This window comes from Methylophilus sp. 14, assembly GCF_015354345.1.
Taxonomy (GTDB): Bacteria; Pseudomonadota; Gammaproteobacteria; order Burkholderiales; family Methylophilaceae; genus Methylophilus.
In genome coordinates this window covers 461,371-519,041 of the sequence record NZ_JADKYS010000003.1, presented here as the reverse complement: position 1 = coordinate 519,041, position 57,671 = coordinate 461,371, and the positions used below count along the sequence as shown (strand labels likewise).

Below are 57,671 nucleotides of genomic sequence, written 5' to 3'. Positions count from 1 at the left end.
ATAATACCTTGCGCGCCTCGATTGTGAATGACCCGGCAGGCGCGCGTAAAAATACACGCGATAACACACCAGCCATTACCCATATTGAGATGGTGACCGGGGATACCGTCGATATCCAGATTGCGGCAAAAGGTGGCGGCTCTGAGAATAAATCTAAATTGGCGATGTTGAACCCGAACGAAAGCATCGTCGACTGGGTGCTGGAGGTCGTGCCAGAGATGGGCGCGGGCTGGTGCCCGCCCGGCATGCTGGGTATAGGCATAGGCGGCAGTGCGGAAAAAGCCATGCTGCTGGCCAAAGAGTCACTGATGGCGCCGATTGATATCCAGGCGTTGCAGGCACGTGGCGCGCAAAATCGCATAGAAGAGTTGCGGCTGGAGCTGTATGAAAAGGTCAATCAGCTAGGCATAGGCGCGCAAGGTCTGGGCGGTTTGACGACCGTGCTCGATGTGAAAATACTGGATTATCCCACCCATGCCGCTAGTTTGCCGGTGGCAATTATCCCTAACTGTGCGGCGACACGGCATGTGCACTTTACGCTGGATGGTTCTGGCGTGGCTGAACTGACGCCACCGAGTGCCGAGGTGTATCCAGATGTGCACTGGGCGCCCAGTCCGCAAGCCAAACGCGTGAACCTGGAAACCGTGACGCGTGAAGAAACACAGACCTGGAAAACCGGTGATACCTTGTTGCTCACCGGCAAAATCCTGACAGGTCGGGATGCGGCGCACAAACGCATACAAACCATGCTGGCCAAGGGTGAGCCCTTGCCGGTGGATTTCACCAACAAGTTTATTTACTACGTCGGCCCGGTAGATGCGGTGCGCGATGAGGCCGTTGGCCCAGCAGGCCCAACGACAGCAACGCGTATGGATAGCTATACCGATATGATGCTCAACACCGGCTTGTTAGGCTCCATCGGTAAAGCCGAACGCGGGGAAGAGGCGTTGGTTGAAATCGCCAAACACAAGTCAGTGTACCTGATGGCTGTCGGTGGCGCTGCTTACCTGGTCAGCAAGGCGATTAAAAAGTCGCGTGTGCTGGCCTTTGCAGAGTTAGGCATGGAGGCAATCTATGAGTTTGAGGTGGTTGATATGCCGGTGACGGTGGCGGTCAGCGCCGATGGTGAATCCGTGCATCAGACCGGCCCGGCACAATGGAAGAAAACCATTGCCTTACAAGCCGTTTAATCGCCGCCAGTAATGTGAGCGCAATCACTGAGAGGGCGCACGAATTGGTGAAAGATACGTCATACGACTAAATGTCATCATGGAGTGAGTATGATAAAAATAAACACTGGGGTAATGGGTTTGATGGCCGGTTTGGCCATCAGTCTCAGTTTGCCTGCGTATGCCGAGTCTGCGCTAGAGTATTTTACCGATAGCAGCGGCCGCTATGGCGGGCCGACGCTGGAGGATCAGGTGGCTTTGATGGACACTGACCACAACGGTTTTGCCGATGTGTTTGAAGTGCGTGCCTACCTGGAAAAGCAGCATGGTAAAGGCTACCAGAAAGAATTACTGGATAAATGGGAGTCGTCTGCCCAGGGTAAGAGTTGCAGTACCCCATTTGCCAAAGAGTTATATGGAGACAGTACGCGCTGACCGCAGGAGTGTTGTTTTGTTGCTGTCGGCGGCTGTCATTTGCATCAATTGCCGGAATGTTACAAGCAGTTAACATTCTGGCGGATGGACTGGATTATAATCAAGCGAGAAGAGATCCTCGCGGCCAATCGCTAGTTTTTTAATCAGAAAACAGTACTGGCCCATTCCCCGACTTTGTTTTATTGATAGAGCCTACACATCATGTTACAAGCATACGATACCCACGTTAAAGAGCGCGCTGCGCAAAACCTGCCTCCTTTACCCCTCAATGCAGAACAAGTCGCTGCCTTGGTCGAGTTGCTGAAAGCCCCGCCTGCGGGCCAGGAAGCCTTATTGGTCGATTTGCTGGAAAATCGTATTCCGGCAGGCGTTGACCAGGCGGCGTATGTCAAAGCCGCGTTTTTGGCAGATGTTGCCAACGCAAAAGCCAGCTCGCCATTGGTGAGTGCAGAACGCGCGGTTGAACTGCTGGGCACCATGCTGGGTGGCTACAATGTACAGGCTTTGGTGGCCTTGCTGGATACGCCGATGGCTGCCCATGCGGTCAAAGCCTTGTCGACCACTATCCTGATGTTTGATGCTTTCCACGATGTGGATGCCAAGATGAAAGCCGGTAACCTGCACGCCAAAACTTTGATGACGGCCTGGGCGAATGCCGAATGGTTTACCAGCAAGCCAGCCCTGGCTGCAGAAATCAAAGTTGTTGTATTCAAGCTGGATGGCGAAACCAACACTGATGACCTGAGCCCGGCGCAAGATGCCTGGAGCCGCCCGGATATTCCATTGCATGCCAAAGCCATGTTGATCAACCGCATGACCGACGGTTTAAGCACGATTGAAAGCCTCAAGCAAAAAGGTTTGCCATTGGCTTATGTCGGCGACGTGGTCGGTACCGGCTCTTCCCGTAAGTCAGCGATTAACTCCGTGCAGTGGTGGATGGGCGACGACATTCCGTTTATTCCTAACAAACGGACGGGTGGTGTGGTCATTGGCAGCAAAATTGCGCCTATCTTTTTCAACACGGCGGAAGACTCCGGTGCCTTACCATTGCAGTGCGACGTGTCCAAATTGAATACCGGCGACGTGATTGTGATCAAGCCGTTTGAAGGCAAAGTATTCAGCGAAGCAGGCGAGTTGCTGTCTACGTTTGAAATGAACCCGGTCACCTTGCCAGATGAAGTGCGCGCGGGCGGCCGTATTCCGTTGATTATTGGCCGCGGCCTGACGGCTAATGCGCGTAAGGCGTTAGGCTTGGGCGACACCGATACCTTTATCAAATCCGTTCCGGCCAAAGAGACTGGCAAGGGCTACACACTGGCACAAAAAATGGTGGGTCGTGCCTGTGGCTTGCCTGAAGGTGTGGGCGTGCGCCCAGGGACTTATTGCGAACCCAAAGCGACCACTGTTGGTTCACAGGATACGACTGGCGGCATGACGCGTGACGAGCTCAAAGAACTGGCTTGCCTGGGCTTTAGTGCTGACTTGGTCATGCAGAGCTTCTGCCATACAGCGGCTTACCCGAAACCAGTCGACATCAAGCTGCAACATGAGTTGCCTGAGTTTATGTCCAGCCGCGGTGGCGTCAGCTTGCGCGCCGGTGATGGTGTGATTCACTCCTGGCTCAACCGCCTGATCTTGCCAGATACTGTAGGTACTGGCGGTGACTCCCATACCCGTTTCCCGATCGGCATCAGCTTCCCGGCAGGTTCTGGTCTGGTGGCATTTGCCGCAGCCACCGGCGCCATGCCGCTGGATATGCCGGAATCTGTCTTGGTGCGCTTTAAAGGTGAAATGCAACCTGGCATCACCTTGCGCGACCTGGTCAATGCGATTCCTTATGCTGCAATCAAGGAAGGCACGCTGACCGTTGGCAAACAAGGCAAGAAAAACGTATTTAACGGCCGTGTACTTGAAATTGAAGGTTTGCCTGACTTGAAAGTTGAGCAGGCATTTGAGCTGGCAGATGCCTCTGCCGAGCGCTCTGCCAACGGTTGTACCGTGCTGCTGAATAAAGAGCCTGTCATTGAGTTCCTCAACTCCAACATCGTGCTGATGCAGAACATGATCGAAAATGGTTATGCTGATGCACGAACGCTGGAGCGCCGCATTGCCAGCATGAAAGCCTGGCTGGAAAAACCGGAGTTGCTGCAACCAGACACCGATGCCGAGTATGCGCATGTGATCGAAATTGATCTCGCCGATATTAAAGAGCCACTGGTGGCTTGCCCGAATGACCCGGACGACATCAAGCCATTGTCTGAGGTGGTCGGTGACAAAATTGATGAAGTATTTATTGGTAGCTGCATGACCAATATCGGTCATTACCGTGCCGCCAGTAAAGTGCTCGAAGGCGCCGGTGGTATTCCGACCCGTTTGTGGATTGCGCCGCCGACCCGTATGGATGAAGCACAACTGCGTGCAGAAGGCGTCTACTCTACCTTTGGCGTTGCAGGCGCGCGTACTGAAGTGCCAGGCTGCTCTTTGTGCATGGGTAACCAGGCACGCGTGGCAGACAAGGCCACCGTCTTCTCAACTTCTACGCGTAACTTTGATAACCGCATGGGTAAAGACGCACGTGTTTACCTGGGCTCTGCTGAGCTGGCGGCCGTATGTGCCAAATTGGGCCGTATGCCGACCATGCAAGAGTACATGGACACCCTGGGTAGCAAGCTGACCAATACGGCTGAGATTTATAAATATCTCAACTTTAACCAGATGACCCAGTACGCGGGCTCTTTGGAAAACGTGAAAAAAATTATTCCAATTAAAGAAACAGCCTAACGGTTGTTAATCACCTGAGTAAAGAGCAAAGGGGGCATCTGCCCCCTTTGTTGTTTTTAGGGCAGGACATATCCTTGCAACTGTAAAACCTGAGAGGCCTGCTCACCGCCTCCTTCTGTTTTGATTATGATGTATTTGCTGACGTCAACGACTCGCTTTAGCGGCACGTCAATACCACTGATTCATTCAATACATTTTCAATGTCAAAGGAGAAGTTCATGAAACCGTTCGAACAAGGCTTGGTTAACTATCAACAACGTTTGCTGTCACATGATTACGGTCAGGTATTTTGCCGTTTTGATGCGGAGCAACAGGCGTTATGGAGTTATATACACCAACCACAGCGCATTCCCTGCATTAATCATGAGTTACTCATGCACTTGCATGAGCACCATGCTGATATCCAGCGCAGTGGCGGTTATGTCCAGGCTGATGCCGACACCGTATTGCCTATCCGTTATTCCGTCTTTGCATCCGCCACGCCAGGCTATTTCAATATGGGCGGTGATTTGCAAAAAATGGCCGCTGCCATCCGCCAGCAGGACAGGGCGCAATTGCAGGCCTATGCCAAGCTGAGTATTGATGTGGTAGCCCAGCGCGCATTCCGTTTTCAGCTGGATCACGTGACTAAAATCTCACTGTTGCAAGGCGAAGTGCTAGGCGCCGGCATTGAGGCCGCGATGACCAGTGACGTGCTGATTGCTGAAAAACAATCCGTATTCTGCTTTCCAGAGTTATTTTTTAACATGATTCCAGGCATGGGTGCTTACAGCTTTATTGCACGAAAAGCGGGGATTGCGGTGGCAGATAAAATGATTCTCGGTTGCGAGCGTTACACGGCCGAAGAGTGCCTGCAAATGGGGCTGATTGACATCGTGGTTGACGAAGGGGAAGGCGAGCAGGCCGTGCAGGACTTCATTCATAAAAATAACAAACGTGCAGAAGGCTTTTTGTCGGCGCAGAAGGCCAAGGCGAGAATCAATCCTTTAACTTACGATGAGCTCAAGGATATTGTCGATGTGTGGGTGGAAAACGCCTTGCGGCTGACAGAGCGGGACTTGAAGGTGATGGATCGCTTTTATCGTGCCCAGTCACGGTTGTTTCCTAATGAAGCGCAGGTGAGTGATGTTGCGCCACAACAGCCGCTGGTATTGCCAGTAGACCATCATATGGCAGTGAATCAGTAGTGTGTAGCAGCGCAGGTGCCCGGCTATTTATGAGAACGTTTGGAAGAGAGCTTGCTGCGATGTTGTTGCAATTGCGTGCGCGTCTCTTCATAACAGTCTGCCACGGCCTGATAGAGGCCGGAAATAGTCTGGGCATCCTCCATGCTCAACCCCAGTAAATGGCGGCTGAGTTTGCTGAGTGGAATCAGGCCCATGTTGGCCGATTCGCCAGCCAACTCATGCGCCAGTTTATGGACTTGCTCGAAGTTTAAATCAAGGCTTGCTTTACCCAGCGCGCGCAGCAAGACATCGGTGGAGTCAATGAACTCTGTGATGAGTTTGTGCAGGAATGCTTCGCCGCCACCCAGTTTTAACAAGTGTGCCATGCGGTCATCATCCAGCAATGGTTCAACGGTTGGGCTGATGCTGGCGATTTTGGGACTAGGTGTAGAGGCAGGTTTTGCCGTCCTCATCGGCGAATCAGGGGATCTTGATTCGATAAAAGCGGGCGCTACAGGTGTGGCTTCTGCTGATTCGGCGGCTGTGTTTTTAGGTTTTCTACGTCTGATAGGCGCCACTTGCGCGACCTGTTCAGTTTCTATCGTGCTGGCGATAGCTTCGATCAGGCTTTGAATTTGTCTTGAAACCACAGGCTTGGTCAATACTTGATACACACCGGCGCGTAAACAGCGGTCTTGGGTGGTTTTAGTCGCATCTGCCGTCAGGATCACGGTCCTGATCGGTTTGCTGCCAGGCAGAGCATTGTGGATGTTAAACACCTCAAGGCCGTTCATTTCCGGCATGTTGTAATCGAGGATCATCAAGTCGAACTGATGATGTTCCAATGCGTCCAGCGCGGCATCGCCGTTGTCTACTGCTTTGACCACGCAGTGCATTCTTTGCAGAGTTTCGTTCAGGATCAGGCGGTTGACCACATTGTCATCCGCAATCAACACGCGAATTTTTTTGCGGAATTTAGTGTGGCTGCTTAATGGCACCACATTTGACTGGCTATCCAGGTTGATTTCGTTCACCGCCTGCGGCGCAGACGCAACTGCATGTATCAGCGGCAGGCTCACCACAAAGGTCGTACCAACATTTTCCTGGCTGGTGACGCTTATTTTACCGCCCATGACTTCAACCAGCTGTTTGGCAATAGAAGTGCCCAAACCCGTACCGCCATAGCGCCTGGTAATACTGCTGTCTGCCTGGGTGAAGCTATCAAAAATCAATGGCAAGGCGTCGCTTTTAATGCCGATACCAGTATCGCGAATACGGAAGCTGAGCTTGCTCATGTCGGCATGCCCCTGCATCACGCTAACCACAACATCGACCCCACCGTGCTGGGTAAATTTAATGGCGTTGGCGATCAGGTTGGTTAACACCTGCTCGAGATGGTGCATGCTGCCCACATAATGGCGTTCTACCAGCGGATCAAGATGGAATCTGAGCCATAATTGCTTGCGTTCAACCTCAATCTGGAACATCAGTTGCAGGCGCTGGATCAGGTCCGGCAGGAAGAAGGTGATTTCTTCCAGCTCCACTTTTCCTTTTTCGATTTTGCTGATATCGAGTACGTCATTAATCAGCTTTTTCAGGCTGGAGGCTGAGGTGCCTACCATTTTAAGTAGTTCAGACTGTTTGCTATCCAGCTTGGTTTGCGCGATTAATTCACTGGCACCAATAATGCCGTTCAGCGGCGTGCGCATTTCATGGCTGATATTCGACAGGAAATTGGTTTTCGCCTCACTGGCTTGTCCTGCCTCCTTGGTGGCTTTTTCCAGGCTGACCAGCAAGCGCAATGCATGAGGCGGGATTAGTAACAAGGTCAGTAAAAAGCCATAGGCTAAATGCTGATGCTGGTTCCAGTAGGGGTTTAAATAGAGGGTGAGGCTAAAACCAACCAGACTGAAGACGTAACAGCCTTTAAAAAACTTGGTGCCATAACGCAAGCCATAACCAATGATGAGCCAGAGGTAAATGCCGATAAACACACCAGCCATTGCGCCTGAAATCATTTGTTCCAGTGAGGTCGCCGTGATGTCCATCACCATGGCTGTCCACTGGCGCTTTTCATTTTTCTGCGGATTCTGCAGGATGTTGTATAACATCAGAAAGCCCAGGCACAAATAAATCAGGCAAAGTAATACGGGCTCAAAACTGCTGTGATTGACCAGAAGGTAGAGTGTGATAAAACTAACGAAAACAACACGGATGAGAGCCTGCTCAGTTTCATAACTGATAGACTTTATTTCTGTCACTTTCTGCTTTAACTGTCTAACTAAATCTCGCATGCTCAATCATGTTCAGGGTTATACGCTTACTCGGTACTGGCGCAGGAAAAATCTAATCTATATGGGGAATCTAACCTATATTGATAGTTAACGGACTTTTCTTAAGATAACTTAAATTTTAGCAGGCTCGATTTGATTATCAAAGGAAGTTTACTTTTGGCAACCCAAAATAATAGTATGGTTGACGGCATCTGTGATAAAAATGCCGATATTCTGACCTTTTTATCGATTTATCTGCATGACTAACTCAACTGAGACTGGCCCTATCGAGACTGAACAGCCTTCCAGATTGTCGCGCTGGCTGGCGCGTAGCCGGATGGTGTTGCCGATTTCCTTTTTTATCGGCGGCTTTGTCTGGGATGCCATTACCATAGGCAAAAAAGTCGCGCTGTCCGATATGGCGATTTTTGCCGGGTATTTATTACTGGCCGCGTTGCTGATGTACCAGTTGGCTGAGCCTTCCTCTTCGGTCAGGCGTATGGGCGAGCGCTTGTTAAGCTGGCAGTGGCTGCAGAGTAAACTTTCCCGCTGGACCGTGCAGGACTGGCCCTACTGGATATTACAGTTTTTATTCGGCAGCCTGCTCAGCGCATTGTTCATCCTTTATTTTAAAAGCTCCAGTTATGGCCTGGCGTGGGTCGTCACGTTGGTCTTGGGCGTATTGCTGGTCGCCAATGAGTTTATGGAGGGGGAGTACCGCCGCCTCAGCTTGTGCTGGAGCATGTTTGGCCTGTGCACGATTTTGTGGTGTAACTTTGCTTTTCCATTTTTGTTTGGCAGCGTGCATGCGGCCTGGTTTTATTTAAGCACGGTGCTGGGGGCGACGGTGACTTATGTGCTATATCAGCGGGCACCGCATCATGCAGGCCGTATCTGGCCAGTGTGGGTGATTGCCGGGCTGCTGATGCTGGCCTATCGCGCCGATATGATTCCACCGGTGCCATTGGTGAAACAGGCGGTGGTAATCGCTTATGACCTCGAAAAGTCACCGGAAGGTTACTGGATGACGGTTGAAAAATCGCCCTGGTGGCAGTTTTGGCGGGTCGATAGCGACCATTTTTACCTGCAACAAGGGCAAAAACTGGTGTGTTTTTCAGCGGTGTTTGCGCCGCAAGGCTTGCACACCAAGCTGCTGCATGACTGGCAGAAGAAAGTGAAGGGGGAGTGGGTGAGTGTCTCCATGCCTGGTTTTTCACTCACTGGCGGCCGCGACAGTGGCTACCGGGGGTATACCTATAAAACCAACCTTACCGCGGGGGAGTGGCGTGTGCGTATCCAGACCGCTACCCGGCAAACGATTGCGGTCAACGCGTTTAGTGTGACCATCAATAATCAGTCTGATCCGCAGCGGCGCACGCGTATCCGCTACTAGTGACTGGTCAGCGTTGCTGGCCTTCACAAGCCGCTTGTGCGCCTGCATCCTGTGCCAAGGTGTTTGCTAACCAGCTCAGATGTGGCTCTACAGACTGGCGCAGAGTCCATGGCGGGTTAATCACCCACATGCCACTGCCATACATGCCAAAGCCATCTGCTGACGGTTGCTGCACATCCAGCGTCACATGCAGATAATCTGTATTCAGGCTGCGCAGCTTGTCTATCATTTGCTGTGGCTCTGGCCGTTGCAGGCGTGGATACCAGATCAGGTAAGTGCCGGTCGCAAAACGTTTCAGGCTATCTTTAATACAGTCGACCACGCGCGCATAATCGTCTTTCACCTCATATGGCGGGTCTATCAGCACAATGCCGCGCTTGGTGGGCGGCGGCAGGCAGGCTTTAATGCCTTCAAATCCATCTTTTTGCTGGATAGACACCTGTCTTTTCTGTTGCGAAAATTGTTGCTCCAGCAAGGCAGCATCGGCTGGGTGCAGCTCAAATAATCGCAATTTGTCTGCCGCATTTAAAAAATGGCTGGCAATGCAAGGTGAGCCGGGATAGAGGTTTTTTTGCCCCTTGGCTGCTGCGGCAACAGCTTGCAAATAGCTGTCAAATATCTCGGCAGGTTGGCTTTGCTGCAGGCGTTGAATGCCATCGACATACTCGGCCGTTTTATTCGCCACGGCGCTGTCCAATTGGTAAAGACCCGCGCCAGCGTGGGTATCTATCACCCAGTAAGGTTTATCCTTCTGGTTAAAATAATCCAGCACCAGGCTATAAAGCCAGTGCTTCAAAACATCGGCATGATTGCCAGCGTGAAAGGCGTGACGGTAACTTAACATTACATAGACTCTTAGATAAGCCACTATTATAAGCGACAAAGTTTGCGTGCTCTTGTTAAAACTAGGTAACTTGCATTAGCATGCAAGCATGAAACCTAGTCATACACATACCGAACACACGCACGCGCATGATCACTTACATGAGGGCTCGCATGGTGGCTCTCATAAGGGCTGTGCACACGATCACGCTACGCACGCCCACGACGATCATGGCCATGATGACCAAGCACATGGCAATCCTTTCTGGATTCCTTTCCTGGCCATTGCGCTATTCACGGTCGTAGAGTTTGTCGGCGGCCTCTGGACCCAGTCGCTGGCTTTGCTCAGTGACGCCTGGCATATGTTATTTGATGTGCTGGCACTCGGCCTGGCCATGTGGGCCGCGCACAGGGCGCGTACTGGCCACCCGGCATCCCAGCAAACCGAGCGCCGTGTGTCTATGATTAATGCCGTCTCCATGTTGCTGGTGACAGCAGGTATCGTTATAGAAGCTATCGAGCGCCTCAAGCACCCGGTGTCAGTGGCTGGCGGCTACGTCAGCATTATCGCGCTGGTTGGTTTGCTGGTTAACCTGTTTGTGGCCAAGCATATGCATCACCAGCACGAGCATCACGGCGGCGATGCCAGCTTGAACCACCGCGCCGCATTTTTGCATGTACTAGGCGATTTACTCGGTTCGGTGACTGCCGTCGCCGCTGGTGTGGTGATTTATTTCACCGGCTGGATGACCATAGACCCGATACTGTCTATCCTGATTTCATTGCTGTTATTAGTGGTGACCCTTAATTTGATCCGTGATATCTATCGCGGAAAAACCGGCCATCACCACTAATTATTATTTTTGACTCATTAAAGGAGCACCCATATGCCTTACGTTAATGTCAAACTCGCAGGCTCTGTGACCAAAGAGCAAAAGAAACTGATTGCCAAGGAGATCACCGAAACCCTGCAAAAACATGCCCAGAAACCGGCCAATTACACCTACATTGTCTTTGAAGAGGTCGAGTATGAAGACTGGGCAATAGGTGGTGAGTTACTTGGCTAGGCCCTTCAAACCTGCACACATGCGTGTAGAATACGCGCATGTTTGACCCCAAGCCCATCCTCAAAAACCTGCCTAATCTGCCTGGTGTTTACCGCATGCTCAATGTGGAAAACACAGTGATTTATGTCGGCAAGGCCAAAGACCTGAAAAAACGGGTTTCCAGCTACTTTAATAAAAATCTGGCCAGTCCGCGTACCAAAATGATGGTGTCTCAGATTGCCAATATCGAAACCACGGTGACGCGCTCGGAAGCTGAGGCGTTATTGCTGGAGAATAACCTGATCAAGGGCTTGATGCCGCGTTACAACGTGTTGTTCCGCGATGACAAGTCTTATCCTTATATTGCGCTGACGGGGGATGCTTATCCCCGCTTGGCGTTCCATCGAGGCACCCAGCGCAAGGGTAGCCAGTATTTCGGCCCGTTCCCGAGCTCGCCAGCGGTACGCGAAAGCATCCAGTTGCTGCAAAAGGTATTTAAGCTGCGCACTTGTGAAAATACGGTGTTTGCCAACCGTTCGCGGCCTTGCTTGCAATACCAGATTGCACGTTGCACGGCGCCTTGTGTCAACCTGATTTCTGAAGCCGATTACGCCGGGGATGTGCGCCATGCTGCGATGTTCTTGCTAGGCAAAACCAGTGAGGTGATTGATTCACTGGCAGATGGCATGAATGTGGCTGCTGAGGCGATGGAGTATGAGCAGGCAGCGATTTTGCGCGATCGTATCCAGGCGCTGCGCCAGGTACAGGCCAAGCAGTTTGTCAGTGATTTTAGTGTCAGTGATGCCGATGTGATTGCCTGTGCCGAAGTGCAGGGCCAGCATTGCATTAATCTGGTGATGATCCGCGGCGGCCGCCATTTGGGCGACCAGAGCTTTTTCCCTAAAAATAGCCAGGATGCAGAGTTAGCCGAAACGGTAGAAGCGTTTATCACGCAATATTACTTGTCACAAAACACGCCGCCGTTGCTGGTGTGTGGCGCCGAGGTCAACAAATCTGAATTTGAAGAGATGCTGAGCGAGCAATCTGGGCGCAAGATTCGTATTTTGACCAATGCTATCGGTGACAAAAAGGTTTGGCTCAAAATGGCGCAAACCAATGCGGAACTAGCCTTGCAGCAGCGTCAGGCGACCTCAGCCAGTCAACAGGCACGTTTGCTGTCATTACGCGAAGCGCTCAAATTGGCAGAGAATACCGAGCGCATTGAGTGCTTTGATATCAGCCATACCATGGGCGAGGCCACCGTGGGCAGTTGCGTGGTGTTTGACCGTGGCGATATGCAAAATAGCGAATACCGCCGTTATAACGTCACCGGCATCACGCCAGGCGATGATTATGCCGCCATGCGCGATGTATTGACGCGCCGCTATAAAAAAGTGGCGGCAGGCGAGGGTAAGCGGCCAGACCTGATCTTTATTGATGGTGGTAAGGGCCAGCTTGGCGTGGCGATTGAGGTGATGCAGGAAGTCGGCCTAGAGGATATTCTATTGGTCGGTATTGCCAAAGGGGAGGAGCGTAAACCGGGCCTGGAGACCATGATCTTCTCTGATACCGGTGAAATGCTGAACTTGCCCACCGATAACCCAGGCTTGCACTTATTACAGCAAATCCGCGATGAAGCACACCGGTTCGCCATCACAGGGCATCGGGCAAAACGCGCCAAGGCCAGAATCACCTCTAGCCTGGAAGAGATTGAAGGCGTGGGCGCCAAGCGCCGCAAAGCCTTGCTGACGCGATTTGGTGGCCTGGATGGGATAAAAAGTGCTAGCATAGACGAGATTGCCCAAGTCGAAGGCATTAGCCTGGCCCTGGCGCAAACCATTTACGAACGCTTGCATTAATCGCGGGTAAATGGCCCTTGTATGCATCCATAGACGAATAAACATGTGGAATATCCCAAATATACTTACCTTGTTGCGCATCGGCATGATCCCGGTGTTTGTTGGTATCTTTTACCTGCCTGCCAATGCTGTCACCGCTGATGGCCTACCAGCCCACTGGGTCAACTTAACCGCTGCCAGTGTGTTTATCCTGGCGGCATTCACTGATTGGCTGGATGGCTACTGGGCGCGCAAATATCACCAGATGTCAAAATTTGGCGCGTTTTTAGACCCGGTGGCCGACAAACTCATGGTCGCTGCGGCTTTGATAGTGCTCGTTGAGTTAAATCGCGCAGGCGCGGTGGTCGCGCTGATTATTATCGGCCGTGAAATTGCCATCAGCGCCTTGCGTGAATGGATGGCCAGTATAGGCAAAAGCGCCAACGTGGCTGTGGCCATGGTCGGCAAGGTCAAAACGGCTGCGCAAATGGTCGCGATTACCTTATTGCTCTGGTATGACCCATTGTTTGGATTAGATGTGCAATGGCTGGGTGAATGGCTGATTGTCATCGCCGCATTACTGACCCTGATTTCCATGGGTTACTACTTGCGCGCAGCATGGCCGGCAATACGCGAAACCATCTAAAAAAGCAATCATAAAAAAGAAACATTATTTTCAAAATCGTCCTTGACACCGGTCTTAAAATCATTAAAATGCCAGCTTCTTTACGACACATGGCGTAAGGAAATACGCGGGAATAGCTCAGTTGGTAGAGCGCAACCTTGCCAAGGTTGAGGTCGCGAGTTCGAGACTCGTTTCCCGCTCCAAAATTTCGGGGAAAGCGCCGCTTTCCCTTTTTAACATAAGAAGTTTTTATGTTGTTGGTTCTGGCGCGATAGCAAAGCGGTTATGCCGCGGCCTGCAAAGCCGTTTAGGCCGGTTCGACTCCGGCTCGCGCCTCCAGTCTCATGTAGCAAATATGCGGGAATAGCTCAGTTGGTAGAGCGCAACCTTGCCAAGGTTGAGGTCGCGAGTTCGAGACTCGTTTCCCGCTCCAAATTTCTCTCAAGCGTGTTTCCTGAACACTATGCAACGTAGATCAGGGTGCTAGAATACAAAGCTTGTTGACCTACCGCCCGGATGGTGAAACTGGTAGACACAAGGGACTTAAAATCCCTCGGCTTAACGGCTGTGCCGGTTCGATTCCGGCTCCGGGCACCACCTTCACTCAATGCTTCAGTTTTTTCTCTACTGATCACATACCTAATCTTCAGCAACGAATATACCCGTCTTGGGGGCGTTTTGATTCATCAAACAAGCATCCACACTGCATCTGTATTTCAATAAAAGTGGCAGCTCACAGAATTGTTAAATTAACAAAGCCGTGAAATCTAACCTGATAATCTTCTCGCTGAAGCTGAACGCATCAAATCTCTATATCAAGGGAAATTGTGTGCGCTGTATGCAAAAAATTGCTGCTTTACCGGACGTTTACTTGCGGGTAGTCCACTTCTATCCGTGTATATGCTATTCGCATATAGCATATACACCTCTATGTTCCTTATTTTAGAATTGGGAATTTTTATTTTAATCCATTGATTTATATGTTTTTAGTTGATATATTCCCAATTCTAGAATAAGGAATATGTGTTTTTAAATCCATGGCAAGCGCTAAACTAAATGAACAGATTGCTTTAAAACCCCAGGATCTGGTGGTGTTGCTACGGCTATCGCTTGGGCGAGGAGAGGCGATGCCAACGTATGCGACGCTCGGGCAGGAGTTGGGGCTGGCGGCCTCTAAAGTCCATGCCAGTGTGGTGCGTGCTATACAAGCGCAATTGGTGTTCAAGGCGGCAGATGGCAAACCACAGTTGGTGCGCGAGGCATTCAAGCAGTTTTTGCTGTATGGGGCGCGCTATGCTTTCCCTGCAATTCATGGCGAAGTCACACGCGGCTTGCCTACTTTGTATGCGGCTTCGCCGATGAAAGAAAAAATCATCGCATCTAATGAGCTGCCTCCGGTGTGGCCCGATAAAAATGGCAAGGTGCGTGGCATGGCGCTGTATCCGCTTTACCCTAATGTGCCAGATGCCGCAAACCGCAACCCGGCTTTGTATGAATTGCTGGTGTTGTTTGATGCCTTGCGCGCGGGCAGTGCGCGTGAGCGCAATTTGGCGCAAGAAATGCTGAGTGAACGGTTGAGCGCACAGGCATGAATGCAAATGACCCCAATGTGATGTCGCTAGAGGTCGTTGCCCAGCATTTGGGCGCAGAGTTGCTTGAGCGCATGGTGTTTGTGGGCGGAGCGGTGGCAGGATTGCTGATTACTGATCCGGCTATGCCGACAATACGCCCAACAGAGGATGTGGATTTAGTGGTACAAGCGACGGTGCTGCGCGAGTACCACGCCGCAGAAGCTGCATTAAAGCGCAGGGGTTCGTGCAAGATATGGCAGCAGATGCACCAATATGTCGTTGGCGTATCGGCGCTTTGACGGTAGACGTCATGCCTATGGAAAAAACGGTTTTGGGTTTTGCTAACCGCTGGTATCCGTTAGCGGTTGCAACTTCGCAGCCTTTTACCTTGCCAAGTGGCAAAGAGATTAAGCTGATTATTGCGCCAGTATTTGTTGCAACTAAACTGGAAGCCTTTGCAGACCGTGGCAACTGCGATTTTTTGTTCAGTCATGATTTGGGTGACATTATTGCGGTTGTCGATGGGCTTGAGACTCTGGTGGATGAGTGCAAGCAAGCAGGGCCAGAGCTAAAAAGTTATTTGCAAGTAAGGTTTGCCGAGTTGATGACTAATCCATCATTTCGGCAAGCCTTGGCTGGGCACTTACCGCCCGATACTGCAAGCCAGAGTCGGTTGCCGATGCTTGAAAATAAGTTAAATGCGCTGGCTAGTTTAGTGTGATGTGTCTGCGAGCATCAAAATAGACGCTTGGCTATGAATGACTGCAATGATGCCTGGGTACAAAGCTGATGCTTACCACACCCAGAAGCCGCGACTCCAGGCGCGGGCTTCTTCGCTGCCTTCGGCGTAGGGGTTTTCTGTGTGTTTCAGGCCTTCTGAAGAGGCTTGAAAGCCTTCGTCATAGCATTTTTGCATCAGGGCGTGGTTGGTTGTGTCTGCCTGCTTAGCCGTGCTAAAGAATGAGAAGTATCCTTTGAGTAAATCTAAGTCCATGACGTGACCCCCTGATGTTTTTGATTGTTTTAATCATTATGTGTTGATTATGAGCTCAATGGTTTTGCCCTGCCAATAGCCCACTTAAGCCATGTGCCGTATTCTGCGGCAGGGATAAAACTTGTATGGTTTATCCTACATGTGGCTGGCATACTCGCCTAGCAAGTTAACCAAGTTTAGCAATGTGCCCCTAAAAATTACCTTGTCTGCGTCATTTCACGCATGGTCAACACTTTATAAAATTGTATAATGATCTGGTCGTGTGTGGCTGGTAGCACTTTTGAACCAGGATTGATGTCAATCAACACATGCAAGAAAGCCATCTTTACACTGAGTCGATGATGTTTCGTCTCTCGTGTGGAGCAGGCATTACCAATGAAGTCAGGAAGTTGTGTGATTTACGTAGAGTTAAAGACGGTTATTCTTAAAAAACAATTGGAGTGGGGCAGAACCATTACCATCACTGAAATTGCAGATGCCAGCGGGATTAGCCGCATGACCTTGCATCGCATGTTAAAAGATCAATCCTATAATGCCAGCACCGATCACCTGAATAAGCTGTGCGCTTATTTGCAGTGTGATTTATATAGCCTGGTGCGCTGGGAGCCTGATATTGCCGTGCCGCAGGAGCACGTAGCCTAAGAAACAATCTCCGCCAAAAAAACCTCCGCTATTGCCGGAGGTTTTTTTATTGGGGCGAGGTTTACGGCATGCTTTCCTGATTCTTGAATAAATCTTTTTGCCAGGCTATTGCCGCCAAAAAACATGGATTACCCTGCCATGCCAGTATCTATGCGGGCTGGCAAGCAATACCTATGTTTCATACATTCAGCGAACAGCGAAGATAGCTGGTGTTTGCCGCTTTTTTTAAGCAATGCAAATGCGCGAGAGTTTTGAATAATAAGAGAAAATTTTTGGAATTCTCTATTTATGAAACTCTCGCCAGGCCATATGCAATCTACTGCCGTGAATACGCAGGATTGCAGCGATTGGATGCAAGCGCTGACCCAGGCCTGGAAACAGGGTGCCTGGGAGCAGTGTTTGACCCTGGCGCAGAAAATCACCCGTGAGTTTCCTGAAGAGGGCCTGGCCTGGAAGTTATTAGGCAGCCTTTATCAACAACAAGAGGCATTGGCGCTGGCCGCCGATGCTTTTTTGCAAGCGAGCAAGCGTTTAAAGAAAGATGCCGAGGTGTTGTATAACCTGGCCAATGTTTATGCGCAATTGCAGGACACGACGCAGGCGATTAAATATTATCGGCAAACGCTCAAGATTAACCCCGTTTTTAGCCAGGCCTATGCCAACTGGGCCAGCGTGCTCAAGCAAGCCGGGCAATTGAAAGAGGCCGAAAAGTTACTGCGCCGGGGGCTGAATATTCACCAGCAGGATGGCCGCGTCAATTTTGAACTGGCGACCTTGTTACATGAGGCCGATAAACCGCTGGAGGCGATTCAATACTATCGCGAGGCAGTGGCAATTGAGCCTGACAATGCCGTGATCTTTTTCAATATGGCGCTGGCGTTGGATCAACTGGGTAATACGTCTGAGGCGATTGCGGCGTATCAGCAAACGATCGCGATTCAAAAAGACTATGTTGAAGCGTATAGCTACCTGGGTGCCTTGTACCTCAAACATGGGGACGTGGAAGAGGCCGAGCAGTGGCTGCTGGCGGGCATGGCGTTGAACCCAACCGAGTTATCGCTGCTTAAAAATCTGGCCAGGCTGTACCGCGTGACCAACCGTACCCGCGAGTACCAGGCTTATATTGAGCAGATCATGCAGACGCAAGAGGTGAGTGCAGAAACACTGAATAACCTGGCCACCGAGATGCTGAACCAGCAGTTATACGGTGAGGCTGAAAGTTACTGCCAGAAAGCGCTGCTGCTGGATCCTGAGAATCCTTATGTGCAGGCAAATCTTGGCCTGATTGAGAATGCCAGAAACGCTTATGACAAAGCGTGTGTGTATTGCGAAAAAGCATTAGAACAGTTGCCTGAGTCAGAAAGTATCTTGAGCAATTACGGCATCAGTTTGCGTATGCTGGGCCGCTATACCGAGGCAATTGCCTGCCTGGAAAAAGCGCTGCGTATCCATCCTGAGTTTATGCCTGGGTATATCAACCTGGCCAATGTCTATTTGGACATGGGGCAGATTGAAACGGCGATTGCGACCTTGCAACAAGCGTTGCAGATAGCGCCTACCCACATGATGGCGCTTAGAAATCTATTGTTTGCCAACAGTTACAGCAATACCTTGCCTCAGAATGAGAGCCTGGATTACGCCCACAGACTGGGTGCTGTCATGATGCAGGAGGTGACACCGTATGACAGCTGGCAAGTGCATGCGCAAGAGCAGCGTCTTCGTATCGGCCTGGTATCGGCTGATTTGCGTAAACACCCGGTAGGCTATTTCCTGCACCAGTGGTTGCAGGCATTTGATGCCAGCCGCCTGGAGGTTTATGGCTACTCCACTGACGGCCGCGAAGATGCGTTCTCACATGAGCTCAAAGACTTATGCAACCAGTGGCGTTCATTGGCCGGGCTGACCGATGCGCAGGCTGCCAAGCAGATGCATGAAGATGGGATACATATCCTGCTGGATTTATCCGGCTTGTCTGGTGGTACACGTTTGCCGATCTTTGCCCATAAGCCTGCACCTGTGCAGGCCACCTGGCTGGGGTATTGGGGTACCACCGGCTTGCCAGTGATGGATTATGTGATTGCAGACCCGGTGAGTATTGATGCACAGGTCGCGACTCAATTCACCGAGCAAGTGGTGCACCTGCCACATACACGTATGTGCTTTACTGCGCCGCCGTTTGAGATTGCTGTGAATGACTTACCTGCACTGACTAACGGCGCCATTACCTTTGGTTGTTTTCAAAACTACAGCAAGGTCAGCGATGACGTACTGTCTTGCTGGGGCGAGGTCTTGCAGGCCTTGCCAACGGCCAAACTGTTCTGGCAAAGCAAAGCCTTTAATGATGGCCTGGTGCGTGCAGAAGCGCTTTCCAGATTGCAGCAATATGGCATTTCCGCTGAGCGTTGCACTTTGCATGGCATGGTGCCCAGAGATGAATACCTGCGTAACCATCACCAGATTGACGTGATTCTGGATACCTTTCCGTTTACCGGCGGCACGACGACTTGTGAAGCTTTATGGATGGGCGTGCCTACGCTGACCTTGCTGGGTGAGACATTGATTGCCCGCCAAGGGGCGAGTTTTATGCATTGCGTGGGCTTGGCTGACTGGGTAGCGACCAGCCGTGAGGAGTATGTGAGCAAAGCGATTGCCTTGACCAGGGATCTGAATGCCTTAGCCAAATTACGTGCACAGTTACGCCAACAAGTATTGGCTTCGCCACTGATGAACGCGGAGCAGTTTGCCCAGGACTTTGAGCAATTACTATTCAAATTATGGCAACAGGCACTGTTGCAGCTGAAGCCACAACAATTACTGGCTGAATCGCCAGTACAGGACGCTTTTAGCGGAGAACAGCCAGTGTGGGTGGTCAGTGCCACGCGCATGACAGAAGAAGCTTTCTGGCGTGACTCAGCGCTTGGCCGTTCGCTCAAACGCCATATGCAGCAGGATAAGCGTTTGATGCCAGTGGTGGCTTATGAAAATACACGCGGCTTGTCGCAAGTGTTTAACGAAGCGATTGCCGCTGCGCCGGACCAGGCCTTGCTGGTATTGATTCACGACGATGTCTGGCTGGATGAAAACACCTTTGTCCACACCATACAGCGCGGCCTCGATCACTATGATGTGATTGGTATTGCGGGCAACGCCCGTATACAGCCTGGTCAACCCGGCTGGTGCTTTGTTGATCTGCAATTCACCTGGGACGATGCCAAATACTTGCGCGGCAGTGTCAGCCATGGTCAGCACGCCTTTGGACCTGCTTCCAGTTATGGTGATGTGTCTGGCGAATGCCAATTGATGGATGGCGTATTCCTGGCCGCGCACAAGCAGACCTTGCTGCAAAGTGGTGTACGTTTTGACCAGCAGTTTGAGTTTCATTTTTATGATCTGGATTTTTGCCGCACGGCGACACGTGCTGGCTTGAAACTAGGCGTGTGGCCGGTGCGCATGACACATCAAAGCGGTGGCGCCTTCGGTAGCGCTCGCTGGCGCGAAACCTATGTGCGTTATCACCAAAAATGGGAGGCAACGCCAGTCGCACAGACTACGTCTCCAGCGATGCAGGCCGCCATGGCCGAGGTATTTGACCTGGCTTCGCACGCACAGCAGCAGGGTGACCTGGCAACTGCAGCACAGCTTTACCAGGAGATTCTGGCGGTAGATGCCCAGCATGCGCTGGCTACGCATAATCTGGGCTTGATTTATTGGCACAACCAACAGCCAACTGAGGCATTGCGCTTGCTGGCACAGGCGTATGCGTTGGCGCCTACGCAGTGGCAGTTGTTAAGCAGCTATCTGACGGCACTCAAAAACAGTAATGAGACCGCCAAGCTGGAGCAAGTATTCGAGCAAGCCATGAATAATGGTCAGCATACACAGGCTTTGCAAGCGCTGATGCAAGACTGGCAGTTACCAGTGCAAACAACCAATGTACAGCCATCTGATTCAATACAGCAAGCCTTGCTGGCATTATTTGAACAACAGCAATATGCCGAGATGGAAGGTGAATTGCATACCCTATTGCAGCAATATCCTGTCTGGCTCAGTGGCTGGAAGATGCTCTCTGACGTGTTAATGATACAGAAGAAAGATGCCCGCCTAGCGGCCAGCAAAGCGCTGGCGCTGAATAAGCAAAGCGCTGAAGAGCATTGCTACTACGGGCTAGTGCTCAAAGCACAAAATGAACTCAATGCGGCCGCAGACGCCTTTGCCCAGGCCATACACCTGAAACCAGATTACGCTGCGGCATATAACAATCTGGGCAGTGTGCTCAAAGACCTGGGCGAGGTCGATAAGGCCATCAAGCAATTCAAGCAGGCGCTGCGTTTGCAGCCGCAGTATGCCGATTGCTTTAGCAATTTGCTGTTTTGCATGACGCATGCAGAACACGTGGATAACGAAGCCTTGTTGCAAGCGCATACCGCTTATGCCGCACTCTATGAGGCGCCATTAAAAGCCGATTGGCAGCCGCACAGCAATACGCGTGATGCCGCGCGTCCGCTGCGTGTCGGTTTTGTCTCTGCCGATTTGCGTGCACATTCAGTGGCACATTTCCTGTTGCCTTTGTTGCCTGCGCTGGCGCAGGACAGCACATTGCAACTGTTAGCCTATGCCAATTACGCGCTGGAAGACGAAGTCACTGCCGAGATGCGCCAGTACTTCAAACATTGGCGCATGGTTTCAAGCGTATCCGATGACGCACTGGCTGAGACCATCAGGCAAGACCAGATTGATATCCTGATTGATTTGTCCGGCCACACTTCCGGCAACCGCTTACTGACGTTTGCCAGAAAACCAGCACCTGTGCAGGCCAGTTGGTTAGGCTATTTGAATACCACAGGCCTGACGTCTATAGATTATTACCTGGCCGACAGTGCGTTGCTGCCAGCCGGGCAGTTTGACCAGCAGTTTACCGAGCAACTGGTGCAGTTGCCGGTGAGTGCGCCATTTGTGCCACATCCGCAGGCACCAGATGTGAATACCTTACCTGCACTTAGCAATGGCTATGTTACTTTTGGCTGCTTTAACCGCCCCAACAAAATTACCCAGGCCACGGTGCAACAATGGGCTGCCGTGATGCAGGCTTGCTCAGACAGTCGCATGGTGTTGGGTGGCATGGCAGAGGCGGGCGCATGTACGCATGTGCAGCAATGGTTTGCTGAGGCAGGTATCTCGGCTGATCGCCTATCGTTTTATGCCCGCACCGATATGCTGAGCTATTTGCAGCAATATCATATGGTAGATATTTGCCTGGATACTTTCCCCTCTAACGGCGTGACCACGACCGCGCATGCTTTATGGATGGGCGTGCCTACCTTGTGTGTGGCTGGTGACCGCCTGGCCAGCCGTGGGGCTATGGCATTGATGCAGCATCTGGGCTTGAATGACTATATTGCCTCAAGCTCAGCGCACTATGTACAACAGGCCACGCAGGTGTTGTCTGACCTGCAGGCATTGTCTGATTTACGCGCCACGATGCGCACCCGTTTTACGCAGTCTCCGCTGGCACAAGCGGCACCTTTGGCGCAGACCTTGTCACAGGCGCTACGCCAGATGTGGCAGCGCTGGTGCCAGGGGCAGGCTGCGAGCAGTTTTGCTGTTCCCTCTTTAACGCTGAAAGAACCTTCTGTTGCGCCGGGCGCGACTGAACTCTCTGATAAAGGTATCTCTATGACTACAACACTTAACCCACAAGCTAACACACTGCACGACTCGATTGCTGAAGTGTTTCAGTTGGCGCTGCAAATGCAGGAAAAAGGCGACTTGGCGCAGGCGATGCGCTTTTATCAGGAAATTTTGCGCATTGATGACAAACATGCCGCCACCTATTTTCAGTTAGGGTTACTTGCACAGCAAGCAGGCAAGGCAGAGGAAGTATTGCCATTGCTGGAGCAGGCGGTGATCCTGGCCCCTAAACAACCGGCCTACTGGCAAGCCTATATTGAGGTGTTATCCCTGACCGCGCCAAAAAATGAAGTGCTGGATGTGATCACATTTGCTCGCCAGAATGGCCTGGCCGCGGCGGATGCCGATGCGCTGCAACAGCAATACAGCCAGCCAGCAGCTGATGCTGTGCGTAAAGGCCCATATATCTACCGTGCGGAAGATAATTTCTACCAGCGTGCGCAAAACGAAGCATTTGGCTACCAGGATGTAGGCAATGCCGAACAGCGCCTGTATGACATGATTCGCCACTCGCGTGACAAGAGCGTGTTTTCAAGCGAGTTGGCGGCCAAAGCCACTGACTGGCCTAGCTACTATCACCTCACTTCACAACGTGCCAATTTGCTGCGCCCGTTTGCTGACAAAATTGCCAACGGTAAAGTGCTCGAACTGGGTGCCGGTTGCGGCGCGATTACCCGCTTCCTCGGCGAGCTGGGGGGCGAAGTGGTGGCGCTGGAAGGCAGCCCGAACCGTGCGCGCGTGATTGGCCAGCGTTGTGCAGACTTGAATAATGTGACCATTTACTCTGACCTGATCCAGTCATTTGAAACCGATGAAAAATTTGATGTGGTGACGCTGATTGGCGTGCTTGAATATGCGCAGGTCTATGTGAAAGAAGCGGATCCTTTGCGCTTTTTGCTGCAAACAGCCAAGTCATTCCTCAAAGAGGATGGCATGCTGATTGTGGCTATCGAGAACCAGCTCGGCCTTAAGTATTTCTGCGGTGCGCCTGAAGACCATATGGGGCAGGCGATGTATGGCATTAATGACTCCTACAGCGCGACCAGCCCGATCACGTTTGGCCGCGTAGAGCTGGATGCCTTGATCCGCAGCGCCGGTTTTGAAACGACAGAACTCTATGTACCATTGCCTGACTACAAAACGCCAGTCAGCGTGATTTATCCTGAAGGGTTTAATCAGGCTCACCGTGCTGCAGGTTGGGATGTTGGCGCGTTGGCGGCTGGTTCAGTGGTGCATGACAGACAATCGCCACGTCACCCAACCTTCTCATTAGAAAACGCCTGGCAGGTGATTGCACGTAACAATCTGGTTGAAGACGTGGCCAACTCCTTTATGTTCGTGGCTTATCCGCAACGCCAGTCTGGCAAACTGCATCCGGATGTCTTGGCAGCGCATTATGGCTGCCAGCGCCAGGCGGTGTTCAGCAAGGAAACCCAGTTTGTGCATGATGCACAAGGCCTGGCAACGCGTACACGCAATACCGGCGAAACGGCGCAATTGTTGCAAGCCGATTGGGAGCATGCGCCTTACCATGGCGGCCAGTTGTGGATGGACAAACTGACCCAGTTGATGAACCGCCCAGGTTGGCGCGTGGAAGACTTGGCGGCTTGGGCTGCACCGTGGTTGCAAGGCCTGGAAGCCGCCGCCCAGACTGGCGGTAAAACCTTGCCGGAATTTGCCGGGTATTCTACGTTGTTGCCTTCACAGTATTTTGATGCGACACCGACCAATTTTGTGATGGATAAAGCGGGGCAGGGCCATTTCTTTGACCTGGAATGGGACTTTGCGATCCCGCTGCCAGTGGCTTTTGTGGCTCTGCGCGGCCTGTTCCTCACGCTGCATCGCGTGCGTAGTTGCGGCAAGCCGCATGCCAGCACGCCAACCAATATTGGTAGCCTGACGCTGGCGGTGCTGGAGCAGAATGGATACTATTACCGCGATGACCAGTTGCAAGCCTTGATCAGCGTGTTTAACCGCCTGCAAAACATGACGCAAGGTGTGCCAGAGCATGTGGTGAATGGCCTCACAGCAGAGTTCACACGGGCGGAGTTACCGGTACGTCAGTTGTTTACGTAATCCGGGACGTATGCATACAAAAGCATGCACAGCAATGTGCATGCTTTTTTGTTGTCTGTAGCGTTGATTGTAGAAATGACGGCCAATAAAAATCCGGCGACTGTCACGTGGCCGGATTTTTAAGATGCCGTAGGGCCTTATTTAAAGCTATGGAATGGCCTTAAAACATGGTTTCCATGCAGCGGCGGATATGCGGGATAGAGCCGACCGGGTTAGGCGTATATTTGCTCAGTTTGGCCAGGGTTGCCAGCGCTTTATCGGCCTTTTGTTGCAGGCAATAAACCTCTGTCAGGTTGCTGAGCGGGATGGCAGGGTTCTCTTGCGCCAGTAATACGGCTTTTTCCAGCAGTAGTTCGGCATCCTCAAATTGCCCCTGGCTCACCAGCAGGGTGCCAAGGTCATTATAGGGCTCCCAGCAACTACTTTCTTGCTTGATCAGTTCCAGCATCATTTGCGTAGACAGTTTCATATCACCTTCTGCCGCCAGTTTTTCCGCTTGCTGATAGGTGGTCCGGTCTATGTCGACTTGTGCCTTGAGCGCGGGGGTAGGTAAGTGCGTGTGTCCAGCCAGGGCAGCAAGAATATTGTCTGCAATCAAGGTCGCACTTTGGCCCAGGTGGGCAAATTGGTGCTGCTTGTTTTGCGTGATCTGCTGCTGGTATTCGGCGGCGTTCTGTAAGACGTGTTCTACCGTGCGACGCAGATCAGCTTTGACGGTTTTAATCACATAGTCATAAGGCACACTGGCCGGGCGCGGTGGGTTGGTGTCTGGAATCAGCCAGTCGGTAACTGCAATGCCGGGGACATCCAGCAATAAGGCTTCTGTGAGCACACTGGACTCATCGGAGACCATGACATCAGCCAGGCCCAGGCAATACATGATGCTGACTTCGCGGTCGACGACATAGACATTGTCGGCACAGTTTCTATGCAGCGCATCCATGGCGTCGATATTGTTCAGTACCCAGCGGTATTTGTCTGACCAGGGCGCCTGTTTCAGCAACAGGTTGACCGGCAGGTCTTTCAGGGCCTGTACAAACTCATCCTGCTTGCCGTGGTTTTCCCAGGACGGTGCATAGAGGATGGAGTGTTCGTATTTCAGGCCCAGTTGCTCGCGCAACTTTTGCGCTTCCAGTTTAAAGGTTTCCTGGTTGCGGTAAACCAGGTCGGCTTTGGGCCAACCGAGGTCAAATACGCCTAGTTTTGGGCGGGCCTGTTTAAAGTTGGTTTGTGTCTGCCAGCGCTCGACCCATGCCGGGCCAGGCACAATGCCCATATCAAACGCGGTCCATGGCTCATGATGCCAGAAGTGTGGCCAGATATCATGGCGCTGCGCCAGGTCGTGCAGCAAGATGACTGAAAATCCGGCATTTGGTTTGCACGCGTGCTCGCAATACACGCCGACCTCGGCATATTGCTTGGAGTTGGTGCTCCATTGAATCACATAGCCTCTGCTGGCGATCTCATCGGCCACCGGCGCCAGGGCCTGGCGCTCGCAGTTGTCGGTATAAAAGAAAGTAAACACGGGTTGGTGTGGGGTAGTCGTCATGATGGCTTATCCATGCAAGCGTTTAGTAAAAATAACACTGAAACGGTATTGGCTTTGTGCGTAATTGGGCACGCAGCTTTCAAATACCTGCTGTGGTTTGGTTGGCAATTGCTGGCTAAACCATTCAGGCGTGTAATAGGTGTGATGCAGGCCACGGTACTTTTCTTCGTACTCAGCCTCGGTCAAAGCATCGCGGCGGGCACGCTCGCAAGCCGCTTTGGTGGCCGCATGTGGAATGTCGAGGATGGCGACGCCCACCCTGGCTTTTTGCCACATGGCCTGGAACACTTCGGCGGCCATGGCTTCGTCAAAATAATGAAATACACTGTTGGCAATCACAAAGTCATATTCCTTGCTGGTGTCTAGCGATTGCGCAGGAATAGCCTGGAAATCACCATCAGGCATGGCCTGTTGTGCAGCTTCAATCAGTCCGGCGGCATAATCCAGGCCGCCAACGGTTAAGGGATGCTGCTGGCGCAAGGCATACAAAAAAGCCCCGGCGCCACAACCGACCTCAAAGACCGAGTCACCAGACTGCATCCCCAGCTTGTCACTGATGCGGCGCGTATATTCCTGCCAGTCGGCGAGGTCGATTTTGCCTGCACCGCTATCGAAGCCGTCCAGGGCAATCAGCGTCTCCAATGTGATGGCATGCTGCGGTTGCAGGCTGCGCTTTTCCCAAATCTGTTGCCAGAGGTTACTCATGTGTTTGCTTCCATTTTTTGACTGACGGCTTTGAGCACGCGGGCACGCAACAAGGTGCTGCTGATGCCTTCTGTGCGCGGCAAAATATGCAATTTTTCAGCGGCAATCGGGTTGCTGTTATCGTGACCGTGCACCAGCAGGTCAATCTTGTGTTGCTGCAAAAAGGCTTCATCGAGCAGCCAGGGGCTAGGCACAACTTCGTCGACATCGCGCATGGCGAGTAATACTTCGGCACGGGCGGCGTAATCGAGCTCAGGCTCATAGCCTTTTTTGGCGCGAATTTCTTCGTCGGTCGTCAGGGCAACGACCACATAACCTAACTGTTTAGCCGCTTTTAACAGGCGCACATGACCATGATGGATCAAGGTCGCTGACATATCGACCATAATGCGTTTGGGTGGCTGCGTCATGGCTGTAACTCCAGTAAATCGAGAATGGCGCCGCGTGCTGCACTGCCCAGGTGTGCTTCGCCCAGATGGCAGACCACGCTGCCACGGCTGATCCCGCGTGACTGGTAGAGCACTGCACGGCTATCCTGGCTGCTGACTGTGGCATCGACCCAGGTGCAGAGCACGGGCTGGTAGTGCACGGGGTGCGTGGCATAAGTGCCAATCTTTTTCAGCATCTGGGCTTTGTTGATAAACACCGCTTCGCGCAAGTCATCATGCTTGGGTAACACTTCATATAGCGAGGCCATGGCATGGTAAGGGCCGGTCATGCGACGTTCCAAATGTGTCGCCAGATTGAGATAAAACGAGTCGACCTCGTGTTTTGGTAACTGGTTAAATGCAATAAACGAGGCGCCTGTGAGGCCAAACAGGCCTTTGCAGGAGCTATAGGCAATCACATCTGCCAGGCCGTGATCTATTTCCAGGCCGATAGAGGCCGTGGCATCCAGCATAAGCTGCGCGCCGACGCGGTCTGCCAATGCGCGCAAATCCGCAATTGGCAATAACAGGCCAGCACTGGTTTCAGTATAGCAGGCGACGACCCAGTCGTAACGGCCGCTGATATTGGCCAGTTGCTGCCAGTCGCAGACGGTGACCAGTGACACCTGGCCAGCCGTACGCTGAGCCAGTTGCGCAAAGCTGACTAATCGCTGGGCGTAATAGCCACTGTCGATGACCAGTACTTTGCCATGCAAAAAGTTCAGGCTGGCAATTTCCAATGCCAGGCTGGCGGAGCCTTGCAGGCGCGCGATCTGCGCGTGGCCGGTCATGTGTTTGAGAGCGGAAAGCACCGCATGATCAACCTGATTGTAGTCGAGGTCACCACGCCCGAAGCACGGGCGCAAACCTAGCAGGTTTTCTTCAAGCAAGCTGGCCGGGCCCGCAGTAAACAGCACTTTATGCTGGTTTTGGGCAGCGACATGCGCGTGTATGGTGGTGGTTGCTTCAAGCATATTCCACCTCGGTTAAAAATTGCATAAAGTCCTGTTTGTTTTGGGCTGGCGTGCGGGTAGGGCGGCCCAGGTCGGCACGGGCACCTTTGCGGCACAACACTTCAATCAGGCAGCTTTTGCCACTGCGCAGGACTTGTGGAATGAGCTGGTTTAGTTGTTCTGCGCCGGATACGCTGTACACCTGCGTATAGCCAGCGGCACTGGCAATCTCGGCCAATGCCAATTGCGCGGCGACGGTTGGTTGCCCACCTACGGAGTCATGGGCACCATTATTCAATACGATATGCAGCAAGTTCGCTTGCTGGGCGCTGATGGTCAGGCTGCCCATGTGCATCAGCATGGCGCCATCGCCGTCAATACAGACGACTTGCCGGTCTGGCTGTGCCAGCGCAATGCCACAGGCAATTTGCGAGGCATGGCCCATACCGCCCACCGTCAGAAAGTCACGGCCGTGCCCGGCCTGTTGGGCTTTACGCAGCTCAAACAACTCACGCGAAGCCATGCCGGTGGTCGCGACGACGGCGGCATCTTCTGGCAAGGCTGACACAATCTGTTCGATCATATGTTCACGGCTTTCCAGCACCGCTAATTTTTCTGCCAGAGCCGAGGCAGGGGACGTGCTTGTTTTCACTGGCTTATACGGCGCAAAACTTTGCTTGCGCACGACCAAGGCAACCGGGCCTTGACGTGTTATGGCCTGGTTTAATAAGGTTTGGATTTGCGCATGGGCTGTTTCTATATGATCGGTCATCACTTGATAAGGCAGGCCTAGCACATCAAGTTGTGACAGCGTAATCTGGCCTTGTTTGACATGCTGTGGTTCATCATGGATTTGTGTGCCATCGGCATCGAGCTCGCCCCGCCAGCCGACCACCAATAACATAGGAATGCCATACACTTGTGGGTCTGCCAGTGACGCAATCGGGTTGACCACATTGCCCAGGCCAGAGTTTTGCATATAGACCAGGGCAGGTTGTTGGGTGGCCAGGTAGTGGCCAATGGCCAGGCCAATCGCACCACCTTCATTGGCGGCGATCACATGTTGATCCTTTGCTAGCTTGTCTGAAAAGCAGGCACACAATTCTTTAAGTAATGAGTCGGGCACCCCGGCAACAAATTGCACTTGTTCGGTTTGCAATGCACTTAAAAAGTCTTCAGCATGAATCATCATGTGCTCCGCTTATTTAGTCCCTGGAATCAGTTCCAGCACATCGTTAATCGACATCAGGCTGGATTCGATTTCTGCTGTCCTGCCATTTTTGAGGATCTCCATGGCGGCATTCTGCATGGCCGGGTAAGCCGCACGCATCATGTGGTTGGCATAAATCACCAGGTTAAAGCCGTGTGCGGCCAGTTCTTCCTCTGTCACCTTGTTGTAGCTGGTGGGTACGCAGACTAAAGGTGTGGTTGGGAACTCGGATTTGAATATCTTGGCAAACTCAAATACTTCGTCCGCTGTTTTCTGGCGGCTGTGAATCATGATGCCATCGACGCCAGCGCCGACATAGGCTTGCGCGCGTTTGACGGCATCTGCAATGCCTTTTTCCAGGATCAGGCTTTCGATACGCGCAATCACCATAAAGTCATCGCTGACACGGGCAGCACGGCCAGCGGCAATTTTTTCGCAGAAGGGCTCAATCTCGTCCTGCAATTGCGGTACTTCGTTGCCAAATAAAGAATTCTTTTTCAGGCCAATTTTGTCTTCGATAATGGTGGCCGAAATCCCCAGGCGTTCCATGCTGCGCACATTGAGTTCAAAGTGCTCCAGTTTGCCGCCGGTGTCAGCATCCATAATTAAAGGTTTGGTGGTGACATCAAAAATGTCATTAATATTAGATAAGCGGCTATTGATCTCCACCGCTTCAATATCCGGCTTGCCGCGTGCGGTGGAATCGGTCAGCGAACTCGACCAGAAACCATCGAACTGGCAGCTTTTGCCATTGCGTTGTGCGGTGACGTGCTCGGCAATCAGCGCAGAAATCGGGTTGTGCGCTTCAATAAAACGCGAAATCGGTTTGACTGTGAGTAATCTTTTCAAGGTGCGGCGGCGGATATCAGGCGTGGTGCCCAAGGCCTGGATCTGGCTCAGCATTTCATTGGAAGACACACCGCGTGTATAAGGAATCTCAATCAGGTGGCCACCATACTCGGCCAGCGCAGCACGTGCACGGTCACGGTAAGGCACCAACGGACCTTCCAGCCAGTCATCGCCATGCACCATGATGTCGGGTTTGTATTTGAGCAGGTTGGGTGCGTAGTCCCATTCTTCCTGCGGCACCACATTCACCACACCGCGAATATTGCTGACGATCTGTTTGCGCTGTTCATAAGTCAGGTAAGGCAGACGTTTATGGTCCGCGACCGCCGCATCGGATAACAGGCCGATGGTGACGTCGCCATACTTTCTGGCCTGCTCAATAATATTGATATGGCCATGGTGCAAGATGTCTACCGTCATCCCTACATAAACTGATGCCATGCAAAACTCCTTTAGTCTTTTTGGATACCTTATATAAGGTATGCGAAATGGATAGCCTGATTATCGTTGGCAATGCCCGGGAATGATTTGTAGATAAACGCTGAAAACTGGCCTTATATCTTGTGTGACATGCTGGCCCTGATGCGCGGTTTTACAGGGGAGGCTTTAAAAGCAGAATTAAGACTGATTCTCTATTTAGCTCGGTTAATGGTATGGGTGACTCTTTTTATAAAATAGATTGGTATAAACAATTTTGTGCAGTTCTTGATTAAAGGCTAAAGATTTTGGTGGAGGGGTCGTAAATAGTTTCAAGTGCATGATTGATCGAAAAAAGAAATTTGCAACAAGGATTAAAGAAATTTCTGCAGCGGTCGATAACACAACTAACAACGCTAGATAGCAAACATTAAGTGGTAAATAGCGATCAACGTTGAAAGTAACATGACGATTTGACACTTAACTGGATATACGACTCTAAAGGAGATTTAACATGGCTTCAGTAATCAACACCAACTTGGCATCCTTGAATGCACAACGTAACTTAAACGCTTCACAAGGCAGCCTGAATACTTCTATTCAACGCTTGTCTTCTGGTCTGCGTATCAACAGCGCTAAAGACGATGCGGCTGGTATGGCGATTGCAACACGTATGGACTCACAAGTTCGCGGTATGGATGTTGCAACACGTAACGCTAACGACGCGATCTCTTTCCTGCAAACTGCAGAAGGTGGTTTGAGCAGCGCAACCGATGCCTTGCAACGTATGCGTGAACTGGCTGTACAGGCAGCTAACGGTTCCTACAGCTCTGGTGACCGTGCAAACCTGGATACAGAATTTTCACAACTGAAGTCAGAACTGACACGTTTGGGTACTGCCACCAAGTTTAACGGCCAAGCTGCATTCGGTGCTGGTTATAACTTCCAGATTGGTGCTGACAGTGGCGATACCATCAGCGTGGCTTCTGTCTCAGCAGCTTCTCTGTCAGGCTCCCTGTCTTCAGCAGATGCCGCTTCAGATGCGATTACAGCGATTGACGCACAATTGACGACAGTGAACACCAGCCGTGCGACATTGGGTGCTTACCAAAACCGTTTTGCTTCAGTGGTCAGCAACCTGGGCGTAGCGTCTGAGAACATGTCTGCTGCCAAGTCACGTATCACTGATGCTGACTTCGCTTCAGAAACAGCGAAGATGACACGTGCACAGATTCTGCAACAAGCTGGTACTGCGATGCTGGCTCAAGCGAACCAGTTGCCTAACCAAGTGATGACATTGCTGAGAGGCTAATACATCATTCGGTAACGCTAAATCCACAGGCCTAGACCCTGTGGATTTGGCCTAGGTAAAAGGAGCAACATCATGAGTGATTCATTTGTTAATGGTGTAGGCGGTGGTTTAAAGGGTGTGCAGGCGGCCAGTAGTTTAAAGCTGGTGAAATATGCTGAATCATCTGCTGATAAAGCTGCAGCTGATGTGAATGACAAAGCCGCGTTGACCGGTGCTGTCAAAAAGTTAAATGAATATGTAGCACCAGCGTTACAAACGATAGAGTTTTCTATCGATGATGATAGCGAACGCATCATTGTGAAAGTGGTGGATACCGAAACACAAAAGGTATTGCGCCAGATTCCCAATGAGGAAGTGTTAGCCATCAGTAAAACGCTGGATAAATTACGCGGGCTGGTGGTACGACAGACAGCCTGATATGGCGTTTTAATTCGGTTGGGAGATTAAGAAATGACATCGATTGTATCCTCTACAGGCGCATCCGGCCTGCCTATTGACTCTTTAGTCACGGCGCAGATGCAGGCGGAACAGCAACCCATTGCTGATATTCAAACCAAAATATCGTCTTACAATACCAAGCTGTCAGCCTATAGCACGCTCAAGAGCGGGCTCAGTACGTTTCAAACGGCTGTTGATAAATTGGCCACCGCCGCCAAGTTTAATGCGCAATCGGTGACTGCGAGTGATGCGACCAGCATCAGCGCCACTGCCAACGGCACCGCAGTGCTTGGTAACTATAGTGTGTCAGTCACGCAACTGGCGACCTCACAAAAACTGGCATCGCCTGCTTACAGCAGCGCGACCGATATTGTGGGCACCGGCAAACTCACTATTTCTTTTGGAACTACCGGAACTGCACCTGCCTCATTTACGGCGAATGCCGATAAGACCGATATCACCATAGACATCACCAGCAGCAACAATACGCTGGCAGGTATCCGTGATGCGATCAATGCCAAAAACGCGTCTGTCTCCGCGTCTATCGTCAATGATGGTAGCGGCAATCGCTTGGTAATTACGTCTAAAGACACCGGCGAGGTGAATAGTCTCAAAATATCGGTGGCCGATGATGATGGTAACAACACCGATACCGGCGGCTTGTCTGCGCTGGCCTATGATCCGTTGGCCAGTAGCAATAACATGACACAAATGACGGCAGCGAAAAACGCTTTGCTGACGGTTGATGGCATGAGTATCAGCAAAGCCAGTAATACCGTCTCAGACGTGATTCAGGGCGTCACCTTGACGCTGAAGACGGTCACCTCGGCCAGTAATACGCTGAGTGTGGGCACGGACACCGATACCATACAGGCCTCGGTACAAAGCTTTGTCGATGCTTATAACGCGCTGAATACCAGTATGCGTAACCTGACCAAGTTTGTGTCGGCGGGCTCGACCTCCAATGGGGCCTTGCTGGGAGATTCGACGGCGCGCAATATTATGGTCAAGTTAAAGTCGATGTTATCGGCTTCTTCGCCCACAGCCACCACCTATAAAACCCTGAGCGATATTGGCGTCAGCATGGGCTCGGATGGGTCGTTATCGCTGGATAGTACTAAATTACAAAAAGCCATTACTAACAATGTCAGTGATGTGGCCAAGTTGTTCTCGCCTTCGGCGACCTCTACCGATCCACAGGTGACTTTTCTCGGCAGCAAGGATGATACGGCCTCTGGCACCTATGCGGTGAATATCACGCAACTGGGCGGTAATGGTGTCAATGCGATTGGTACGATTAACGGCGTGACGGCCAACACCACGGGTTCTGTGCTCACTGGTGTGATCGGCAATGGCAGCTATGGGCTGCAATTGAGTGTCACTGGCACGGCCACTGGCAGTCGTGGCACCGTGACCTTTAGCAAAGGCCTGGCAGGCGAGCTCAGCAGCTTGCTGGACGGCTGGCTGGATACCGAAGGCGCATTGACAACAAAAACTGATGGTATTTCAAGTTCGATTAAAGATTTGAACAAAAAGGCCGATGATATAAGTGCCAAGCTGCCCGCGATTGAAGCACGCTACCGTGCACAGTATGCGAAGCTGGATGCCTTGCTCAGTAGCTTGCAGAGCACAAGCAGTAACCTGACTTCACAACTGGCAGCGATTAGCGCCAACAACTAGTGGAAGCGGTCAATCTCTGCAGTGAGCGGCTGGCAAATTATCTTAAACCATGCGCTTTTAAGCAGAATTCAGGAGTCAAAAATGTTCGGGATGAAAAAGTTAGGTGTGAATGCTTATGCAAGCGTAGGGTTGGAAACCGGTGTGGTGGATGCCAGCCCGTTGAAACTGATCGTCATGCTGTATGACGGTGCAATTTCTGCCTGCATTCATGCCCAGCAAGCGATGGCGCAGCACGATATTGCCAAAAAAGGGGAATACCTGACCCAGGCTGTGACTATTGTCGATAGTGGCTTGCGTGCCTGCCTGGACAAGCGTGCCGGTGGCAATATTGCGCAGAATCTGGATCAGCTTTACCAATATATGACACGTAGCCTGATGGAAGCCAGCGTGCGTCAGGATGTGAAAAAAGTACAGGAAATTCAACAGTTGCTGATGGAATTGAAAAGCGCATGGGAAACACTGGAGAAGTCAGCGATGGCGCGTCCGGTACAGGCTGATATGTCGCTAGGCCAAATGGTTGCCCAAAAAACACATGAGCTGCAAGTGAACCGTTTGGCCGCGGTTGGAGCATAAGATGTCACAAGCCTTGATTAATACCTATGAATCTGCAGCCAAACTGATGGAACAGATGCTGATTGCGGCGCGCAAGGATGCCTGGGAAAAAGTGACCGAACTGGAGCAGTCCTACATGCTAAAGATTGAAGTGGTCAAAACCCTGGAGCAAAACATGCGACTGGCATCTGAAACCCTGACGTCAGAGCAGCATGAACGCAAACAGGCCCTGGTGCAAAAGATTCTGGCCGATGATGGTGAAATCCGTAATTTGTTGTATCCAGTGATGCACCGCATCACCGATATGATTTTTGATGCGCAATTGCATGCGCGCATCCCGCCGGACGGCCTATAGATGTTACCGATTCCGCAAGTTCTCACACAACGCTTCATCGCCAGTGAAACAGAGAGCTTGCGCGCGATTTCTTCGATCATGCCGGTCGAAGGCACGCAGTCAGAAGCCCCGTTATGGGAGCGCATGCGTCCCGGCATGCAGTTCACCGGCCTGATTCTGCAAAAAGAAGCAGGCGCTGCCAAAGCCTCAGAGCTGGCACAATTCAAAGTTCAGATCCAACTGCCTAACCAGCCACCTGCCACCGTGCAAATGCAACTGCCTGCTTATCTGGCACAACAGCAAACCCTGCATATGCAGTTTATGGGCATGGCCCAGCAAGCTTTGGGTAAAGACCATCTGCCACAGGTTAAGTGGGGCGTGCAGCCTGCTAATAGCCAGGCGCAGGCTGGTCCAATGCGATTGGGTGAATCGGCACTGTTAACCGATATGTCGCAGCCTGACCATGAAGAGCATCTGCAAACGCTGTCAAAAAACGCTGCCGGGCAAGCGAGCCTGGTAGAACTAAGCCCACCAGCCAAACATTTACAGCGCTGGCTAAGTTCGTCAGAGTTTCAGCAGCAAACTACCGCCTTGCAGGCGCAAGCGGTGGTGAGCCACAGCCCGCAAAAGCCACAAGTGCTGGCACAGGACCTCAAACATGCTTTGGACAGCTCAGGCCTGTTTTACGAGTCACACCTCAAAGAAGCAACCTTAGGCAGCCGCCCCTGGCACCAGTTATTGCAGGAGCCACAAAATAAACCTGCTTTTATGCCTCCCGAAATGGTGGCGCAACAGTTGCAGGTATTGGAGCAGCAGCGGCTGGTCTGGCACGGTGAGGTCTGGCCGGGGCAAACCATGCAGTGGCAGGTAAATGAGCAGGAAAACTCGGCACATTCAGCAGATGCGCCTGTGTTAAATAGCTTGAAGAGCGATTTGACCTTGCAATTGCCACGGTTAGGAGAGGTCACGGTCAAAATCACCATGGTGAATGGTCGTTTTAGCGTACGCGTCGAGCCAGCACAGACGCAGGCATTGAAAGAAATGCAATCTGGCCGCAGCCAGTTGGCCATGAGTTTACAGTCTGTGGGATTAAAACTGGAATCGTTGCAGATTAGCCGTGATGACAGCGCACAAGACAGGCCGCAATATGCAGCAGGATAAGGCTTATACCCAGTCCGCTGTTGCGCTGGCTTATGAGGCCGGTGACCTGGCGCCACGTGTGGTGGCCAAAGGCAATGGCTTGCTGGCTGAACGCATTATTGCGCTGGCAAAAGAACACGAGGTGTATGTGCACGAATCGCAGGCCTTGTTGAGCCTGTTAATGCAGGTCGAGCTGGATGCCCATATTCCGCCACAGCTGTATCAGGCGATTGCAGAAATATTGGCTTGGTTATATCAACTGGAGCAAGGGGAAACCACGGACGCGCCTAAGGTTTAAACCTGCATGTTCATCATGTCCTGGTAAGCGGTCACCAGTTTGTTGCGTACCTGCACCGTGGCCTGGAAGGCGATATTGGCTTTTTGCCCGGAGATCATGACGTCAGACAGGCTGACATTGTCATTGCCCATGGCAAAATCCTGCCCCAGCTTTTCTGATTGCAGCTGCATATTGTTGACCTGATCCAGCGAGGCTTTTAAGGCATCACTAAAACTGACCTGGCTGGTCGGTGCGGCTGCATTGCTTTTCTGCACAGGACTTGCGATGGCTGCACTACCCAAACCTTCAGGCTTTTGTGCGGCTGCACGCAATTGTGCCAGCATGGACGAGATACGTTGTGCATCAATACCGCCTGCGTTCATGGTGGACTCCTTTCATCGTCACGGGCACACAAAGCCCTTAATTGTCATGGTAGCTACTTTAGCACCCCGTCATCTGGACTGCTCTGAAAAATAGGCAACATTAATCCGTCTTATTTGCCAATTTGAAAACAGGGAGTGCGCGCATAATGTGATCCATGTGAGATGTCCTTAATGGGCATTCGAGTTCAGGATGGTGTTTTTGAGTCAGTATCCCCGCATGGGGAAATGTCTCAGAAAGCCTGTGGTAGTAAACATGGAGGTTCAGATGGCTGCTGACGCTGCCTTACTTACATCAACTGGTGAGTCCAACGGTACACCGAATATGTTTGGTCAACTCGGACAGAAACTGCTGCTGGTCGCAGGTATTGCGGCCGTGGTTGCAGTGATGGTTGTGTTCTGGCTGTGGAGCCAGAAGCCGGATTACCGCGTGCTGTTTTCCAACTTTGCCGACAAAGATGGTGGCGCGATTGTGGCTGAACTCGACAAGTTAAGTGTGCCTTACCAGTTTGCTGAAGGCGGTAATGCGATTCTGGTGCCAGCTGACCAGGTGCATCAGGTGCGTTTGAAACTGGCCGCACAAGGTTTGCCAAAAGGCGGCAATATTGGCTTTGAGCTGCTGGAAAACCAGAAGTTTGGCGTGTCACAGTTTGTTGAACAAGTGAACTTTCAGCGCGGCCTGGAAGGTGAACTTGAGCGTAGCATCCAGTCTATTTCTGCTGTGCAGGCAGCCCGTATCCATTTAGCGATTCCAAAACCAAGCGTGTTTGTACGCGAGCAACAGTACCCAACCGCTTCTGTGTTATTGAATCTGCATAATGGCCGCCGTCTGGATGGCCAGCAAGTGGCCGCGGTGGTGCATCTGGTGGCCAGTAGTGTGCCTAACTTGTCCGCAGACCACGTGACGGTGGTCGACCAGAACGGTAATCTGCTGTCTGATAATGCTAATAAGCTCAAGCAAAACGGCCTCGACCCAGAGCAAATGGCTTACGTGGAAAATATGCAGAACAGCATTGCCCGCCGTGTGGAGTCGATTATTACGCCTATCGTCGGCGCCAAGAACGTGCACGCTGAAACCAGTGCAGAGATTGATTTCTCGATGACTGAGCAGGCCAACGAGTCTTATAAGCCGAATACCAAGCCTGACGATATGGCCATACGCAGTGCGCAAAGCCATGAAACACAAAATACAGGTGGCAGCAACGGTGCCGTGCCAGGTGCTTTGTCCAATCAGCCACCAGGGGAGTCCACTGCGCCAATTAATGCGCCTGGCGCCCAAGCGCCGGGTGCGGAAGGTGCTGCTCCAGCTGCGCCACCAGTACCGCCACAAAATACCCAAAAAGATAACACCACCAACTACGAGCTGGACAAAACTGTCAGCTACATCCAGCAAGCCAAAGGCGGCATCAAGCGCCTGCACGTGGCGGTGGTAGTGAATCATATCCCGGTCGTCGATAGCACAGGCAAAACCACTTACCGTGCGCTGAGCAATGCCGAGAAGCAACAAGTCAGTGATCTGGCCATGCAGGCCATGGGCTTCAACAAAGAGCGCGGTGATACGATTTCTGTGGTGAATACGCCTTTTATTGCCGAAGCACAGGAAAAGCTGGCTGAGCCACCTTTGTGGAAAGATCCGCTGGTGATTGAGTATGGTAAAGACGCATTACGCTTCTTGGCCGGTGTGATTGTGTTGATGATGGTTTACAAAAAACTACTCAAGCCGATGGCGAATAAACTGACTGGTGCCGACAAGAAAGAACAGGCACTGGCAGCCGGTGCTGCTGCATTGACCGGTCCTGACGGACTGCCGATTGCAGGGGCTGCGGGCGCAGAAGGTGAAGACGCGCTGGTGACTTTGAGTGGCGATGCGACAGCATTACCAAGTGGCCTGGACCAGACCTTGCAGGCGGCAAAGCAAGTGGCGAAAGATAATCCACGTATGGTGGCCAATGTGGTGTCCGGCTGGACCTCGGCGGAGAAGTAAGCCATGAGTGACCAGGGATTAACCAGAAGTGCAATTTTGATGCTGGCACTCGGCGAAGACGAGGCGGCTGAAGTGATGAAACACCTGTCACCGAAAGAGGTACAACGCCTGGGTATTGTCATGGCTTCGATGAAGCCGGTGCCACGCGAAGAGGTAGAGCAGGTGCTGGAGAAGTTCATGATTGACTTCGCCAGCAGCAGTGATTTTGGCCTCGACTCTGACAGCTATATCCGCTCAGTACTGATCAAGGCGTTTGGCGATGACAAAGCCTCCAACTTGCTCAACCGTATTCCGCAATCACAAGATGCAGCCGGCATAGAAAGCCTGAAGTGGATGGATGCCTTCAGTGTGGCCGACTTTATCAAGAACGAACATCCGCAGATTATTGCGACTATTTTGTCTCACCTTGAGCCGGAACAGTCCGCAGAGATTTTGAGTCACTTTACCGAGCGTCTGCGTCAGGATGTGATTTTGCGCATCGCCACGCTGGACAGTATCAAGCCAACTGCGTTGCGGGAGTTGAATGAAGGCATGCTGAAAATGCTGGCTGGTAACGACAACCTCAAACGCCAGGCCATTGGTGGTGTGAAAACAGCCGCCGAGATCATGAACTACATCAGCGGCGAACATGAAGCCAAACTCATGGATGGCCTCAAAAGCTACGATGACGGCATGGCGCAGCAAATCATGGACCAGATGTTTGTGTTTGACAACATCATGGAAATTGATGACCGCGGGATTCAAGTGTTGTTGCGTGAAGTGCAGTCTGACATGCTGATTGTGGCCCTCAAAGGCACGTCAGATGAAATGAAAGAAAAATTCTTCCGTAATATGTCGTCGCGTGCGGCTGACATGATGCGTGAGGACCTGGAAAGCCGCGGTCCGGTCAAGTTGTCGGAAGTGGAAACCCAGCAAAAACAAATCTTGCAAATTGTGCGTCGCTTGTCAGATGAAGGCCAGATCATGCTGGCTGGTAAAGGTGACAGCGAGCAATATGTGTAGTGCATTGAATAAGGAAAGTGTCTCATGGTAGCTTCTGCAATTCCTAAAGAACAAATGAGCGCCTATCAACGTTGGGAGATGGCCAGCTTTGATGACTCCATCTCCAGTGAGCGCGTCAAGCGCGAACGCGAGCAGGCTGAAGAAAATGCACGCACGGTGAGCCAGATTCTGAAGCAGGTCAGGCAAGAGGCCTATGAAGAAGGATTTAAAACCGGTTATGGCGATGGCCTGACACAGGCGCAGTCGCAAATAGAAGGTGAGCGCGAGCAATTGTCGCAAATGGCAGCGAGCTTTCAGCAAGCCTTGGCCATGCAGGATGTCAACGTCGCTGAGTCTGTATTAAGCCTGGCGCTGGATTTGGCTAAAGCCATGATGAAAACCAAGTTACAGGTCGATCCGCAAGCGGTGATTCCAGTGGTGCTAGATGCCATGCATTATTTACCACAAGTGAAACAGCCTGCCAGATTGATTGTGCATCACGAAGATGCCAAAGTGCTGCGCGCCCATATTGGCGAACAATTAAAAGAGCAGGGGTGGCAACTGATTGAAGACGCTCAGATTGAGCGTGGAGGCTGCCTGGTGGAAACTGCCGAAAACCAGATTGATGCCAGCAATGAAATGCGCTGGAAACGCCTGGTGCAAGGGTTGTCACGCGTCGATGACTGGCACAAACCTGCTGTTAGCAACGAATAACGTGTGTCGCTGATGTACTGACAGTGATTGATTCCAGCATGACAGAACCCAATACCGCCGTAGACGCCAGTCCTGAGCTGGCTGAAGCGTTAAATAATGATGTGGCTATCGCACCGGTAACAGGCGTAGATACGGCTACCGCACAGGCGGACGCTGCTGCACCGCATACACAAGACTTGCCGCACAATGTGCATAACCAGCGCTGGCAAAGTTACCTCAAGGACTGTAGAGAGCTGATCCATTTGGTCGAGCCACTGGAAGTGGCTGGACGTATCGTCAAGGTCACCGGCCTGATCATGGTCGCCACTGGGATCAAAATGCCGATTGGCGGTGCCTGTTTTATTCCGTTGCAGGATGGTGGCCGCGTAGAAGCTGAAGTGGTGGGCTTTGATGGCGAAAACCTGCTGCTGATGCCGCAGTCTGCTGTGGATGGCGTCGTCCCGGGTGCCAAAGTCTTCAGCATGGAAATCACCGAAACATTACCTAAACCGCAATTTGGCCGTCCGCCGCGCCGTCGTGCGCAAGACCGTGCACGTCACTTTCCGGTCGGTGATGGCCTGCTTGGCCGGGTAGTCGATGCTGCGGGTAATCCGCTGGATAACCTGGGCCCGATTTCAACCGAAGTCACCGCACCATTGAGCGGGCGCGTGATTAACCCGCTGATGCGCGCACCGATTGAAGAAACACTGGATGTCGGCGTGCGCGCAATCAATGCCATGCTGACCGTTGGTCGTGGCCAGCGCCTGGGCCTGTTTGCCGGTTCTGGTGTGGGTAAAAGCGTCTTGCTGGGCATGATGGCACGTTACACCACGGCCGATGTGATTGTGGTCGGCCTGATTGGTGAGCGCGGCCGCGAGGTACAAGAGTTTATTGAACAGATTTTAGGGCCAGAAGGCTTGGCACGCTCTGTCGTCGTCGCAGCGCCTGCCGATGTCTCGGCATTGATGCGTTTGCAAGGCGCCAATTACGCGACAGCCATTGCCGAGCGTTTCCGCCAGCAAGGTAAAAACGTTTTGTTGATCATGGATTCCCTCACCCGGTATGCCATGGCGCAACGCGAAATCGCCCTGGCGATTGGCGAACCACCCGCCACCAAAGGCTATCCACCTTCTGTGTTTGCCAAATTGCCTGCGCTGGTTGAGCGTACCGGTAACGGCGCCAGGGGCGAGGGCTCGATCACCGCGTTTTACACCGTGCTGACCGAAGGCGATGATCAGCAGGATCCGATTGCCGATTCGGCAAGGGCGATTCTTGACGGCCATATTGTGCTCAACCGCACGCTGGCCGAGAGTGGGCATTATCCTGCGATTGATATTGAGCAATCGATCAGCCGCGCCATGCACAATATCACCAGTAAAGAGCATCAACAGGCAGCCCGTTTGCTCAAGCAGTTATATTCCCGTTATTTGCGTAACCAGGACCTGATTGCCGTCGGCGCTTACCAGCCAGGATCTGATCCCATGCTGGATATTGCGATTAAGAAACGTGACCAGATCAATGCATTTTTGCAGCAGGATATTGATGAGGCAGCCTATATGCAGGACAGCTTGCAGCAGTTGGCGAATACCATAGGCTAATGCCTTATTGAGTCATGGCAAAACAGTCTACCGAAACGCTGGCACTGCTTAAGCAACTGGCCGCAGACGAAGTGGAAACGGCCATGCAGGCGTTGGCACAGGCCATGCAGCTACTTGAGCAGGCCCAACAGCAGCGCACCATGCTGGAACAATACCAGCAAGAATATGAGCAGCAATGGCAGCTGGCCTCACAAAAAGGACTCAAAGCCGATTTATACCGCAATTTTCAGGGCTTTTTCTCGCAATTGGAATTGGCGGTCCGCAGTCAAAATGCTCAAATCGAACAATGGCAGGCGAATATCCTGCAAAAACGACAGCTATTGCAGGAAAAGCAGCGTAAACAGAAATCTTTTGAAGTGCTGATGACACGGGCGGAAACGATGCAGGCAAAAGCAGAAGGCAAGCGTGATCAGAAACTGATGGATGAGTTTGCAAGCCGTGCCAAGCGCACGCGCCTGTAAAACAAGTGTTGACCGGGAGAGTCATATGGCGTTTTTAAATTCCGCAACTTTATTGAACATGGGTGCAGAGGCCGTGAAAACAGCGTCTGCCAATCAGGTTTCGCCAGAGCCACAGAACAATGGCTCGGATGAGTTTGCACAGGCTTTGCGCAAGCAAATGCAGCAAAGCAGCAAGCCCGTGATGCCAGTGGCCAATAAGACCATGGCTGACAAGGCCGATACGCCAAAACCTGCGGCAACGCCGTCTTCTTCCGCGGCAGATAAAACGCCCACTGCAGCCAACAATAACGTCAAATCAGAAGACAAGCCACAAAAAACAGCAGCTGAGAGCAGCGACGAAACGACTAGCGCTGAGACGCCTGCAAACACTGAAGATACTTCAGCTTCTGCCGCAGCAAGCAATACACAAGACCCAGCGGCCGTGATTGAAACTGCACAAGAGCGCAAGAAACGCTTATTGGCAGATCTGGCTGCGAATGATCAATTGCCCACCGGTATTTCGCCATGGATGCAAACCATGATTGCCATGCGTCCCACAGCAACTCCTGCAGATCAGTTGCCTAAAGCCGAGATTAGCACGGATGGCGCTGCGGTCACGGTGGATAGCGAGCAACTGCCTGTGGTCGATAGCAATGCCTTGGCTTTGCCGCTGGACACTGAAGCGATGACTAAGACGACCGCCGTACAAACGCCGTCCGGGCCTGCCGTGAATGCAGACCAGGATGATCAGTCTGTCGATTTCAAACAATTGCTGGCTGGCAATGTGCCAACCGAAACCGGTAAAGAATCTCCTGCTATTTCTGAAACCCTGGTTAATGCCAAATTGATGGCAGAGGCAGCAGGGGGCGGACGACCCGCACAGGCTTTTAATGACATGCGTGGTGCAGATGCGCAAGCTGATCTGTTGAATATCACGCAGCAGCCCGCTGCACAAGCCTTGCCGAATAGCACATGGCTGAATGCGGCTGGTGTGGCGCAAAGCAGCAATGTGGTGATGTCGCAAATTGCAACACCGTTTGGCAATGAGCGCTGGCAAACAGCCATGAACCAGCATGTGATGAATATGGTGGGCAGTGGCGACGATGTGGCCAGCCTGACCTTGTCACCACCAGACCTGGGCCCGATTCAGGTGGTGTTGAAAGTGGATAACCAGTCTGTGAACACCAGTTTTATCACGGATAACCCCCTGGTTCGTCAGGCACTGGAAGATGGCATGCAGGATTTACGAGACCGCATGCAGTCACAAGGCTTGCAACTGGGCCAGACCTTTGTCGGTGATGGTCAGCAGGCACAACAGCATTTTGAGCAGCAGACTTCGCGCCAAGGTAGCCAGTCACTAGCCGCTACAGGTGAAGCTGATGCAGTCGTTGCCCCACAAGCCGTTAAAACCACCGTCGCACGTGGCCTGGTCGATACCTTTGTTTAAGCCGTGGGCAGGCAAGCTGCCTGCCTCTGGGTGTAAGTTTCGATTAAACGCTGATTTTACCCTTTTATCCGCCAATCTCCAGAGCGCAGTGTTGCGCATAATGACACCATAAACAGTCAAAGTTTGATGTAAGAAAGGTTTGTGTCATGGCTCAACAACCGGCTAAAGCAGAAGGCGCAGCAGAGGCTGCACCCAAATCCAAGAAAAAACTCATTGTCATATTGGCCGTGGTACTGGCATTAGCTGCCGGTGGCGGTGCTGCTGCGTTCTTTTTGCTGAAGAAGCCAGAGGCGCAGCAAGCCAAAGCCAAGCATGGCGAAAAAGCAGAAGGTCACGAAGATGCAGCGGCTGAAGGCGAAGCCGCTGAGGAAGAGGCGCCCGAAGAAGAGGCGAGCGGTCATGCAGACCCTAAAACGGCCCTGACTTATGTGCAATTTGAAACATTCACTGTGAATTTGCTGCCAGACCCGGATGATAAGTTCTTGCAATTGGATTTGACGGTGGAGGTGAAAGGCGCTGAATTGGCCGAAAAGATGAAGGCACAAATGCCGGTGTTGCGTAATCGCGTATTGTTATTGCTTACCAGCAAAAAGGCGTCTGATATCTCTACACCAGAAGGTAAAGCCCAACTCAGTGAAGAGTTGCTGGTTGAATTGAAAAAACCGCTGGCAGCACACGGTAAGCCGCTGAAAGTCACCCAGGTATTATTTACCTCGTTTGTGATTCAGTAATGTTATGGGCCTAGTTGTTTAAAGTGAGTCATCATGTCAGCTGACAAGTTCTTATCACAAGATGAAATTGATGCGCTACTCAAAGGGGTTGAGGGCGATGATGAGACTGATTCGTCCAGCAAAGACGAGGCTGGTGTACGCAATTACAATCTCGCCACGCAAGAGCGTATTGTGCGCGGCCGCATGGCCACGCTGGAAATGATTAATGAACGCTATGCGCGTTTATTACGTGTTGAGTTGTTCAACTTTCTGCGCCGCACGGTAGAAGTGTCAGTCGGCCCGGTCAGAATCATCAAATATACCGACTTTATCCGTAACCTGGTGGTGCCCACCAACCTCAACCTGATTCATATGAACCCAATGCGTGGCACAGGCGTGCTGGTGCTGGATCCGACACTGGTGTTTTTGGTGGTGGATAATATGTTCGGCGGCGATGGCCGTTTTCATACCCGCGTGGAGGGCCGTGATTTTACCGCGACCGAGCAACGCATTATCCAGCGCATCCTGAGCATTATGTTCGAGTCGTATGAAAAAGCCTGGGCGCCCGTGTATCCGGTCAAGTTTGAATACCTGCGCTCGGAAATGAATACGCAGTTTGCCAATATCGCCACGCCGAATGAAGTGGTCGTGGCCATTACCTTCAATATTGAGCTGGGCCCGAATAGCGGCGAAATGCATTTTTGCGTGCCGTATTCCATGGTCGAGCCAATCAAAGATCTGCTGACCTCACCGTTACAAGGCGAAAATCTGGGTGGCGATAAACGTTGGGTCAAATTGATGACGCAGCAGATTCAAGCCGCAGAGGTTGAGATTGTGGCCAATCTGGCGACACGTAAACTGACAGTGGCAGACTTGCTGGAGCTGAAAGAGGGCGATGTGATCCCGATTAATATCAGTGACAGCATCGAAGGACAAATTGACAACATTCCAGTGATGGATTGTCGTTATGGTGTATTTAACGGGCAGTACGCCCTCAAGGTTGAAAAGTTAATTCGCGCTGACGGTAGTCACGAGCAATTGCAAGGAGAGTCATAATGGCTATGGATCCCGCCACGAATAGTGCAGATGATGATATGAATGCAGCCATGGCTGCCATGGGAGTGTCTGATCCCGGTGATGTGCAGACGATTGCTGAAGATGACTGGGGCGCGGCCCTGGCTGAGCAAACCCAGGCGGAATCTTCGGCGCTGCAAGAGCCAACCAGCAAGACGGCAGTGTTTAACGAGTTTAGCGCCAATAACAAGCTAGAAGGCACTCAGAATGACATTGATTTCATTCTGGATATTCCGGTACAACTGACGGTTGAGTTAGGCCGCACCAAAATTTCGATCAAGAACCTGCTGCAACTGGCACAGGGCTCTGTGGTGGAGTTGGATGGCATGGCCGGTGAACCAATGGATGTCCTGGTGAACGGCTGCCTGATCGCACAAGGTGAGGTGGTGGTGGTGAATGACAAGTTTGGTATCCGCTTAACCGATATCATTACCCCGGCCGAGCGTATTCGCAAGCTGAATCGTTAATTGCTTTTTTTGAATTAGATCGCCATGAAAACTCTCAGCCAGTGGTTAATTGCCTTGTTTAGCAGCCTGCTGACCAGTGTGGCATGGGCTGTGGTACCTGCGGCAACTGTCGCGGCCGCACCCAGTGCCAGTGATAGCCTGGGCCGCATGGTCTATGGCACGGTAATTGTCTTGCTGGTAATTGCGGCGATTGCCTGGGTGTTACGACGAGTTCTGCCTGGGCAAACCATGGCTCAACGCGGTGTGATCAAGCAGGTAGGTGGTTTGCAGTTAAGCCCCAGGGAACGCGTGGTGGTGCTTGAAGTGGCTGGCCGCTGGCTGGTGGTTGGTATCAATGCAGGCCAAATGACCGCCCTAGGCGAGGTTGACCCGCCTGCCGCAGAGTCCACAGCAGAAGAGGGCGCCAGCGCGGCTGAGCCCTCGGTTCCTGGTGTTGATCCGCAAGCTTCTTTTGCTGTCCGTTTACAGCAGGCCATGCAGGCCACCTTGCAGCAAACCGTCAAATCCATCAAAAACAAGCCTTGAGTCGCTCATTTCCGACCTTTGATTTAGCCAGGTCTGGCGTACTATAGCCCTAACTTATTGATCGTCTTGTGTCTGCCGTGTGCAGGTACAAGACAGTTTCGGGTGCCATATACATGCGCGTTTTTTCAGGTTTAAAGTCTCTCTTGTCCTTGTTGCTGCCGACCGGCTTGCTGCTTGGCTTCCCGCTCTTATCGTGGGCGGCTGGCGGACTGCCGATTGGCACAGTGACCCCCGGAGCAGGAGGTGGCCAGGACTATACGCTGAGCCTGCAAACCCTGATTTTACTCACCTCATTGACATTCATCCCGGCCGCCATGCTGATGATGACCGGCTTTACGCGTATCGTGATTGTGTTGTCTTTGCTGCGCCAGGCCTTGGGTACCCAGTCTGCGCCTTCTAACCAGGTATTGATTGGCCTGGCCTTGTTTATTACCTTTTTTGTCATGGGGCCGGTGTTCGACAAGATTTATACCGACGCTTACCAGCCTTTATCCGAAAGCAAAATCACCATGCAGGAAGCGTTGGAGCGCGGTGTATTGCCACTCAAGGGCTTTATGCTCAAGCAAACCCGCGAGAATGACCTGGCCATGTTTGCCAATATGGCACATGTCGAGACCATTCAAACGCCAGAGGATGTACCGCTCAGAATACTGGTGCCTGCCTTTATGACCAGTGAGCTGAAAACCGCTTTCCAGATCGGCTTTGCCATCTACATCCCGTTTTTGATTATCGATATGGTGGTAGCCAGTATCCTGATGGCCATGGGTATGATGATGGTGTCACCAGCCATTGTTTCGCTGCCTTTCAAGCTCATGCTGTTTGTGCTGGTCGATGGCTGGCAGCTGATACTCGGCTCGCTGGCGCAAAGCTTTGTGATTTAACTTTTTGATATAACGCAGCATATATTCAATTCAGGAGCAAACCATGAGTCCGGAACAGGTATTGACCATAGGCAGTGAAGCGATGCAAACCACATTGATGGTAGCAGCGCCCGTGCTGGGGACTGCGTTGATGATCGGTTTGATTGTGAGTATTTTCCAGGCAGCGACACAAATCAACGAACAAACCCTGTCATTTATCCCCAAATTGGTCGGCGTCATGGCTGTGCTGCTCTTGGCTGGCCACTGGATGCTGATGACTATGGTGGATTATATGCACCATATTTTTACCATGATTCCGCAATTGGTGAACTAAGCCTCAGGCCTTATGCTGACCATCCATGCTTCAGATCTGCAATTGTGGATTGTCCAGCTATTGTGGCCACTGACACGGGTGCTTGGTTGTCTCACCGTCGTTCCGCTGTTTAGCCATCCCTCTATTCCCAAACGCATCAAGCTGGCGATCGGCTTTGTCATTACGCTGGCCATTGTGCCTGCCATCCAGGTGCCGTCCATTGAGGTGTTGTCATGGCAAGGCTTGTTGTCATTGCTGGCACAGTTTTTAATCGGTATCAGCATGGGCTTTGTCATGCGCTTACTGTTTACTGCGGTTGAAATGGCCGGGTTTATGATGGGCATGAGCATGGGCCTGGGCTTTGCCAGTTTTTATGATCCACAGGCGCATGGCCAAACCATCGCTGTCGGGCAGTTTTTAACCATGCTGGCGTTGCTGGTGTTTTTAAGCCTGGATGGTCATTTAATTGTGGTGGCCGTCATGCTGCAAAGCTTTGAAACCATGCCGATAGGTATGGAGCACTGGCAGCTGAATAGCCAGGCCATCGCCAGTTTGGGCGGGCATATTTTTTCGCAAGGCCTGCTGCTGTCATTGCCGGTGGTTGCCAGCCTGTTGATTACCAACATGGCGCTGGGTGTGTTAACCAAAGCGGCGCCACAATTCAATATTTTCGGTATCGGTTTCCCGATCACGATATCGGTGGGTTTCTTGATGACGCTGCTCAGCCTGCCTTCTCTGGTCAGCCCCATCAGTCGTTGGCTAGTTGAGGCGCAACAACTGATGTTGCAAGTGCTGCACTAGTGACGATTAAATGGTGATGCTTAAATCAGGCTGAATAGCGAGATATTCGAGGTAGCGACAAATGCTTTTTGCGCCGCTTGCAAGATCGTCGTTTTCTTGGAGATATCTGACAATGCCTGCGCATAATCCAGATCCTGCAGCGTTGAAATAGACGCATCATATTGCAGATCCAGACTATCCCCCGTGGTATTCAGGGTATCCAACAAATTCAGGCTGCTACCGATTTCTGAACGTGCATCCAATACCGAGTTCAATGAGCCTTTCATTTTGTCGATACTGGTTGCCAGGCCGGTATTAAATGCGTCTTGGGTAGTGCTGTCGGTGATCGGTGTTTTTAACAGCGCAATAATGTCCTGCAAGTTAGTGAACACATTGTCGCCGTTGGCACCAAATACCTGGTCGCCGGTGAACGTGACTGGCAACTGGCTTTGCACATCAATTTGCAAGCTGGTGCGGGTTGAGTTGGCAACAAAGTCAAAGTTGCCATCAAACGGTACGGTAGACGAAGCATAGCCAGAGTACATATAGTTGCCCTGCGAGTCTTTGGTATTGGCCAGGCCCTTCAGTGTGTCCAGACTACCTTGCAGTTCATTGGCCAGCTTGGCACGTTCTGCATCCGTATAAGCACCATTACCGGCAGCAATCAGGGTCCATTGGATGGACTGTATGGTGTCTGTCACGCTACTCAAGTTAGCCTCATAGGTTTGCAGCAGTGTTTCTGCAGTTTTACGCGTGTTGGTGTAATTCGCGTTCTGGTCTTTGGCCGTATTGAGCTCGAGTATGCGTGCCGCCGCCACCGGGTCGTCTGCTGGCGAATTTACGCGCTTACCAGTCGCAGTTTGAATGCTCAGCTTGTTCAGGTCTGCTTGCAGATTCATTAACTGGTTGGTACCAGATTGATAGATGGTATTGGTACTGATTCTCATGATGGCCTATCCTTCAAAAACTTATTGACCAATTTGCAGTAAAACTTCAAATAGCTGGCTGGCGATTTGCATCATTTTGCCCGCCGCCTGGTAGGCTTGCTGATAACGCAGCAAATCAGTGGCTTCTTCGTCCAGGTTGACGTCAGACTCAGACTGCATGGCGGCCGTTGCATTTTCCAGGGCGGTGGCATCAGCCTTGCTGGTGATGCTGAGTTCATTGGTTTTAGTGCCTACGGCACTCACCATTTGTGCAAAGGCCTGTGCATAGGTTCTATTCGTGCTGCTGCCTGCCACACGCACGTTGGCGCCAGTTTGCAAGGCAGCCAGTTTCAAGCCGTTTTCGTTATCGTTAGGGCCGGTGGTGGCTGAGCCTGCCATAGCCAGTTTGTCGACATTGGTAAATGCCAGTGACAGTTGACCCGCAGCATACTGCGTCGGCTTGATCAGGTAAGAATCGCCTTCTGTCGGTGTGCTAGTGTTGACATCAATCTGCATGCCGTCGACGGTAGCAGGCAGCGAAGCGCCTTGCCACATCACGGACTTATCACTGAGGCGGGTAATGGTGTATTGGCCACTGTTATATTTGACCGTGTAGTCGCTGCTGGTCAGCAGGCTGGCATCGGTGATGGTGGCAGAAGCCGCTTTGGTCGGGTCTGTGTTGTAGGCGCTGCTGACCGCGGTCGGTCCACCGACATTAAACAGGTTGGTACCCAACACGCCATTTAAATCATAGCCCTGGGTTTGCTGGGCATTAAACTGGCTGGCCAGGGTCACGGCCAATTGGCCCACCTGGTTTTGCACCACGTCCAGAGTTTCACTCCTGAATTGCAAAACACCGCCAAGCGTGCCGCCAGACAAGGTATCTGTGCTCAGGATTTTAGGGCTGGCGGGATTACCATAAGCCACCTCCATGCGGGTAGGGTCGGTATCACTGGCGCGTGTATATAAAGAGTACTGTTGCGTACCAACGACCAGTGGCATGCCGCTACCGGCAAAGACGTTGTAAGAACCATCATCCTGCTTGATGACGGTGGTCTTGATTTGTTCACTGAGCTTGGCCACCAGTTGGTCACGTTGGTCCATCAGGTCATTAGGCGTATTGCCTGTTGAGTTAATGGCTTTGCTGATGGTGTCATTCAAGTTGGCAATTTGTGAGGAGTAGCTGTTAATAGCATCCACACTGGCGGTAATTTGCGTATTAATACTATCGCGCATTTGGTCCAACTGGGTGTTTACCGCATTAAAACGGTTCACCATGGATTGTGCGGAAGAGATCAATGTCTGGCGCGTGGCCGTGTCACTTGGGTTGGCTGCGGCCGCGCTCACTGCACTGAAAAAGCTGGTAATCACTGGGTTCAAACCGGCCGTGCTGTCGGACAACAAGCTGTTGATCTGGCTGATATTGCTGTAATAAGCACCGCTGGCATTGGCTGTCGCCGTGGCATTCAGTACCTGTTTGGCCAGCGTCTCGTTGAACACACGCTGTATGCCCACCACATTGGTGCCCTGGCCGACGTAGCCATAGCCAAAGTTTTGTGCTTGCGCAGCGGCTTGCACTACAGTTTGACGGTTGTAACCCTCGGTCGACGCGTTGGCAATGTTGTGGCCAACGGTGGCAATCCCTATTTGCGCGGCATTGAGGGCGCTTTTACCAATGCTGAGTACATTTGACATGTGATTTCCTCATGTGTCAGCCCCCTGCAGAGAGTCAGACACGACTTTAAAGTGTGGATAAGTAGCCTATCGGCAGTTTTTTTTGTTTCTTTAGGGTACGTCAGCCTAGCCTTGTAAATTTTTGATGACTTGCGTCAGTTTCTTGCCATATTGAGGGTCTGTTGCATATCCAGCACGTTGTAATGCGTGGGCATAGGCGCTGGCATCATGCGTATTGCTCATGGCTTGCTGGTAGCGCGGATTTTGTGAAATCAGTTTGGCGTAATCTTTGAACGCATCGCTATAGCTGTCGTAAGCGCGGAATTTTTCAACCCGGCTCTGTTTGACGCCGTTGATATATTCGGTGGTCGTGCTGGTGGCGACTTTGCCTTTCCAGTTAGCATCCGCCTTGATGCCGAACAGGTTGTGGCTGTTGACGCCATTGTCGGTTTTAATCTCATGCTTGCCCCAGCCGCTCTCAAGCGCAGCCTGGCCGATCATAAACTTGGCAGGAATGCCGGAGCTAGTGCTGGCGGCCTGTGCGTGCGGTAACATGCTCTGGATAAACTGTTGTGTTTTACCCGCAACCTCACGCATCGCGGTGGCGAGTGGCGCTTGCGGCAAGGTAAAGCTCTGGACATTGGCTTGTGTTTCTTCCACCAGCGGTGGCAGCTCAGGAATCCCGCGCGCCCAGGCTGTATCGGTATTGCTATCCGAGGTGGCGTCAGTGGCTTCCCATTGCTGGTAAGCTTCGCGGATTTTTTGTGCGGCTTGTGCTAGCACAGCTTTACCGTTGCTATTGCCATTGTTTGCTGTTTGGTTCGTTTGGCTAGTGTGAGGCAGGGCAGCGCTGCTATCCAGCTTGCCAGTAGATTTGCTGTCTTTGCTGCCATCGGTGGCATCGCCCGGTTTTTGGCTAAACTTGCTCAATTGCCTGACCAGCACATCTGTCAGCCCCATGCCTTTTTGGCTGAGGTTGGTACTCAGTTGCTGGTCCAGCATGCCCATAAACATCTTGCCTTGCTCGCTATCGGTGATGCCATCTTGCGGCACGGTGTCACGCATGCTTTTCAGCATCATGTTCATCAGCACAGCTTCAAACTGGCGTGCCACCGCCCGAATAGATTCGGGCGAGTCAGTATTGCCACGCTTCAGGCTATTGAGCGAGTTACCGTCAATGGCCAGACTTTGCGTCGTAGGATCGATACGAGGTTGCATCGCCGTCTCTCGCTTAAATCACCTCAAGCTCGGCATTCAATGCGCCGGCAGCTTTCATGGCTTGCAAAATCGCCAGTAAGTCCTGTGGTGTGGTGCCAATGGCGTTGAGCGCTTTGACCACATCAGACAAGTTTGCGCCGTTATTCAGCTTGAGCACTTTGCCTGGCTCTTTGTTAATGTTAATTTCTGACACGGCGGTGGAAATCGTCTGGCCATTGGAGAATGGGCCAGGCTGGCTAATCACCGGTGAAGTATTAATCACCACAGACAGGTTGCCGTGCGAAACTGCGCAACTATCCAGCGTTACTGCCTTGTTCATGACCACTGAACCCGTGCGTGCATTGAGGATAATTTTGGCAGGGGTTGCCGCCAGCGCCACGTTAATCGTTTCCAGGTTGGCCAGAAACGAGACGCGGCTCATGCTTTCAGGTGGGCGCACTTGAATCACGCGGCCACTTTCGGCTTGTGCGGTCATCGGGCCAAACTTCTTGTTAATGGCTTCCACCACATTGTTGGCGGTTGAGAAATCACTTTCTTTCAATTCGAGTTTGACCACATCCTGATGCAGCAGGGTGTTGGGCAGGGCACGTTCAACCGTGGCGCCCTCAGAAATACGGCCTACACTTAAATGGTTGATCTGGGTTTGGCTGCCATTGGCGGCCGCGCCGACACCACCGACGACCAGGTTGCCCTGACCCATCGCGTAAATTTGACCATCGGCACCTTTAAGTGGCGTCATCAGCAGGGTGCCGCCGCGCAAGCTCTTGGCGTTACCCATGGAAGAGACTGTCACATCCAGCGTTTGGCCCGGTTGTGCGAAAGCGGGCAGGGAGCTGGTGACCATGACTGCCGCGACGTTTTTCAATTGCAGATTGGTGCCAGGCGGTAAGGTAATACCCATCTGGTTCATCATGCTGATAATACTTTGCACGGTAAACGGGGTTTGCGTGGTCATGTCGCCTGTGCCATCCAGGCCAACGACCAGGCCATAACCAATCAACTGGTTGGCACGCACGCCCTGAATGTTGCTGATATCCTTGATACGCTCAGCCTGGGCGAACGGGGTTGTCAGCAGCAGGCTGCAGGCCAGCATGCCATAGGCAACAGCGCGTATGCCGCGCTGTGCGTTGTGAAACAGGGGTTTTGTCAGTGCGGGCATGATTAACTCTCCTACAATGGAATCATGCTAAGGAAAAAGCGCGAGAACATGGACAGCACTTCAGCGGCATCCATTTTGCTGTTGCTGCGGTATTCAATACGCGCATCAGCCACTTTGGTCGAGACCACTTCGTTGCCGATGGTAATCATGTCCGGGTTGACAATGCCTGAGAAGCGGACATATTCAGTGCCCTTGTCAAAGCCAATCTGTTTCTCGCCGCTGATCACCAGGTAGCCATTTGGCAGCACATCGGTCACGGTCGCTGTCACAGAACCACTAAAGGTATTGCTGGCATCTGCCGCTGCTTTGTCTTTGAATGACAGGGCTGAGCTGGCGTTAAAGGCGGCTTTAGGCACGTTATGGCCAAACAGGCCGGTCACAGAAGCGGCTGTGGAGCCATCTTTGGTTTGCTCGTTATCAGAAGCCTTGTTAGCAGTGGTATTTTCTGCAATACGAACAGTGACGATATCACCTACATAGCGTGGGCGGCGGTCTTCAAACAGCGGGCGAAAGCCTGCACTGTTGAAAATGGCGCCTGCCGTACGCGCGTCTGGGCGTGCCATGGCGACGCGTGGCGTGTCCGGTTTTTGCACAATGGTTGAAGGCGTAATGGAGCAGCCGTTCAGTAATTGGGAAAACGCCAAACAAAGTAGTAAGCTCATGATCGTTCTATTCATCATTTGAGTGATCCTCAAGCAGGGATTACATCTGCGACAGTTTTTGCAGCATCTGGTCCGAGGTTGTAATCGCCTTGCTGTTAATTTCATACGCACGCTGGGTTTGAATCATGCTCACCAGCTCTTCCACCACGTTAACGTTGGAGGTTTCAACATAGCCTTGTGAAAGCAGACCCGCACCATTGGTGCCTGGTACATTGGTATTCGGGTTGCCTGATGCGGTGGTTTCTACATACAGGTTTTCACCTTTAGATTGCAAGCCAGTCGGGTTGATAAATGTGGCTAACTGAATCTGGCCAATCTGGGTCGTGGCCGTTGAGTTAGGGGTGGTAATTGAGACCACACCATCTCTGCCAATGGACAAGCTTTGCGCATTGGCTGGAATCGTAATTGACGGTTGTACCGGGAAGCCGCTGGCAGTGACCAGTTGGCCCTGGCTATCGACCTGGAACGAGCCATCGCGCGTGTAGGCGGTGGTGCCATCAGGCAACAGAATCTGGAAGAAGCCCTGGCCCTGAATAGCCACGTCTTTATCGTTGCTGGTTTGTTGCAAGTTGCCTTGGGTGAAAATACGCTCGGTCGCCACCGGTTTTACACCGGTACCTAATTGCAAACCGCTGGGCAGCTGGCTTTGTTGCGAGCTTTGTGAGCCTACCTGGCGAATGTTCTGGTAGAGCAGGTCTTCAAACACCGCGCGCGACTTTTTAAAGCCGCTGGTGCTGACGTTGGCCAGGTTGTTTGAAATCACGTCCATCTGCATTTGTTGTGCATCCAGACCGGTTTTTGAAATCCATAATGAGCGTATCATCGTTCACTCCTTGGGCTTAAACCCGTTTTCATACTGCAATATTAGTGCAAGCCTTAGCCATTCATACTGAAGAGCTGATCGGCTTTTCCAGCGTTGTTTTGCGCGTTTTCCAGCATTTTCATTTGCATCTCAAACTGGCGAGCCAGGCTGATCATGTTCACCATGGTTTCGACCACGTTGACATTGCTGGTTTCTAAAGCACCGCCAGCCACTTTTACGTTAGGGTCCAGTGGCGCTGCCTGCCCATTGCTGGTGACAAACAAGCCATCATCTGCGCGCTTGAGCGAAGCTTCTGGTGGATTCGCCAGTTTGATCCGGCCCAGAATGGTGGTCGCGCCTGGTGCAGTAAAGTCGTTGACGCTGGAAATCGTGCCATCACCACCGATACTGACAATCACGTTAGGCGGAATGCTGATCGGGCCTGCATCGCCCATTACATTGAGGCCGGATTCGGTTTGTAATTGCCCGTTCTCATTAATTTTGAGCGAGCCGTTGCGGGTGTAACCTTCTGAACCATCGGCGCGCTGCACGGCGATCCAGCCCTGGCCTTGTACGGCGACATCCAGGTCGCGGCCGGTATGCTGGATACTGCCAGCCTTGTAGTCGGTGCCCACTGTGGCATCGACGACAAAGGCGCGTGTAGGCAAACCATCGCCTAAAATTGGCACTGCGCGGAAGCTGTCCACCTGGGCTTTAAAGCCGGTCGTGGTGGCATTGGCCAGGTTGTGGGCAGTGGTCGCCTGTTGCTCCAAAATATGTTTGGCGCCAGTCATTGCAGTGTATATCAGACGATCCATAAAGCTGCCCCTATCAAGAAGTGAATCAAACCCTTATTAACGCAGGTTGACCAAAGTCTGCATGACCTGATCTTGCGTTTTAATGGTTTGCGCGTTGGCCTGGTAGACGCGTTGTGCAGTGATCATGTTCACCAGTTCTGCGGTCAGGTCGACGTTGGAGTCTTCGACTGCGGATGATTGCAATACACCTAATGTACTGCTACCAGGCGCACCAATCAGCTCATCGCCAGATTCGTAAGTCGCCATCCACTGGTTACCACCTAGGGATTGCAAACCGTTCGGGTTCACAAAGTTAGCCAGAATCACACGGCCCAGATCTTTGGATTGGCCGTTGGTATAACGGCCTTGAATAATGCCGTCATCACCAATGGTGAAGCTAGCAATACGGCCAGAAGAGTAACCGTCCTGGCTCAGCTTGTTCACGCTGAAAGAAGAACCGTACTGAGTACTGGTTGAATAGTCGAAACTGATATTCATGGTGGCGCCACCAGTGGTAGGCGTAAAGCTGATCGGTGACACGGTGGAGTTGGTTGAGTCATAGCCACCTGCGTTAAACACCATGGATGGTGTAGGCGTAGGGGTCACATCCGAGCCATCCACTGTGGTATACACGCTCCAGGTGTTCGCTGCAGTTTTCACATAGTAGTTTTGTACATTGTGTGAGTTGCCCAGGTTGTCATATACCGTGATCGCAGTGGAGTTGGTATAGCTGGTTGGGTCAGTCGAGCTGAATGGCGTCACTGTCTGGTCAATGTTGGCACTGGCGGAGTTCAGGTTCAAGGTGCCGGTGATTTTACTACTCGCCACTGGTTGCAGGTCGCTGGTATCGATCTGGATCTCTACCGGGCTGGAGCCATTCAGGTTGTCAGCGCTGTTACCCATCAGGCGTTTGCCATCACTGGTGACGATATAACCATTTTTGTCCATCTGGAACTGGCCGTTACGGGTGTAAGTCACTGCGCCATTGTTACTCAGGCGGAAAAAGCCAGCACCGTTAATCGCCACGTCCAGGGTGTTGTTGGTGGCAGTAATATTGCCCTGGGTAAACTGCTGGGCAACGTCAGAAATTTTGGTACCAATACCGATTTGGGTGGCACCGGCGCCGCTTAATGAAGCGGCGAACACATCAGCAAATTCTGCACGAGACTGTTTAAAGCCAACGGTGTTAGCGTTAGAAACGTTGTTGCCAATCACTTCCAGCGCTTTGGATGCTGCGTTTAAACCACTTAAGCCTTGTGAAAAAGCCATGTTATCTCTCCTTGGTAAAGACTAAAATCTAAGTAGGAATTAGAAAATCTCTTGAATATCTGCAATCGCCACCGACGTGTTATTGCTTAAATTCAGTTTCGCGCCACTGGTGCTGGTGGTCACGCTTTGTACCTGTGCCAGGCTGAGGGCTGTGCTCTTCACTGTGGTATCCCCCGTTTTTGCTGTGATTTCATAGGTGTAATCACCACTCGGAGCGGTTGTGCCGTCATCCATCTTGCCATCCCAGTTTAAGGCGTTCACACCGACATCCTGCTTGCCGAATGTGAGGGTACGTATGGTGGCACCCGCGCCGTTTTTAATGGCAACCGTCAACCCGTCGGCACCATTCGGCACATTCACGCCGAAATAACCGCCCGTTTCGGTATGGGTCAGGGTTTTGCCTTCTACTAATACGTTGCGGCCTATCATGCTGGTCGCCTGGTAAGACTGGCCAAGCTGTACGCTGCCGATCAGGCTGCTCATGGTTTCATTCAGTTTGTTGATGCCTGTGACCGTATTCAACTGGGCCATCTGGCTAGTCACCTGGGC

General features: G+C 51.9%; 53 protein-coding genes and 4 tRNA genes (2 of these 57 only partly in view). 38 read left to right on the top strand and 19 right to left on the bottom strand.

Translation table 11 applies throughout. The annotated features are described in order from the left end of the window. The 4 genes from INP78_RS10760 to INP78_RS10745 all read left to right on the top strand — a co-directional run. On the top strand, positions 1-1,190 hold the 3' portion of the coding sequence (locus INP78_RS10760; protein WP_194742160.1) for a fumarate hydratase. It extends 316 nt beyond the left edge of the window; only the last 1,190 of its 1,506 coding nucleotides appear in the window; its start codon lies beyond the left edge, outside the window; the stop codon is at positions 1,188-1,190. A gap of 90 nt (positions 1,191-1,280) precedes the next feature. Further along, positions 1,281-1,604, top strand: coding sequence for a hypothetical protein (locus INP78_RS10755; protein WP_194742159.1), 324 nt, complete (start codon positions 1,281-1,283; stop codon positions 1,602-1,604). A 201-nt stretch (positions 1,605-1,805) separates the two neighbouring features. Continuing rightward, a complete protein-coding gene (gene acnB / locus INP78_RS10750) occupies positions 1,806-4,385 on the top strand; it encodes a bifunctional aconitate hydratase 2/2-methylisocitrate dehydratase (RefSeq protein WP_194742158.1) in 2,580 nt (859 codons plus the stop codon). A 218-nt stretch (positions 4,386-4,603) separates the two neighbouring features. Further along, positions 4,604-5,572, top strand: coding sequence for a crotonase/enoyl-CoA hydratase family protein (locus tag INP78_RS10745; RefSeq protein WP_194742157.1), 969 nt, complete (start codon positions 4,604-4,606; stop codon positions 5,570-5,572). 23 nt (positions 5,573-5,595) lie between these two features. Here the strand turns inward: INP78_RS10745 and INP78_RS10740 are convergent, their stop codons facing one another. Beyond that, positions 5,596-7,845 (bottom strand): ATP-binding protein, encoded by a 2,250-nt coding sequence (locus tag INP78_RS10740; RefSeq protein WP_194742156.1) that lies wholly within the window; start codon positions 7,843-7,845, stop codon positions 5,596-5,598. Between the two features lie 238 nt (positions 7,846-8,083). Between INP78_RS10740 and INP78_RS10735 the strand changes: the two genes are divergently transcribed. Next, on the top strand, positions 8,084-9,217 hold the full coding sequence (locus tag INP78_RS10735) for a DUF2914 domain-containing protein (RefSeq protein WP_228522814.1): 1,134 nt from the start codon (positions 8,084-8,086) through the stop codon (positions 9,215-9,217). A 7-nt stretch (positions 9,218-9,224) separates the two neighbouring features. On the opposite strand, the gene INP78_RS10730 is transcribed toward INP78_RS10735, so the two are convergent. After that, positions 9,225-10,061, bottom strand: coding sequence for a 23S rRNA (adenine(2030)-N(6))-methyltransferase RlmJ (locus INP78_RS10730; RefSeq protein WP_194742155.1), 837 nt, complete (start codon positions 10,059-10,061; stop codon positions 9,225-9,227). An 88-nt stretch (positions 10,062-10,149) separates the two neighbouring features. On the opposite strand from INP78_RS10730, the gene INP78_RS10725 reads away from it, so the two are divergent. From INP78_RS10725 to INP78_RS10675, 11 genes are all read left to right on the top strand, one after another. Beyond that, complete coding sequence (locus INP78_RS10725) at positions 10,150-10,893, top strand: cation diffusion facilitator family transporter (protein ID WP_194742154.1); 744 nt, start codon at positions 10,150-10,152, stop codon at positions 10,891-10,893. A 33-nt stretch (positions 10,894-10,926) separates the two neighbouring features. Continuing rightward, positions 10,927-11,106 carry a 4-oxalocrotonate tautomerase family protein gene (locus INP78_RS10720; protein WP_019882571.1) on the top strand — a complete coding sequence of 60 codons (180 nt, stop codon included), beginning with the start codon at positions 10,927-10,929 and terminating at the stop codon, positions 11,104-11,106. Positions 11,107-11,144: 38 nt separating this feature from the next. Then, positions 11,145-12,944: an excinuclease ABC subunit UvrC gene (gene uvrC / locus INP78_RS10715; RefSeq protein WP_194742153.1), complete on the top strand. Its 1,800-nt coding sequence runs from the start codon at positions 11,145-11,147 to the stop codon at positions 12,942-12,944. Positions 12,945-12,987: 43 nt separating this feature from the next. Then, positions 12,988-13,569 (top strand): CDP-diacylglycerol--glycerol-3-phosphate 3-phosphatidyltransferase, encoded by a 582-nt coding sequence (gene pgsA, locus INP78_RS10710; RefSeq protein WP_194742152.1) that lies wholly within the window; start codon positions 12,988-12,990, stop codon positions 13,567-13,569. Between the two features lie 106 nt (positions 13,570-13,675). Next, positions 13,676-13,751 (top strand) — tRNA-Gly (locus INP78_RS10705). Between the two features lie 62 nt (positions 13,752-13,813). Further along, positions 13,814-13,887, top strand: a tRNA-Cys gene (locus INP78_RS10700). A gap of 18 nt (positions 13,888-13,905) precedes the next feature. After that, positions 13,906-13,981: transfer RNA gene (locus INP78_RS10695), tRNA-Gly, on the top strand. Positions 13,982-14,058: 77 nt separating this feature from the next. Continuing rightward, positions 14,059-14,145, top strand: a tRNA-Leu gene (locus INP78_RS10690). A 530-nt stretch (positions 14,146-14,675) separates the two neighbouring features. Beyond that, a complete protein-coding gene (locus tag INP78_RS10685) occupies positions 14,676-15,140 on the top strand; it encodes a hypothetical protein (protein WP_228522813.1) in 465 nt (154 codons plus the stop codon). Beyond that, positions 15,137-15,418, top strand: coding sequence for a hypothetical protein (locus INP78_RS10680; RefSeq protein ID WP_194742150.1), 282 nt, complete (start codon positions 15,137-15,139; stop codon positions 15,416-15,418). Before INP78_RS10685 ends, INP78_RS10680 begins: the two co-directional genes overlap by 4 nt. 11 nt (positions 15,419-15,429) lie before the next feature. Beyond that, positions 15,430-15,840, top strand: a complete 411-nt coding sequence (locus INP78_RS10675; protein ID WP_194742149.1) for a hypothetical protein — start codon at positions 15,430-15,432, stop codon at positions 15,838-15,840. A gap of 72 nt (positions 15,841-15,912) precedes the next feature. Here the strand turns inward: INP78_RS10675 and INP78_RS10670 are convergent, their stop codons facing one another. Further along, positions 15,913-16,113, bottom strand: coding sequence for a hypothetical protein (locus INP78_RS10670; RefSeq protein WP_194742148.1), 201 nt, complete (start codon positions 16,111-16,113; stop codon positions 15,913-15,915). Positions 16,114-16,488: 375 nt separating this feature from the next. Between INP78_RS10670 and INP78_RS10665 the strand changes: the two genes are divergently transcribed. Together INP78_RS10665 and INP78_RS10660 are read left to right on the top strand one after the other, a co-directional pair. Then, entirely contained in the window at positions 16,489-16,755 is a 267-nt protein-coding gene (locus INP78_RS10665) for a helix-turn-helix transcriptional regulator (protein WP_228522812.1), read from the top strand. 288 nt (positions 16,756-17,043) lie between these two features. Then, positions 17,044-24,519 (top strand): tetratricopeptide repeat protein, encoded by a 7,476-nt coding sequence (locus INP78_RS10660; RefSeq protein WP_228522811.1) that lies wholly within the window; start codon positions 17,044-17,046, stop codon positions 24,517-24,519. Positions 24,520-24,679: 160 nt separating this feature from the next. Here INP78_RS10660 and INP78_RS10655 read toward each other — a convergent pair whose 3' ends face one another. The 6 genes from INP78_RS10655 to aepX are packed head-to-tail and all read right to left on the bottom strand — an operon-like array spanning position 24,680 to position 30,654. Beyond that, on the bottom strand, positions 24,680-26,068 hold the full coding sequence (locus INP78_RS10655) for a CDP-glycerol glycerophosphotransferase family protein (protein ID WP_228522810.1): 1,389 nt from the start codon (positions 26,066-26,068) through the stop codon (positions 24,680-24,682). 6 nt (positions 26,069-26,074) lie between these two features. Next, positions 26,075-26,773, bottom strand: coding sequence for a trans-aconitate 2-methyltransferase (locus INP78_RS10650; RefSeq protein WP_194742147.1), 699 nt, complete (start codon positions 26,771-26,773; stop codon positions 26,075-26,077). Continuing rightward, complete coding sequence (locus INP78_RS10645; RefSeq protein WP_194742146.1) at positions 26,770-27,183, bottom strand: adenylyltransferase/cytidyltransferase family protein; 414 nt, start codon at positions 27,181-27,183, stop codon at positions 26,770-26,772. Before INP78_RS10645 ends, INP78_RS10650 begins: the two co-directional genes overlap by 4 nt. Continuing rightward, a complete protein-coding gene (locus INP78_RS10640; RefSeq protein WP_194742145.1) occupies positions 27,180-28,175 on the bottom strand; it encodes an aminotransferase class V-fold PLP-dependent enzyme in 996 nt (331 codons plus the stop codon). The genes INP78_RS10645 and INP78_RS10640 overlap by 4 nt, the downstream gene beginning before the upstream one ends. Then, a complete protein-coding gene (aepY, locus tag INP78_RS10635; RefSeq protein ID WP_228522809.1) occupies positions 28,168-29,346 on the bottom strand; it encodes a phosphonopyruvate decarboxylase in 1,179 nt (392 codons plus the stop codon). Before aepY ends, INP78_RS10640 begins: the two co-directional genes overlap by 8 nt. Before the next feature lie 9 nt (positions 29,347-29,355). Continuing rightward, complete coding sequence (gene aepX, locus INP78_RS10630) at positions 29,356-30,654, bottom strand: phosphoenolpyruvate mutase (RefSeq protein ID WP_194742144.1); 1,299 nt, start codon at positions 30,652-30,654, stop codon at positions 29,356-29,358. 490 nt (positions 30,655-31,144) lie between these two features. Here aepX and INP78_RS10625 point away from each other — a divergent pair, with 490 nt between their 5' ends. The 7 genes from INP78_RS10625 (at position 31,145) to INP78_RS10595 (ending at position 36,384) form a co-directional block, all read left to right on the top strand. Continuing rightward, positions 31,145-31,942 (top strand): flagellin, encoded by a 798-nt coding sequence (locus INP78_RS10625; protein ID WP_194742143.1) that lies wholly within the window; start codon positions 31,145-31,147, stop codon positions 31,940-31,942. A 72-nt stretch (positions 31,943-32,014) separates the two neighbouring features. Next, positions 32,015-32,359: a flagellar protein FlaG gene (locus tag INP78_RS10620; protein ID WP_194742142.1), complete on the top strand. Its 345-nt coding sequence runs from the start codon at positions 32,015-32,017 to the stop codon at positions 32,357-32,359. A gap of 33 nt (positions 32,360-32,392) precedes the next feature. Continuing rightward, on the top strand, positions 32,393-34,060 hold the full coding sequence (fliD, locus tag INP78_RS10615; RefSeq protein ID WP_194742141.1) for a flagellar filament capping protein FliD: 1,668 nt from the start codon (positions 32,393-32,395) through the stop codon (positions 34,058-34,060). An 81-nt stretch (positions 34,061-34,141) separates the two neighbouring features. Further along, complete coding sequence (gene fliS, locus INP78_RS10610) at positions 34,142-34,633, top strand: flagellar export chaperone FliS (protein WP_194742140.1); 492 nt, start codon at positions 34,142-34,144, stop codon at positions 34,631-34,633. Between the two features lies 1 nt (position 34,634). After that, entirely contained in the window at positions 34,635-34,967 is a 333-nt protein-coding gene (locus INP78_RS10605; protein WP_194742139.1) for a flagellar protein FliT, read from the top strand. Continuing rightward, positions 34,968-36,107 carry a flagellar hook-length control protein FliK gene (locus tag INP78_RS10600; RefSeq protein ID WP_194742138.1) on the top strand — a complete coding sequence of 380 codons (1,140 nt, stop codon included), beginning with the start codon at positions 34,968-34,970 and terminating at the stop codon, positions 36,105-36,107. Further along, on the top strand, positions 36,094-36,384 hold the full coding sequence (locus INP78_RS10595; protein WP_194742217.1) for an EscU/YscU/HrcU family type III secretion system export apparatus switch protein: 291 nt from the start codon (positions 36,094-36,096) through the stop codon (positions 36,382-36,384). Before INP78_RS10600 ends, INP78_RS10595 begins: the two co-directional genes overlap by 14 nt. Here INP78_RS10595 and fliE read toward each other — a convergent pair. Continuing rightward, the gene (gene fliE / locus INP78_RS10590) at positions 36,381-36,746 is read right to left on the bottom strand and encodes a flagellar hook-basal body complex protein FliE (protein ID WP_194742137.1); all 366 of its coding nucleotides are present in this window, start codon (positions 36,744-36,746) and stop codon (positions 36,381-36,383) included. The two genes, INP78_RS10595 and fliE, sit on opposite strands and share 4 nt — an antisense overlap. Positions 36,747-37,011: 265 nt before the next feature. Here fliE and fliF point away from each other — a divergent pair, with 265 nt between their 5' ends. The 13 genes from fliF to fliR all read left to right on the top strand — a co-directional run bounded on the left by fliF (position 37,012) and on the right by fliR (position 48,636). After that, entirely contained in the window at positions 37,012-38,727 is a 1,716-nt protein-coding gene (fliF, locus tag INP78_RS10585) for a flagellar basal-body MS-ring/collar protein FliF (protein ID WP_194742136.1), read from the top strand. A gap of 3 nt (positions 38,728-38,730) precedes the next feature. Continuing rightward, positions 38,731-39,729, top strand: coding sequence for a flagellar motor switch protein FliG (fliG, locus tag INP78_RS10580; RefSeq protein ID WP_194742135.1), 999 nt, complete (start codon positions 38,731-38,733; stop codon positions 39,727-39,729). A gap of 24 nt (positions 39,730-39,753) precedes the next feature. Then, the gene (locus INP78_RS10575) at positions 39,754-40,422 is read left to right on the top strand and encodes a flagellar assembly protein FliH (RefSeq protein WP_194742134.1); all 669 of its coding nucleotides are present in this window, start codon (positions 39,754-39,756) and stop codon (positions 40,420-40,422) included. A 38-nt stretch (positions 40,423-40,460) separates the two neighbouring features. Further along, on the top strand, positions 40,461-41,999 hold the full coding sequence (gene fliI, locus INP78_RS10570) for a flagellar protein export ATPase FliI (RefSeq protein ID WP_228522808.1): 1,539 nt from the start codon (positions 40,461-40,463) through the stop codon (positions 41,997-41,999). 14 nt (positions 42,000-42,013) lie between these two features. Further along, a complete protein-coding gene (fliJ, locus tag INP78_RS10565; protein WP_194742133.1) occupies positions 42,014-42,460 on the top strand; it encodes a flagellar export protein FliJ in 447 nt (148 codons plus the stop codon). 25 nt (positions 42,461-42,485) lie between these two features. Next, a complete protein-coding gene (locus INP78_RS10560) occupies positions 42,486-43,886 on the top strand; it encodes a flagellar hook-length control protein FliK (RefSeq protein ID WP_194742132.1) in 1,401 nt (466 codons plus the stop codon). Between the two features lie 146 nt (positions 43,887-44,032). Continuing rightward, positions 44,033-44,617 (top strand): flagellar basal body-associated FliL family protein, encoded by a 585-nt coding sequence (locus INP78_RS10555; RefSeq protein ID WP_194742131.1) that lies wholly within the window; start codon positions 44,033-44,035, stop codon positions 44,615-44,617. 33 nt (positions 44,618-44,650) lie between these two features. After that, positions 44,651-45,652, top strand: coding sequence for a flagellar motor switch protein FliM (gene fliM / locus INP78_RS10550; RefSeq protein ID WP_194742130.1), 1,002 nt, complete (start codon positions 44,651-44,653; stop codon positions 45,650-45,652). A gap of 50 nt (positions 45,653-45,702) precedes the next feature. Continuing rightward, a complete protein-coding gene (gene fliN / locus INP78_RS10545) occupies positions 45,703-46,137 on the top strand; it encodes a flagellar motor switch protein FliN (RefSeq protein ID WP_194742215.1) in 435 nt (144 codons plus the stop codon). Between the two features lie 24 nt (positions 46,138-46,161). After that, positions 46,162-46,662, top strand: coding sequence for a flagellar biosynthetic protein FliO (gene fliO, locus INP78_RS10540; protein ID WP_194742129.1), 501 nt, complete (start codon positions 46,162-46,164; stop codon positions 46,660-46,662). 113 nt (positions 46,663-46,775) lie between these two features. After that, the gene (gene fliP, locus INP78_RS10535; RefSeq protein ID WP_194742128.1) at positions 46,776-47,543 is read left to right on the top strand and encodes a flagellar type III secretion system pore protein FliP; all 768 of its coding nucleotides are present in this window, start codon (positions 46,776-46,778) and stop codon (positions 47,541-47,543) included. 43 nt (positions 47,544-47,586) lie between these two features. Continuing rightward, a complete protein-coding gene (gene fliQ, locus INP78_RS10530) occupies positions 47,587-47,856 on the top strand; it encodes a flagellar biosynthesis protein FliQ (RefSeq protein WP_019882538.1) in 270 nt (89 codons plus the stop codon). A 12-nt stretch (positions 47,857-47,868) separates the two neighbouring features. After that, positions 47,869-48,636, top strand: coding sequence for a flagellar biosynthetic protein FliR (gene fliR / locus INP78_RS10525; RefSeq protein WP_194742127.1), 768 nt, complete (start codon positions 47,869-47,871; stop codon positions 48,634-48,636). 20 nt (positions 48,637-48,656) lie between these two features. Here the strand turns inward: fliR and flgL are convergent, their stop codons facing one another. From flgL to INP78_RS10480, 9 genes are all read right to left on the bottom strand, one after another. Beyond that, positions 48,657-49,562, bottom strand: coding sequence for a flagellar hook-associated protein FlgL (flgL, locus tag INP78_RS10520; RefSeq protein ID WP_194742126.1), 906 nt, complete (start codon positions 49,560-49,562; stop codon positions 48,657-48,659). A gap of 21 nt (positions 49,563-49,583) precedes the next feature. Further along, on the bottom strand, positions 49,584-51,236 hold the full coding sequence (gene flgK / locus INP78_RS10515) for a flagellar hook-associated protein FlgK (RefSeq protein ID WP_194742125.1): 1,653 nt from the start codon (positions 51,234-51,236) through the stop codon (positions 49,584-49,586). Between the two features lie 105 nt (positions 51,237-51,341). Then, positions 51,342-52,433 carry a flagellar assembly peptidoglycan hydrolase FlgJ gene (flgJ, locus tag INP78_RS10510; RefSeq protein WP_194742124.1) on the bottom strand — a complete coding sequence of 364 codons (1,092 nt, stop codon included), beginning with the start codon at positions 52,431-52,433 and terminating at the stop codon, positions 51,342-51,344. 13 nt (positions 52,434-52,446) lie between these two features. Further along, a complete protein-coding gene (locus INP78_RS10505) occupies positions 52,447-53,592 on the bottom strand; it encodes a flagellar basal body P-ring protein FlgI (RefSeq protein ID WP_305076181.1) in 1,146 nt (381 codons plus the stop codon). Between the two features lie 11 nt (positions 53,593-53,603). Beyond that, a complete protein-coding gene (locus tag INP78_RS10500) occupies positions 53,604-54,254 on the bottom strand; it encodes a flagellar basal body L-ring protein FlgH (RefSeq protein WP_194742123.1) in 651 nt (216 codons plus the stop codon). Between the two features lie 40 nt (positions 54,255-54,294). Then, positions 54,295-55,077: a flagellar basal-body rod protein FlgG gene (gene flgG / locus INP78_RS10495; protein ID WP_194742122.1), complete on the bottom strand. Its 783-nt coding sequence runs from the start codon at positions 55,075-55,077 to the stop codon at positions 54,295-54,297. Between the two features lie 53 nt (positions 55,078-55,130). Then, positions 55,131-55,874, bottom strand: coding sequence for a flagellar basal-body rod protein FlgF (gene flgF / locus INP78_RS10490; RefSeq protein WP_194742121.1), 744 nt, complete (start codon positions 55,872-55,874; stop codon positions 55,131-55,133). A 36-nt stretch (positions 55,875-55,910) separates the two neighbouring features. Then, positions 55,911-57,122: a flagellar hook protein FlgE gene (gene flgE / locus INP78_RS10485; RefSeq protein WP_194742120.1), complete on the bottom strand. Its 1,212-nt coding sequence runs from the start codon at positions 57,120-57,122 to the stop codon at positions 55,911-55,913. 39 nt (positions 57,123-57,161) lie between these two features. Further along, positions 57,162-57,671, bottom strand: partial view of a flagellar hook assembly protein FlgD gene (locus INP78_RS10480; RefSeq protein WP_194742119.1) — the 3' portion only. It continues 159 nt past the right edge of the window; 510 of the gene's 669 nt are visible here — the last part of the coding sequence; the start codon falls outside the window, past its right edge; it ends in the stop codon at positions 57,162-57,164.

Excerpts from the sequence above, each read along its gene's own strand:
- fliR (WP_194742127.1), top strand. The coding sequence starts at position 47,869 with ATGCTGACCATCCATGCTTCAGATCTGCAATTGTGGATTGTCCAGCTA.
- INP78_RS10735 (WP_228522814.1), top strand. The coding sequence starts at position 8,084 with ATGACTAACTCAACTGAGACTGGCCCTATCGAGACTGAACAGCCTTCC.
- INP78_RS10725 (WP_194742154.1), top strand. The coding sequence starts at position 10,150 with ATGAAACCTAGTCATACACATACCGAACACACGCACGCGCATGATCAC.
- flgF (WP_194742121.1), bottom strand. The coding sequence starts at position 55,874 with ATGGATCGTCTGATATACACTGCAATGACTGGCGCCAAACATATTTTG.
- fliI (WP_228522808.1), top strand. The coding sequence starts at position 40,461 with ATGACAGAACCCAATACCGCCGTAGACGCCAGTCCTGAGCTGGCTGAA.
- INP78_RS10555 (WP_194742131.1), top strand. The coding sequence starts at position 44,033 with ATGGCTCAACAACCGGCTAAAGCAGAAGGCGCAGCAGAGGCTGCACCC.
- INP78_RS10675 (WP_194742149.1), top strand. The coding sequence starts at position 15,430 with ATGCCTATGGAAAAAACGGTTTTGGGTTTTGCTAACCGCTGGTATCCG.
- INP78_RS10745 (WP_194742157.1), top strand. The coding sequence starts at position 4,604 with ATGAAACCGTTCGAACAAGGCTTGGTTAACTATCAACAACGTTTGCTG.
- INP78_RS10730 (WP_194742155.1), bottom strand. The coding sequence starts at position 10,061 with ATGTTAAGTTACCGTCACGCCTTTCACGCTGGCAATCATGCCGATGTT.
- flgE (WP_194742120.1), bottom strand. The coding sequence starts at position 57,122 with ATGGCTTTTTCACAAGGCTTAAGTGGTTTAAACGCAGCATCCAAAGCG.
- INP78_RS10605 (WP_194742139.1), top strand. The coding sequence starts at position 34,635 with ATGTCACAAGCCTTGATTAATACCTATGAATCTGCAGCCAAACTGATG.
- INP78_RS10655 (WP_228522810.1), bottom strand. The coding sequence starts at position 26,068 with ATGACGACTACCCCACACCAACCCGTGTTTACTTTCTTTTATACCGAC.
- flgG (WP_194742122.1), bottom strand. The coding sequence starts at position 55,077 with ATGATACGCTCATTATGGATTTCAAAAACCGGTCTGGATGCACAACAA.
- fliE (WP_194742137.1), bottom strand. The coding sequence starts at position 36,746 with ATGAACGCAGGCGGTATTGATGCACAACGTATCTCGTCCATGCTGGCA.
- INP78_RS10650 (WP_194742147.1), bottom strand. The coding sequence starts at position 26,773 with ATGAGTAACCTCTGGCAACAGATTTGGGAAAAGCGCAGCCTGCAACCG.
- INP78_RS10740 (WP_194742156.1), bottom strand. The coding sequence starts at position 7,845 with ATGCGAGATTTAGTTAGACAGTTAAAGCAGAAAGTGACAGAAATAAAG.
- fliS (WP_194742140.1), top strand. The coding sequence starts at position 34,142 with ATGTTCGGGATGAAAAAGTTAGGTGTGAATGCTTATGCAAGCGTAGGG.
- fliM (WP_194742130.1), top strand. The coding sequence starts at position 44,651 with ATGTCAGCTGACAAGTTCTTATCACAAGATGAAATTGATGCGCTACTC.
- INP78_RS10620 (WP_194742142.1), top strand. The coding sequence starts at position 32,015 with ATGAGTGATTCATTTGTTAATGGTGTAGGCGGTGGTTTAAAGGGTGTG.
- aepY (WP_228522809.1), bottom strand. The coding sequence starts at position 29,346 with ATGATGATTCATGCTGAAGACTTTTTAAGTGCATTGCAAACCGAACAA.
- INP78_RS10505 (WP_305076181.1), bottom strand. The coding sequence starts at position 53,592 with ATGCCCGCACTGACAAAACCCCTGTTTCACAACGCACAGCGCGGCATA.
- fliF (WP_194742136.1), top strand. The coding sequence starts at position 37,012 with ATGGCTGCTGACGCTGCCTTACTTACATCAACTGGTGAGTCCAACGGT.
- INP78_RS10670 (WP_194742148.1), bottom strand. The coding sequence starts at position 16,113 with ATGGACTTAGATTTACTCAAAGGATACTTCTCATTCTTTAGCACGGCT.
- INP78_RS10575 (WP_194742134.1), top strand. The coding sequence starts at position 39,754 with ATGGTAGCTTCTGCAATTCCTAAAGAACAAATGAGCGCCTATCAACGT.
- INP78_RS10660 (WP_228522811.1), top strand. The coding sequence starts at position 17,044 with ATGAAACTCTCGCCAGGCCATATGCAATCTACTGCCGTGAATACGCAG.
- fliD (WP_194742141.1), top strand. The coding sequence starts at position 32,393 with ATGACATCGATTGTATCCTCTACAGGCGCATCCGGCCTGCCTATTGAC.
- flgL (WP_194742126.1), bottom strand. The coding sequence starts at position 49,562 with ATGAGAATCAGTACCAATACCATCTATCAATCTGGTACCAACCAGTTA.
- INP78_RS10645 (WP_194742146.1), bottom strand. The coding sequence starts at position 27,183 with ATGACGCAGCCACCCAAACGCATTATGGTCGATATGTCAGCGACCTTG.
- INP78_RS10680 (WP_194742150.1), top strand. The coding sequence starts at position 15,137 with ATGAATGCAAATGACCCCAATGTGATGTCGCTAGAGGTCGTTGCCCAG.
- flgK (WP_194742125.1), bottom strand. The coding sequence starts at position 51,236 with ATGTCAAATGTACTCAGCATTGGTAAAAGCGCCCTCAATGCCGCGCAA.
- INP78_RS10720 (WP_019882571.1), top strand. The coding sequence starts at position 10,927 with ATGCCTTACGTTAATGTCAAACTCGCAGGCTCTGTGACCAAAGAGCAA.
- fliO (WP_194742129.1), top strand. The coding sequence starts at position 46,162 with ATGAAAACTCTCAGCCAGTGGTTAATTGCCTTGTTTAGCAGCCTGCTG.
- INP78_RS10640 (WP_194742145.1), bottom strand. The coding sequence starts at position 28,175 with ATGCTTGAAGCAACCACCACCATACACGCGCATGTCGCTGCCCAAAAC.
- INP78_RS10685 (WP_228522813.1), top strand. The coding sequence starts at position 14,676 with ATGCCAACGTATGCGACGCTCGGGCAGGAGTTGGGGCTGGCGGCCTCT.
- fliP (WP_194742128.1), top strand. The coding sequence starts at position 46,776 with ATGCGCGTTTTTTCAGGTTTAAAGTCTCTCTTGTCCTTGTTGCTGCCG.
- INP78_RS10500 (WP_194742123.1), bottom strand. The coding sequence starts at position 54,254 with ATGAGCTTACTACTTTGTTTGGCGTTTTCCCAATTACTGAACGGCTGC.
- INP78_RS10665 (WP_228522812.1), top strand. The coding sequence starts at position 16,489 with ATGAAGTCAGGAAGTTGTGTGATTTACGTAGAGTTAAAGACGGTTATT.
- aepX (WP_194742144.1), bottom strand. The coding sequence starts at position 30,654 with ATGGCATCAGTTTATGTAGGGATGACGGTAGACATCTTGCACCATGGC.
- uvrC (WP_194742153.1), top strand. The coding sequence starts at position 11,145 with ATGTTTGACCCCAAGCCCATCCTCAAAAACCTGCCTAATCTGCCTGGT.
- acnB (WP_194742158.1), top strand. The coding sequence starts at position 1,806 with ATGTTACAAGCATACGATACCCACGTTAAAGAGCGCGCTGCGCAAAAC.
- INP78_RS10625 (WP_194742143.1), top strand. The coding sequence starts at position 31,145 with ATGGCTTCAGTAATCAACACCAACTTGGCATCCTTGAATGCACAACGT.
- INP78_RS10755 (WP_194742159.1), top strand. The coding sequence starts at position 1,281 with ATGATAAAAATAAACACTGGGGTAATGGGTTTGATGGCCGGTTTGGCC.
- INP78_RS10595 (WP_194742217.1), top strand. The coding sequence starts at position 36,094 with ATGCAGCAGGATAAGGCTTATACCCAGTCCGCTGTTGCGCTGGCTTAT.
- INP78_RS10600 (WP_194742138.1), top strand. The coding sequence starts at position 34,968 with ATGTTACCGATTCCGCAAGTTCTCACACAACGCTTCATCGCCAGTGAA.
- pgsA (WP_194742152.1), top strand. The coding sequence starts at position 12,988 with ATGTGGAATATCCCAAATATACTTACCTTGTTGCGCATCGGCATGATC.
- fliN (WP_194742215.1), top strand. The coding sequence starts at position 45,703 with ATGGCTGCCATGGGAGTGTCTGATCCCGGTGATGTGCAGACGATTGCT.
- fliQ (WP_019882538.1), top strand. The coding sequence starts at position 47,587 with ATGAGTCCGGAACAGGTATTGACCATAGGCAGTGAAGCGATGCAAACC.
- INP78_RS10560 (WP_194742132.1), top strand. The coding sequence starts at position 42,486 with ATGGCGTTTTTAAATTCCGCAACTTTATTGAACATGGGTGCAGAGGCC.
- fliG (WP_194742135.1), top strand. The coding sequence starts at position 38,731 with ATGAGTGACCAGGGATTAACCAGAAGTGCAATTTTGATGCTGGCACTC.
- flgJ (WP_194742124.1), bottom strand. The coding sequence starts at position 52,433 with ATGCAACCTCGTATCGATCCTACGACGCAAAGTCTGGCCATTGACGGT.
- fliJ (WP_194742133.1), top strand. The coding sequence starts at position 42,014 with ATGGCAAAACAGTCTACCGAAACGCTGGCACTGCTTAAGCAACTGGCC.